Origin of the sequence: Nocardia sp. bgisy134, assembly GCF_965341865.1 — a bacterium.
Lineage (GTDB): Bacteria > Actinomycetota > Actinomycetes > Mycobacteriales > Mycobacteriaceae > Nocardia.
The window spans coordinates 170,991-228,149 of record NZ_CBDQZP010000004.1 but is presented as its reverse complement, the minus strand read 5'-3'; the positions used below and the strand labels follow the sequence as shown (position 1 = coordinate 228,149).

The window sequence follows — 57,159 nt, the reverse complement described above, 5'->3', positions numbered from 1 at the left end:
CCCATCCGTTCGCGCGTGTGTGCCGGTCGTTTCATGCCACCAGCTCGCCCGAATGCCCCCTAGGGTCGAAGGTCGCCGCAGCGGAGGACCAACGGCCCGCTCATGCGATGCCGATCGGCTGGGAATGTGACGATCGGCCCCGGAGGAGCGGCACTATGGCCGTCTCGATGCGCCCGCGCCGCGCCGACACTGGAATCATGACCGACAGCACCGTACTTCCCGCATCCTCCGTGCCGGATACGCCCACCCTGCTGGCGGCGCTGCAGCTCGCCGCCCGCGCCCCCTCGGTGCACAACACCCAGCCGTGGCGCTGGGAGTTCGACGGCACCCGGCTCGACCTGTTCCGCGACGACGACCGGCTGCTGACCTCCGCCGACCCTGACGGACGCCAGCTGGTGATCAGCTGCGGCGCGATGCTGCACCATCTGCGCACCGCCCTTGCCGCCCGCGGCTGGCACACCGACACCCAGCGCGTGCCCGTGCCGACCCGGCCGGACCTGCTGGCCGCCATCACCTTCCGCGCATGGCCCGACCCGCCCGCGGGGGTCCTGACTCGCGCGCAGGCGATCGAGCACCGTCGCACCGATCGGCTGCCGCTGACTCCGCCGCCGGGGTTGGGCGAGCTGGTGCACACCGCGCGGATGCTGGCCAGCCCGCACGACGTCGAGCTCGACGTCCTCGACGACAGCGCGCGTCCCTTGCTGGCGGCAGCCTCCGAGCACGCCGACGCCAACCGCCGCTACGACATGGACTACCAGACCGAATTGCACTGGTGGGCAGGACATTCCGATGTCAAGGAAGGGGTGCCCGGCACGGCCCTGGCCTCCGACGCCGAGGCCGCCCACGTGCCGATCGCCCGCAAGTTCCCTTCGGCAGCGCATTCCGAACGCCGCGGCGACCTCGACGACCAAGCCGCCTTACTGGTGCTCAGCTCGCCCGGCCACACCGTCTCCGACTGGCTCCACGTCGGCGAAGCCCTTTCCGCGGTGCTGCTCGAATGCACCTCGATGGGATTGGCGACCTGCGCGCTGACCCATATCACCGAGCTGCCCGCCGCCCGTGAGTCGATCCACGGGGTGCTGACCGGTGCGGGCATACCGCAGGTCGTCCTCCGCGTCGGCGCCGCGTCCGTCGACACCACAGCGCCATCACCGACGCCGCGACGCCCCGTCAGCGAGATCCTCACCCTTCGCGACCACGAGGAGCATCCTCCGAGCGAATCTCACCTCGGCTCTGCGACCCGTTGATCGGACAGCGACAGGACGAACGTCACCATGTCGCGTCCCGGGCCGTTGTAGTCGCGCACCGTGTCGTGGACCTCGAATCCCATCGCTTCGTGGAAGGCGATGGAGTTCGTGTTGCGGGGCGAGGTGATCGCTCGGATCACCGTGCGCCCGTCCCGCCGGGCGGCATCGATGAACCGCTGATACAGCCGTCGCGCCAAGCCGCTGCCGCGTCGGCCGGGGTGGACACCGACGAAATGGATGTATGCCTCGTCCGAGTGATCGGGTGAGAAGAAGCCGACGAGGAACCCGACCGGCTCGCTGTCGCATTCGGCGACGAGGCTGGTGGCGGCGAAATGATCGAAGAACAATCTGGGCAGCGCCGCGGCCACCGGGCGCCCCCACCACGCGTCGACGACGCCGACGACCGCCTCGTAATCTCCGGATGTGGCCGGTCGCAACCGAACTGGGCCCTGCACGGACGGTGATTGTGCCAGCCGCCGGGTTCCTGCCACCACCGGCTCGCGGTTCGGTCAACGTCCGAGGGATCGGTCGCCGTCGCAGGGTGGTGACGATACTGGAGGCGGTAGCGACGGGTTTGCCGTCCGCGCGGGTGACCTCGCAGGTGTAGTGGGTGAGGGTGCGGGCGGTGTGGACGGCGCGAGCGGTGGAGCACAGGGTGTCGCGCCAGACCGGGCGCAGGAACACCGTGCGCAGTTCGATGGTGGTGAACGACTCGCCGGGCTGCACGAGGGACGAATCCAACGGCTCCGAAACCGGACTGTTGCCGCCGCTGCACCATCCACCGACATCATCAGCGGCCCCACACCACGAACCTGACTTCCACCCGAGTCGTTTGTGGCTGGCGATACGTTTCTTACCCTCGGCGGCCTCGGCCATCTATTTCCCTTGTCCGCTAACCGTTTGCCTTGCTACCGTCCGGCAGTGAGCCTCACTGAGTGCGCATCGCGCGCGCCAACGACCTGATCGTCATCGAGGACGCGGCGTACGCGTTTCTCGCCGAACCCGCTCCCGCGCCTTTGGTTTCGCGGGCGCCGGAACGCACGTTCTGGCTGTCGAGCCTGTCCAAGAGCGTGGCAGCCGGATTACGCTTCGGGCTGCTCGTCACCCCGCCGTCGGGGCAGGTCACGATGAAACATACGCTGCGGGTGCACATGGCGAGCCCGCCCGGTCTCGTCGCGGCGCTCGCCGCCGTTCGCGGCGCCCTCGACGTCGTGCCGCTGGGCTGACGAGTTGCCATTCCGGTGGCAGGTGGCAGCGTAAACGGCCTGACGTGCAGCCTGCGGGGGCCCTCGCCTATCGGGGGCAGTGGTCGAGGAGCCGGTCGACGGTGGTGGTGATGGTGTCGGCGAGCAGGTCGAGGTCGGGGGTGGTGTCGTAGTCGCCGGTGATGCCGAAGCCGAGGTGGTCGCGGTAGCTGAGGATGGCGATGGCGGTGCGCAGCCGCATCGCGATGGGCGCGAAGGGCAGGATTTCGAGGACTTCGCGGTCGTGCATTCGCAGGGTGCGGGTGGGGCCGGGGACGTTGGTGGCCAGTCCGGCGATGCTGTGCTGGGGGAAACGCAACGCGGTGCGCACCGCCCACGCCAGGGGCGCGAAGGGCACCCAGCGGGCCAGTGACAGAATCGAATTCGCCGCGCCGGCTTCGCCGCTGGCCTTGTGTTTGCTCAGGCTTGCGTGCACGCTGCGCAGTTGGTCGACCGGGTCGTCGAGTTCGATCGGCAGCCGCGGCAGCATCGCCGAGACCCGGTTGTCGAGCGTCCCGTCGGCATCGGCGGTGCGCACCGACACGGGCGCCAGGATCCGCACCGTCTCGGTGTCGGGTTGCTCGTCGCGGGCGAGCAGCATCGCGCGGAACGCGGCGGTCACCGCGGCGAGGGCGACGTCGTTGACCGTCACCTCGAAGGCAGCGCCGATCTGTTTGACCTGCGCCAGCGACACGCGGGCGACGGCGTAGCGGCGTTGGCGTCCGATCGACCCGGTCAGCGAGGATTCGCCCTCGGGCACGATCGCGTTCCACGCCAGCGGCGCCGCCGCGCGCACGGTGCGCAGCAGCGCGGCGGGTGCCTGAACCGGCAGTCGCAGTCCGTCCGCGAGCATCGTTCGCCAATTCCAGCCGTCGTCACGGTCGCTGTCCGGCTCGTGGCGGTTCGGGATCGGAGTGTCGGAGGTCGGGTCGCAGAAGCGTTGGAACAGCGAGATGCCGGAGACGCCGTCGAGCATGCTGTGGTGGGCGGTGACGATCAGCGCCCATCGCTCACCGTCGAGGTGCTCGACCACGGTGCAGCGCCACAGCGGGTGGTCGCGGTCGAGGCGTTGCTCCATCACGGTGGCCACCATCTCCCACAGCGCTCGTTCGTCGCACGGTTGCGGCAGGGCCACCCAGCGCAGATGATGCCCGATATCGAAGTGCGGGTCCTCGACCCACTGCGGGGCGCTCAGATCCCAGCGTGCGCGCCGCAGTTTCTGGTGCAGGCGCGGGTCCACCCCGATCCGCTCGGCCATGCGGCTGGTGAATTCCGCACGCGTGCCGGGGTTTCCGTCGAGGATCGCCACCGCGCCGATACCGGCGTTGACGTGCTGATCGCTGTCTTCGAGTTCCATGAATCCCGAATCCAACGGACCGAGCTCACTCATCCGATCATCCCTCTCGGTCGCTGACTCCTTGGTTGGCTACCTCTGGCATACCCGGTCGCCGCGGTTTACCGCCCCGGTTATCCCGCTCACATAATTGGTATCTCGTATGCGAATTATCGTAGCGTCGGGGCATGCAGCTGACCCGCTTCACCGACCTCGGACTTCGAGTCGTCATGCGCTTGGCGGTGGCGGGGGAGGGTGTTCGCCCGGGAAGCCGCGAGATCGCCGAGGAACTGTCGGTGTCCTACGCGCACGCCGCGAAAGTGATCACCCGCCTCGGTGAGCTCGGCGTCGTGGACGCGCGCCGCGGACGCAGCGGCGGCCTGGCGATCACCGAACTCGGCCGCACCGCCACCGTCGGATGGCTGGCACGCCGCCTCGAGGGTGACGCCGAAGTCGTCGAATGCGATGGAGCCACCCCGTGCCCGCTGCGCTCCGGGTGCAGGCTGCGCTCGGCGCTGCGCCGCGCCCAGCAAGCGTTCTTCGAATCCCTGGACACCCTCACCATCGAAGACCTCACCCGAAGTCCCACCGGCGCCGTCCTGCTCGCCCTGCCCCGATTCGGCGGCGCCGACCCACAGATTTCAGCAACGAACGGAGAATGACATGCTCTCGGCCACCGCGAAGGAGACGATCCGCGCCACCCTACCTGCGGTAGGTGCGGCCATCGACGACATCACGACGCTGTTCTACCGCAAGATGTTCGCCGCCCACCCCGAACTCGAACGGGACCTGTTCAATCGCGGCAACCAGCAGCAGGGCGGTCAGCAGAAAGCGCTCGCCGGCGCCATCGCCGCCTTCGCGGCACTGCAACTCGAACCCGATCAGGCGCGCGTCGACCTCATCCTGTCGCGGATCGCGAACAAGCACGCCTCGCTGGGCATCGAGCCCGCCCAGTACCAGATCGTGCACAAGTACCTGTTCGAAGCCATCGTCGAAGTCCTCGGTTACGCCGTCACCGCCGAGGTCGCCGCGGCATGGGACGAGGTGTACTGGCTGATGGCCGAGACGCTGATCGCGATGGAGGCAGGCCTCTACCGATCCGCCGGTGTCGCGGTGGGCGACGTCTGGCGGAAGGTGCGCGTGCGCGAGCGGCGCCACGAATCCGCCGACACGGTCTCCTTCGTGCTCACCTCGGTCGACGCCGCACCCCTGCCGTCCTTCTCGCCGGGACAGTATCTGTCGGTGGGCGTGCACCTCGAAGACGGCGCCCGCCAGATCCGCCAGTACAGCCTGTCCTCGGCGCCGTCGAACGCCGACTGGCGCATCACCGTCAAACGCGTCGACGCCAAGATCCTGCCCGACGGCTCGCACGCACCGGCCGGTGAAGTGTCGAATTTCCTGTACCACAACGTCTTCGAAGGCGATGTGCTCGACGTGACCACCCCGTTCGGCGACCTGGTGCTCCAGGACGACGACGCGCCGCTGCTGCTGGTCTCCGCGGGCATCGGATGCACGCCGATGATGGGAATGCTCAGCCACCTCGCCGACACCGCCGACCCCCGCCCGATCTCGGTGCTGCACGCCGACCGCTCGCACAGCAGCCACGCCCACCGGGCCGAACTGGCCGAACTCGTCGACCGCCTGCCGTTCGCGATCATGCATCGCTGGTACGAGAACCTCGGCGCCCGCAGCCCCGAAGACCGGCTGCGGGAAGGCCGCGCCGACCTGGGCGAGATCACCATCGCCGCCGACACTCGCGCCTACCTGTGCGGTCCACTGCCGTTCATGCTCGGCATGCGCGAGGCGTTGCTGGAGAAGGGCGTGGCGGCGCAGAACATCCACTACGAGGTCTTCGGGCCGGACAGCTGGGCGGCCGCCCCGGCATAAGCGGCGATCTTCGGGGCGAATTCGGCAGCGGCAACTCGCGGTCGCGCGTTCGAAATCCGGCGAGCGCCGTTGGCGCCGGGCCGAATTCGCCCCTCCGGCCGCCACGAAGCGCGGCCGGATCGTCGGGAAGCCGCCGGGCGCGGGCTGGTGACAGTGGTCCCGGCGATCGCGGACATTCGTCACTGGCGGTCGATGCTCTGCGCAGCAAAGCTGTGGGAGATGACAGCGAGGCCGTGGAAGTTTCGCCGCCCGGGAAAGGATTCGAGATGACCGAGGGAAATCTCCGCGCCGATACCGCCGACCGACCGGTTCTCGTCGCGGTCGACGGCTCGGCGAGCTCGTACCAGGCCGCCGCGTGGGCCGCGGTGGACGCGGTCACCCACGGGTCCCGGCTGCATGTGTTCACCTCGATAGCGTTGATCGGTGGCCTCGGACCGGCGATGAGCCTGCCCGAGGCGGAGATGACGTGGCTGCGCACCGACGGCGAACGGATCGTGACCGAAGCCGCGCGCATCGCACGAGAAGCGGTGCAGGACGCGGAGCTGGACCTCACCACCGAGGTCACCTTCGACCTGCCGATTCCCACCCTCGTCGAACGATCCACAACCCTGCGCACGCTCGCGGTCGGCAGCCGCGGTCTCGGCGCATTCCAGCGTGGCCTGCTCGGCTCGGTCAGCACCGCGGTGGCCAGGCACGCGCACTGCCCGGTGGCGGTAGTCCACGATCGCTCCGCGACCGACGCGGTGTCACTGACCAAACCGGTCCTCGTCGGCGTCGACGGCAGCGAGAACAGTGTGCCCGCCGTGCGTTACGCGTTCGACCAAGCCGCGCGCCGCAAAGTCGAGCTGGTGGCGCTGCACGCGTGGCGCGACACCAGCAGCGTCGATCTGCCTGTGACGGACTGGGATTCGATCCGGGAGTCGGAGCGGGCGCTGCTCGCCGAGCGGCTGGCGGGCTTCGGCGAGGAATACCCCGATGTGACCGTGCGCCGAATCGTGGTGTCGGACAGGCCGGTTCGCGCGCTGCTCGAGGCATCGGCCGACGCCCAGCTGGTGGTCGTCGGCAGCCACGGCCGAGGCGGCTTCACCGGCATGCTGCTCGGATCCACCAGCAACGCGCTGCTGCACGTCGTCGAATGCCCGATCGTGGTGCTGCGTCAACGCTGAACGCCGCCGACGAGATCAGTGCTGGGTGCGAGGGCGGACGACGAGGAGTGGGCATTCGGCGCGGTGCAGGACAGCGTGGGTGACCGAGCCGAGGGTCATTCCGGGGAACGCGCCGCGGCCGTGGCTGCCGAGCACGATCAGCTGGGCCGTGGCCGCCTCGCGCAGCAGGCTGCGGGCGGGACGGTCTTCGGTGACGATGCGGGTCACCGGCACCTCGGGATATTTCTCACCGTATCCGGCGAGGCCTTCGGCCAGCAGTGCCTCGGCCTCGGTCTGCATCTCCGCCCGTGATTCGTAGCGGTAGAACTCCGACCAGGTGTGGACCGCGATCACCTCGACGCCGCGCTCGGAGGCCTCCTCGAATGCCATCGCGATGGCCTGCGCGCTGGAGGTCGAGCCGTCGACTCCGACGACCACCGGCCCATGCCAGGCCGGGGATTTCGATTCGGGGATCACCGCGACCGGGCAGGGAGCCTGGCGGACCAGCGCGGTGCTCACCGACCCGAGCACGACCCGGCCGAACGCGCCGAGGCCGCGACTGCCGACGACGAGCAGGCGCGCGTCTTGGGCGTGGTTGCGCAGCGTCGGCACCGGTGCGCTGTCGGCGACGACCGAGAAGATCTCGATCGGCGCGATCGGCGCGATCGGCGCGGCCGCGGCTCGGGCGGCGTCGCGGGCCGTGGCGAGCAGGTCGTGCCCGGCGCGGCGCCAGGACTCCAGGTCGAAGACCGGGCCTGCCATCCCCGGGCTGAAATCGATCGGCACACCCAGGGCGTGGATCAGGCGCAACGGGGCTCGGTGGCGGGCGGCGTACTGCGCTGCCCAGCGCACGGCCGCGAGGGACTGCTCGGACCCGTCGACTCCGACGACGACGGGCGGGTTGGTGGCCGACATCGGCGTGTGCCTCTCTGTCCCACGAGGATTGGGCGTGACCAGCTATCCATAAGCTAAGCGGCGCATGTTCCTGCTCGCGCCTGCCGTTGGTCACCGACTGCCGGGACCTACGACCGTATCGACAGTTCTCGAGCCCCGACCACCTCGTCCTCGGGATTCCGGCCCTGCGGATTCCACCGCCCGTGCCCTCGCTCGGCTTCGCTCCCAGCCGCGCCGGGTGCCCCGCATCGGCAGGGTCCCCGGCTCGTCCGCCCGGCGCGAGTCGGTCTGCTGATCGCCCGGCGCCGTGGGCCGATCAGTCCGGGTGCACGACCATCACCGGGCAATGGGCATGTTGGACAAGATGATTGCTGGTCGAGCCGAGCAGCAGCCCGCGGAACCCACCGCGGCCGCGGCTGCCGACGACGACCAATTGCGCGGTCTCGGACCACTCGACGAGCTTCTTACGGGGCCCGGCCAAAGAGACCCGGCGGGTGACCGCGACGGTGGGGTACTTCTCCTGCCAGCCTGCCAGTCGTTCCGCCAGCAGCGCATGTTCGCCGGTTTCCAGCTCGGCGATCGGGATGTCGAGATAACTGGTTCCGGCGAACCGTCCCTCCGACAGATCGCTCCACGCGTGCACCACCACCAGCTCGGCGTCCCGCTCACACGACTCGCTGAACGCGGCTTCGATCGCGGGTTCGCCGACCGGGCTGCCGTCCACGCCCACCACCACCGGGCCGCTGCGGCGGACCTGCTGTTTCTTGCCGTCGTGGCGGGCCACCACGATGCGCCCCTTGGCCTGGCTGGTCACCGCCAGCAGGGTCGAGCCCAGATGGGCGAAGGACCCCACTCCGGGGGTGGCGCCCAGGACGACCAGGTGCGCAGCCGGGGACAACTCGATGAGCAATTCGGCGGGGTTGCGCTCGGACAATTCGGTAGCGACCTCGAGGTCCGGGTGAGCCTCGCGCGCGATGCGCTGCGCGCTGTCCAAAGCTTGGAGCCCGTAGTCGCGAAGGGTCTCGACGACCGAGGGCACCAGCACCTCGTAGGAACCCAGCACCGCGCGGGTGGCAGCCAGATCGTAGCCGTGGGTGATGACCAGGCGCCGTCCTCGATCGGCCGCGGTCTGGGCGGCCCACGCTACCGCGTGGGAGCTGGCGGGTGAGCCGTCGGTCCCGACCACCACCGCCGACGAGGCCGAATTGTGGAGGTCGCGACGGTGCCGGTCGGTCATTGCTGCTGCCTTTCAGTAGGTCTCGTCGACGAGTTCGATGCCGGACACGATCGTGGGTTCGATCTCGACTACGCCGTCCATCGGCGAACCGATCCACGGCTGCAGCAGCCGCTGATAGCGGGCGATACGTGCGGGATCGGTGACCGGACGCGCGATTCCGGTCACCGCCACCGACCACCCGGTGCGCCGGTCGATGTCGATGTCGTCGGCCTCGTAGGCCACCACGACCCCCGTTCGTCTCTGCACGGCGGTGGAGAACTGTGATGCCAGCCGGGTGCGCACGATGACAAGGCCGTCGTCGAAAAGATGGTTGACGGGGCGGATCGCGGGTAGCGCGTCGCGGGTGTACACGACTCGCCCGAAGGGGGCTTGCGCGAGCAGCGACAGGGCCTGTTCGCGATCCAGTTCGACGACGTTGCCGTCGAACTGGCTTGCGGTGGAGGAGGATCCGCTCACCGCCGCGCCGCGGCCGACGTCGCTTCGACCGACCGGGCGGGAACGCTGTTCGCAGCCGGTGAATCCCACCACCGTGCTGGTCGGTTCGTAAGGTTCCACGTGATGCCCTATCCCTCAGCGCATGTGCTCACCTCGGCGGTGACCGTTTCATGTGACCAACTGTGCGGATCCGCCTGTTAGGGCCGAAAGTCGCCGGGAAGAAGGACCAACGACTTCCCACGCCCGGACCGGCTTCGGTGTGTGGCGAAGGTCCTTCGGGTTGGAGCATCGAGGCCCTGTCCGCGTCCGAAGGATTCACTCATGCTGGCAGTCATGGGATCCGACATTCGCGTTGAACCCGCCGAGAACGCCTCCGCCGTCCCGGTCGCGTTGTCACCGGTCGTCGCCGGGGTCGATGGATCGGAATTGGCAGTGCGGGCAGCGTACTGGGCCGCCGTCGAAGCCGACGCACGGCAGGCCCCGGTGCACCTGGTGCATATCGCCACACGCGACGAGGTCGGCGTGGAAGGCATGGAAGTGCTGCTGGCCACTCGCCAGGCCGTGCTGGACAGATGGAGCCGGACTTCGCAGCGTTCGGCGCCGGTGATCGAGCCGCAGGTGCTGGTAGGCGACCCCGCCGTCCGGCTCGAAGAGTTGTCCGCGACAGCGGCCCTGCTGGTAGTCGGCGACACCCAGGCAGGACCGTTGGCAGGCATTCTGCACGGCTCGGTAGCGGCCACACTCGCCGGCGCTTCGCGGTGCCCGGTCGCGTTGATACGACCTTTGCACAACGCCGCGTCTGCGGTCGGTCCGGTGCTGGTCGCGGTCGAGGACACCGTCTCCGCGGAGCAGACGCTGCCCGCGGCGTTTCGCGTTGCCGCTACCCACCACAGTTCGCTGCTGGTCGCCGATCTCCGCCACCGCGCCGTGGCCACGGACGACCTCGACGCCCTGATCAACCGTTACCGCGAGCAGTTCGCGACCGTGACAACACAGTGCGCGACGGTCGCCGGTGATCGCCACACGGCGCTGGAACGTCTCAGCGCCGCCGCGCAACTGCTGGTGATCGCCCGCGACGAGCACCACCGATGGCGAGCGCACCTGAATCCGATGCTGCACCTGGCCCTGCATCACACGCACTGCCCGGTGCTGGTGGTGCCACAGGGCGGCCGGGCCGCCACCGGCAGCGAACACCTCGGCCGACACCGCACCACAACCGTTGGATAGGCCGCTGCTCGGTCGGTCCACGCTGTTGCCGCTACCGCGGCGGCCCATCGTGTGCATCCACCGTGGAGCCGGGGTGAACAGCCGCCGCGACGCATGTGCGAGAACGCGCCTCTGTGTGACCGGTGGCGATCTTCTACGGTGGGTATCGCACGGCTCGAGCGATGGCGGGGATGCCAGAATGCTGGGTATGCATGGTCCATCGTGCGACTTCGGCCCAGACGACAGGCCCCCGGTGATCGGAACGTTGGCCCCGTCCCGCTTACGCGAGCTGCTGGCCGAGGTTCAAGACCGCATCGCGGAGATCGTCGGCGTGCGCGACCAGATGGATCGGCTCATCGAGGCGATGTTGGTTGTCACCGCAGGCCTGGACCTGGACAACACGCTTCGAACGATCGTTCACACCGCGATCGAGTTGGTCGATGCCCGCTACGGTGCCCTCGGTGTCCGCGAAACCGACAAGAGCTCAAAGCAGTTGGCCGAGTTCGTATACGAGGGTATCGATGACCGCACGCGGGTGATGATCGGTGATCTGCCGCGTGGGCACGGTGTGCTCGGGCTGCTGTTCGAGCAACCCAAACCGATCCGGCTGGCAGATATGTCCGCACATCCGTCATCGGTCGGTTTCCCCGCCAATCATCCACCGATGAGCACGTTCCTCGGTGTGCCTGTCCAGGTACGCAACGAGATCTTCGGCAATCTGTACTTGACCGAGAAATCCGGCGGCCAGGAATTCACCGAAGACGACGAAGTGGTCGTGCAGGCCTTGGCCGCGGCCGCCGGTATCGCCATCGCCAATGCTCGCCTCTACGAAGAATCCCGGATCCGCCAGCAATGGCTGGAAGCCACTCAGGATGTCGCCGCTGTCGTGCTGGCAGGCGGGGACCCGGACGAAGCGCTCGAACTGATCACCGCCCGCGCGTTGACTTTGACCGGGGCGGCCTGCGCCTATCTCGCCTTGCCCGAGGATCCCGACATGCCGTCGGAGGAAGTCGGCGAACTGGTCGTGGTCTCGGCGTCCGGACTCGACGCCCAGCAGATCGTCGGACAGCGGATCCCGGTTCGGGGGTCGCGCACCGGCGCGGCGTTCCGCGACGAACAGTACGTTCCCACCGACGAACCCTGCGGTGAACCGGAGCTGGATTCGCCGGTGAAGTACGGGCAGGTGTTGACCTCGCCGCTGCGGGCGGGGCAGGCGGTGATCGGCGTGCTGGCCACCCTGCGCTCGGCCGAGATGCCCGCGCTGGATGCCGCAGGACAAATGATGATGGCAGGGTTCGCCAACCAAGCGGCGCTGGCGTTGCAGTTGTCGAACACCCAGCGCCGGATGCGCGAACTCGACGTCGTCTCGGAACGCGACCGCATCGCCCGCGATCTGCACGACCACGTCATCCAGCGGTTGTTCGCGGTCGGGCTGTCGCTGCAGGGGACCGCGCAGCGCGCTCGAGCGCCGGAGGTCAAGTCCCGGCTCAGCGAGACCATCAACGACGTGCAGACCATCGTGCAGGACATCCGCCACTCGATCTTCGATCTGCACTCCAGTACCTCCGCCGAAGCACCGATCCTGCGCAAGCGCTTGCACGCTGTGGTGGCCGAGATGACCGCCGAAACGGACCTGCGGACCTCGATCCGGCTGGCCGGACCGGTCTCGGTGCTGACCTCCACCATGTTCGACCATGTCGAAGCAGTGCTTCGAGAGACACTCAGCAACGTGGTCCGGCACGCCCACGCCAGCGCGGTCTCGGTCAAACTCACCATCGGCGACGACGTCATCCTCGAAATCACCGACAACGGCATCGGCCTGCCGGAAGACATTCCTCGCCGAAGCGGACTGGCCAACATCGCCGCGCGCGCCTACGAGGCCGGTGGAACTTTCAGCGCCGGTCGAGGCCCCAGCGAGGGGACCGTCATTCGCTGGTCGGTCCCGCTACCCCCGGTGTCGTCCGGTGGCGCCCATATCCCTCACGCCACGACGCCGGACAACGCCACCGATCGGTGATCCGACGCGCTCGGATGGATACTCTGTGAGAGATCCGAAGACGCGATTCACCGACCCAAGGATGCCGCGATGACCGGGGACGCTGCTGTTTCGATCGTGGCCCTGACGAAATCGTTCGGCGCGACCAAAGCCCTCGACGGCTTGGACATGACCGTGCACACCGGTGAGATTCACGGATTCCTGGGGCCGAACGGTGCGGGCAAGACGACGACGATCCGGATCCTGCTGGGACTGCTGCGCGCCGACTCCGGCACAGTGCGCTTGCTCGGTGGAGACCCCTGGACCGACGCGGTCGCGCTGCACGCCCGGTTGGCCTATGTGCCCGGCGAGGTCACCTTGTGGCCCGGGATCACCGGCGGCGAGGTCATCGACTTGATGGCGCGCTTGCGCGGCGACATCGACCGGCGGCGTCGCGACGAACTGCTGGACCGGTTCGACCTCGACCCCCGGCAGAAGGCGCGCGCGTACTCCAAGGGCAACCGGCAGAAGGTCGCGCTCGTCGCGGCGCTGGCCTCGGACGCGGAACTGCTGCTGCTCGACGAACCGACCGTCGGCCTCGACCCGCTCAAGGAGGCCGAATTCCAGCGTTGCATCGCGGAAGCGAAGGACGAGGGCCGGACCGTGCTGCTGTCCAGCCACATACTCGCCGAAGTGGAGGCACTGTGCGACCGGGTGAGCATCATCCGTCTCGGGCGCACGGTGGAATCCGGCACGCTCGCCGAACTCCGGCATCTGACCCGCACCACCATCACCGTCGAAACCGCCCGGCCACCGACGGATCTGCACACGGCGGCGGGTGTGCACGATCTGGTCCGCAACGGCACACACGCCAAGTTCGCGGTCGACGCCGCTCACCTCGACACCGCCATGCGCATACTCGCCGATCTGGGCGTGCGTAGCCTCACCAGCGCACCACCGACCGTCGAGGACATTTTCTTGCGTCACTACGGCGCCACTCCGGAGCAGACGGGAAAGGACGAACCGTGAACGCCCTCGCGACGCCGCTGCGGGCGAACACCTCCGGCGTGGCCACGTTGTTGCGATTCGCGTTCCTGCGCGAGCGATTCACGCTGCCGTGCTGGCTGCTCGGCGCGGGCGCGCTGATCACCCTGCAGTCCCTCGGCAGTCAGCGTTTCTATGACACGCCCCAGAAGCTGGCGCAGATTCGCGAGACGATGAGCGCGAGCGCGGCCACCATCGCCATGGGCGGACCGACCCGGCTGCTGAACACGATCGGCGGCGAGATCGTGTTCGAGGTCTTCGCTTACCTGGCGGTCGTGGTCGTGTTGATGAATATGTTCCTGGTCGGCCGGCACACTCGTTCGGACGAGGAAACGGGGCGGGCGGAATTGCTTCGTTCGGCGCGGGTGGGGCGCTGGGCTCCCGCTGTCGCCTCGATCGCACTGGCCGGGCTGGCCGATATCGCCGTGGTGCTGGTGGTCTTCGCCGCCGCGGTGGGTACCGGGCTTCCGATGGCCGGGTCGCTGCTGCTGGGTGTCGTCACCGCGGGAGTCGGGGTCACCTTCGCCGGAGTCACCGCCGTCGCCGCGCAGGTGTTCGAGAACCCACGCACCGTGTACGGGGCGGTCGGGCTCGCGCTGGCGGCCGCGTATGTGGCACGCGCGGTCGGAGATGTCGGCAACGGAGTCGCCTCCTGGACCTCACCCATCGGGTGGGGCCAACGCAGCTACCCGTACACGGGTGACCGGTGGTGGACGGTGCTGTTGTTCGCTGCCGCGACCGCCGTGCTCACCGCCGTCGCGTTCTTCTTGCTCGACCGGCGTGACTTCGGCGCGGGACTTCTCCCCTACGGCACGGGGCGTGCGACCGCTTCTTGGGCGCTGGGGTCGCCGCTGGGCTTGGCGTGGCGGCTGCAGCGCGGGTCGCTGGCGGGTTGGGCGGTCGGCGTTGTCGCATTGGGCGCGGCGTACGGTTCGTTCGCGGACAGTATCGAGGACTTTCTCACCGACAACCCTGAGATCGCCGCCTACCTGCCGGGCGGCGCCGCCCAAGCGGTGGATTCGTATCTGTCACTCGCCATGTCGATCGTCGCGCTGCTCACCGCCGCATACGGCGTCTCCAGTGTGCTGCGCGCCCGTGGGGAGGAGACCGCGGGTCGCGCGGAGCCGATCCTGGCCGCACCCGTGAGCCGAGATCGCTGGCTGGCGAGCCACCTCACCGTCGCGTTGGCCGGCAGTGTGTTCGTGCTGTTCTGCGGGGGCTTCGGCGCCGGGCTGTCCTACGGCTTGTCGATCGCCGACGCCGTCCAGCCGCTTCGATTGACCGGTGCGGCGCTCGCGTCCGCACCTGCGGTCTGGTCGATCGTCGCGATCGCGACGATCGCCTGTGGCTGGACGCCGAGGGCCGCTGTCCCGCTGGCGTGGTCGGTCTTCGCCTACTGCGCGGTGGCCGCCCTCTTCACGACTGCCTTCGACCTGCCCGATTGGTTCGACGATGCCTCACCCTTCACACACGTTCCGAGGACGCCGCTCGAAACCGTGACCGCCGCACCGATACTCGTCGTCACCACGATAGCGGTGGCCGGGCTGGCGGCCGGATTCGCCGGGTTCCGCCGCCGCGACACCGGATACTGACTGCGACGTGGGGGTCTCCGGTTGACGACAACTGCTGATCCGGGAAACCGGAGTGCTCAGTGCCCCGGTCGGCGATCGTGGGGCTGTCGACTCGAGGATTTCCGATTGTGGGCGCCATGGTGTCGCCAGGTGTCTTTCTCGGGTTGCGGGACTGTGCTGACTCGGACGTGGCACTTGGCAGTTCCTCGCCGAACGGGTCGCGGGCGCCCGGCGTGTGCTCGATCTCGGGTGCGGTGACGGCTCGCTGCTGGCGGTGGTTGCTGGATGCGGCCGGTCAGTTCGCGCACGACCGCGCGGCCGCGGGTGAGTTCGGTCAGGTGGGCGAGGGGCAGGTGGATAGTCGGCGGCTTTCGGCTCTTGCTGCCGCCGGGGCGATCGGTTCACGCTGAAAGGGTGGTCGGCAGCGACTCCGCGGTACTGATCGATTCCCGCCGCTATGACGCGGTGATCTTCGATATGGACGGGGTCGTCACCGATAGCGCGTCCATTCACGCCGCGGCTTGGGCACAACTGTTCGACTCGTTCATGGCCCGTCGTGCACCGGCCGAAGGTGAGGATCTTTCCGCGTTCACCGACAGCGACTACCTGCGCTGTGTCGACGGCAAGCCTCGCTACGACGGCGTCGCCGATTTCCTTGCCTCACGGGGTATTTCGTTGCCCTGGGGTGAAACGACCGATTCCGGGGAAGCCGAGACGGTATGCGGGCTGGCCAACCGCAAGGACCGCATCTTCCACGACCGGCTCGCCCGCGACGGGGTTCGAGTCTTCGAATCCACGATCGCGCTGGTCGGGAGGCTGCGTGCGGCGGGCATCGGCGCCGCGATCTTCTCGGCCAGCCGCAACTGTCTTCCGGTGCTCACTGCCGCGGGGATCGGGGATTTGTTCGAGGTCCGGGTCGACGGTCTCGTCGCCGAGGAGCTCGGGCTGACGGGGAAACCGGATCCGGCGATGCTCGCCGAGGCGGCGCACCGGCTGGGGGCCGCGCCGGATCGGACGGTCGTCGTGGAGGATTCCGAGGCCGGGGTGGCGGCCGGACATCGGGGTGGGTTCGCGCTGGTGATCGGCATCGATCGGGGTGGGCATGCCGAACGCCTGCGGGCCGGTGGCGCCGATGCTGTCATCGATGATGCGGCGCGGGTGGCGCTGCGAGGCGGGTTCCGGCGGATCTCGCAGCTGCCGGATGCGCTGCGGTCCTGGACGCGTCTGGTCGATCTGCTCGACACCGAAACACCCGCGGTGCTCCTGGATTTCGACGGGACGCTGTCCGACATCGTCGCCGATCCGGCGGCCGCGGCCCTGGTCGAGGGGGCAGGCGACGCGCTGGCGAAGCTCGCCGCGCTGTGCCCGGTCGCCGTGGTCAGCGGCCGCGATCTGAGGGATGTCCGCGACCGGGTCGGGGTGCAGGGGATCTGGTACGCCGGAAGCCACGGCTTCGAGTTGCTCGCTCCCGACGGCACCCGGCATGTGCACGACGCCGCCGCGCCGGGGGTCGAGCAGGCGCTGAAGCGGGCCGCGGAGCGACTACGTGAACGGGTGCGTTCGGTCCCGGGAGTTGTGGTGGAGCGCAAGCGATTCGCTGTCGCTGTCCACCATCGCCGTGCGGACCTCGACGATGTCGGTCCGGTCGTGGCGGCGGTGCACGAGATCGCGCGGGCGACCGGTTTGCGGGTGAGCACCGGGCGCAAGGTCACCGAGCTGCGTCCGGATGTGAACTGGGACAAGGGTACTGCGCTGCGGTGGGTTCTGGAGCAGCTCACCGTCCCGGTGCTGCCGATCTACCTCGGCGACGATCTGACCGACGAAGACGCCTTCGACGCCGTCGAACCCGATGGACTCGGCATCGTGGTGGGCCACGGCGAGAACGGCGATCGACACACCGCGGCGCGCTTCGCCGTGACCGACCCGGCGGCAGTCGGTGTCTTCCTGGACCGTCTGGCCCGCCAGTTGAGCGCCGCGGCGGATTCCGCAGCATCCGATGCCTGGCTCTTCACCTTCGACGGGTACGACCCCGGGCGCGAGAAGCTGCGTGAGGCACTGTGCACCGTCGGCAACGGCTATCTCGCGGTCCGCGGGGCCGCCCCGGAATCCCGAGCCGGAGAACACCACTATCCCGGCATGTACGTGGCAGGCGTCTACAACCGGCTGCGCGACGAGATCGCCGGGCACACGATCGACAACGAGAGTTCGGTGAACCTGCCGAACTGGCTGCCGGTGACCTTCCGAATCGAAGACAGCGACTGGTTCGACATCGATTCCACCGAAATCCTGTGCTACCGCCAGCAACTTGATCTGCGCCGCGCCGAGCTGATCCGCCGGTTCCGGATCCGTGACAGCGCCGGGCGCATCACCTCGGTGACCCAAAGACGGTTCGTCGCCATGCATCGTCCGCATGTGGGCGCGCTGGAGACAACGATCGCCGCCGAGAATTGGTCGGGTCGGCTGATCATCCGATCGGCCATCGATGGCAATGTCCGCAACAGCCTGGTCGCGCGTTATCGTGACCTGTCCGACGAGCATCTCACGGCGGTACGGACGCGACCGCTGTCGCCGGACTCGGTACTGCTGGCAGTCCGCACCAATCAGTCCGAAGTCTCGGTGGCTATGGCGGCCCGCACCTCGCTGCGCGAAACAGTTTGTGCGGCAAGAGAACTCGTGGATCGCGACGGCCTCGTAGGACACGATCTGACCGTCGAAATCGACGCCGGTACCTCGGTCGTGCTGGAGAAGATCGTCACGGTCTTCACCGGACGTGACCGCGCGATCTCCGCACCCGACGATGCGGCCGTCCGCTGGCTCGCCGCCACCGGTGGTTACGCGCAACTGCGCGAGGGCCATGCCGATGCGTGGGAGCAGCTGTGGCGGCGGTTGCGCTTCGATCTCGACGGCCGCGAGCACGCGGTGCGGATCCTGCGGCTGCATCTGCTGCACTTGGTGCAAACCGTCTCACCCAACAGCACCGATCTCGATGTGGGTGTCCCGGCGCGCGGTCTGCACGGTGAGGCCTATCGCGGGCATGTGTTCTGGGACGAGCTGTTCGTCTTCCCGGTGCTGAATCTGCGGTTCCCCGCCGTGACCGAAGCGCTGCTGCGCTACCGATACCGCCGCCTGCCCATGGCGCGACAGGCGGCCGCCGCGGCCGGGCTGAGCGGAGCGTTGTTCCCGTGGCAGTCGGGAAGCGACGGTCGCGAAGAAAGCCAGCGGATGCATCTGAACCCGCTGTCGGGACATTGGAATCCGGATCCGAGCAGGCGCGCGTACCACAGCGGAATCGCGATCGCCTACACCGTTTGGCAGTACTACCAGGCCACCGGGGACCTCGAATTCCTCACCGCTTGCGGAGCCGAACTGCTGGTGGAGATCGCTCGATTCTGGGCGAGCCTGGCGACCTACGATGCCACGCGCGACCGCTACACGATCCGCGGTGTGATCGGTCCCGACGAATTCCATTCCGGGTATCCGCAGGCGCCCGAGGCAGGCATCGACAACAACGCTTACACCAATGTCATGGCAGCCTGGGTGATCCTGCGGGCGATAGACGCTCTGGACCTGCTCGCCCCGCGCACGCGGACCGAATTGCTGCAATCACTATCCGTGCCGCCTTCGGAACCGCCGCACTGGCACGATGTCGCCCGCCGCATGATCGTCCCGTTCCACGACGGCGTCATCAGCCAGTTCGAAGGCTACGAGCAGTTGGCCGAACTGGATTGGGACCTTTACCGGCAGCGCTACGGCGACATTCAGCGGCTGGATCGCATCCTGGAAGCCGAGGGCGACAACGTCAACCGCTACCGCGCGGCCAAACAAGCCGACGTGCTGATGCTGTTCTACCTGCTCTCCGCCGACGAATTGCGAGACCTGCTTGCCCACCTCGGATACGAGCTGCCCGGCGAGATGATCCCACGCACCATCGACTACTACCTGGCGCGCACCTCGCACGGCTCGACGCTCAGCGCCCTGGTGCACGCGTGGGTGCTCGCGCGAGCCAACCGCGACCGCGCGGTGGAATTCTTCGACCTCGTCCTCGAATCCGATGTCGCCGACATTCAGGGCGGCACCACCGCGGAGGGGATTCACCTCGGCGCCATGGCGGGCAGTATCGATCTGTTGCAGCGCTGCTTCGCCGGGTTGGAGATCCGTTCCGACCGGCTGATCTTCTGTCCACACTGGCCCGTCTCGCTCGGTGCGCTGTCGTTCCCGATCGTGTATCGCGGCCACCGCCTGACCGTGCGCGTCAGTGGCGACAGCATCGAGATCAGCTCCGATCCCGGCGCGTCACCGCCGATCGAGATCGACTGCCGTGGTGAGATCGCACGCCTCGCGCCGGGGGAGACGCTCCGTCTGCCGCCGGAACCAGGAACCTGACGGACTCTGTCGCCGGGCAGGTGCCTGGAATCCGGTCACCGATGGGAGCGGTGCCGATCGAGGGGTTCGGCCGTGACGTCGGCACCGGCTTCCCGGTCGCGCGCGTCTGCGAGACCCAGCACGGTGGCGAATCCGGTGGCTAGGCAATCGGTCAGGTTCGCGATGTCGGGGACCGCGGCGGAGTCGGCGTTGACGCCGATGTAGCAGGTTCCCGCGTGCGACATCAAGGTCACGTTGACGGCCGTGCCGATGGTGGGGCTGAAGGCGTACATCCGATCGATCCGCGCCCCGGCGAGGTAGAGAGGCACCGGGGAACCGGGGACGTTCGAGGCGACGAAGTCGACGTGTTTGAGCATCCCGGTGACCATCGCGACCGGCAGCCGGTTGAACGCCGCCGCGACGGCGCCGGACAGCGGTATCGCCGGCTCGCGTCGCCAACCATCGACCGTGCCGTTGACGGCCCGCATCAACTCCTCGGGAGCGAGGATGTCGACCGGCAACGAGAAACGCGCGAGAGTGATCCGGTTGCCGCCGAGCGGATCATCGGCGGTGCGAAGACTGATCGGCATGGTCAGCCGCAGCCGACCGATCTTCGCCCCGTACCGGTAGTGATAGATGCGTAGTCCGATGATCACCGCGGTCAGGAAAGCGTCGTTCATAGTGCAACCCGCGGCCCGCGCCGCGCGGTGCAGCTGCTCGACGGGCACATCGAGCACCGCCAGCCGACGACCCAGACCGCGCTCGGTCATCACCGGCGACATCGTCGCGGTAATGGGCTTGACCAGGCGAGCCAGCGAGGCCGCGAGCGTGACGCCGTCGCGTGCCGCCCGCGCGGGATGCGCGACGACGCGCCATGCGATCTGCCGCGTCGTACGGATCCCGCCGCGGACAAGATCCGAACCCACCGACCGATTCCACGCCACGATGTCACGCAGCACACCGTCGCTCTCGCGCGGCGGCTCGGGCGGATGGCCGCGATCGGTCTCGGCTCGATCGACGTCGAACAGCGCCGTGGCGATCTGAATGCCGCCGATGCCATCGGTGAGGCTGTGGTGCACTGTCATCACCAGCGCGCAGCCACCCGTCGAACCGCTGAGCAGGGTGATGCGCCACAGCGGGCGGGCCGGATCGAAGGCCGTCATCGCCTCGGTGCGCGCGAATTCGAGGACCGTCGACATGTTCGCCGATGCCGGCAACGCCGCCCGTCGCAGGTGCCAGGACAGGTCGAAACCTGGATCGAGGGCCCAGCGCGGCGGAGTCAACCCGAACGGCGCGATGACCAGCCGATGCCGCAACTTCGGCACGAGACGGGTGCCACGCTCGATCGTGCGCACCAGCCGATCCCAGTCCGGATCGGTATCGAGGACCAGGACCGAGACGATCGTCGAACGCAGGACCGGATCCCGCTCCATCTTCCACGAGAACAGGTCCGATTGCGACATGTGAGATTCGCGGGGGCCCATCGTCTGTTGCCTTCGTGTTCGTCGTAGTTCCGTACTACCAAGTCTGCTCGCTCCGCTGATAAGGGCATAGGTCATCTGCTGCCGGTGTCGATGGCCCCTGCCGCAGCGCCCGACGCGGGAGCACAGTGGTAGTTACCAGGCCGCGTGTACGTTGACGTAGCACGGGAAAGTCCATGTCGAGAGGATCCGTGAAGGTTTTTGCGATGTTGTTCGATGACCGCCGTGACGCCGGACGCCAGCTGGCGCGGCGGCTGGAATACCTCCGCGGCGAGGATGCCGTCGTAGTCGGCCTGCCGCGGGGCGGAGTCCCCGTCGGTTTCGAGATCGCTCAGGCTCTGGATGCGCCGCTGGATGCGATCGTGGTGCGCAAACTCGGCGTCCCCTATCAACCGGAACTCGCCTTCGGAGCGATCGGCGAGGACGACGTCCTCGTGATCAACGACAACGTCGTCGCCCACACGAAGCTCACGCCCGAGGAAATGGCGACGGTGGAGCGCCGCGAACGCGAGGAACTGGCGCGACGTGTCGAACTGCTGCGGCGCACACGCCCGCGTGTCCCGCTGGCGGGTCGCACCGTAATTGTCGTCGACGACGGCATCGCCACCGGTGCCACAGCGCGGGCCGCCTGCCAGGTGGCGCGGGCGCACGGTGCACGCCGCGTCGTGCTGGCCGTGCCGGTCGCGCCCGGCGACACGCTGGCGATGCTGAAGGACGAATCCGACGAGCTGATATGCCTGCACACACCGACTCGGTTCGGCGCCGTCGGCTTTTGGTACCGGCGGTTCGGCCAGGTCCGCGACACCGAGGTCACCGAGCTGCTGCGCCGGTCGTCCGATCATCCGCGGGAGCTACAACCAGGTTCTGCGAGCGATCCGCCCCTGTGCGACGACGAGGTGCGCTTCCGAGCCGGAGAGGTCGAACTGACCGGGCATCTCACCATTCCGGAGAACCCGATCGGGATGGTGGTGTTCGCCCACGGCAGCGGCAGCAGCCGTCACAGCCCGCGCAACCGCTACGTGGCCGAGGTGCTGAACCGATCCGGGCTGGGCACGCTGCTGTTCGACCTGCTCACCGTGGACGAAGAGGGTTATCGGGCACGGGTTTTCGATGTCGAGCTGCTGTCGCGGCGACTGATCGAAGCCACCGTCCGGCTGACCGGTCGAGACGAGGCCGCCGGCCTGCGGATCGGATACTTCGGAGCCAGTACCGGTGCCGCCGCGGCGTTGCGGGCGGCGGCCGCCCCTGACGTGCAGATCGCCGCGGTGGTATCGCGCGGCGGCCGACCGGATCTCGCCGGTCCGGCACTGGCCGCGGTGCGCGCACCGACACTGCTGATCGTCGGCGGTGACGACCATGCCGTGCTGGAGCTGAACCGCCGCGCAGCGCAGGAGATGTCGTGTGAGACAGCGCTGGAGGTAGTGCCCGGCGCCACACATCTGTTCATGGAACCCGGCGCACTGGAGCAGGTCGCCGAACTCGCCCGCGACTGGTTGGTCGGCCGGCTGTCGCCCGAGCCCGGCGCTTGATGACCAGCCAGTTCCTACTGGCCTGGTTGCCGCCGATCATTGGAGGCCGTGCGCTTGCTCGAGCTTCCGCCGGCGGAGCGAAGAAGGCAGTTTGCACGAATACGACACCGGGTGGCCTCCGGCAGAGGCCACCCGGCAAAAACGTGGAGGAGCGGTGAGAGCCTTAGACGACCGCGGGGCGGCGGGCGGCGTTGTCGGCGATGGCCGCGACGATTTCGTCGAACAGCGGCGCGGGGATGTCGTGGCCCATCGCCTGGAAGGGCAGGTAGATCGATCCGGGGATCGCCGCGTGGGTGGCCTCGCCGCCGGCGATCTTGATGAGCGAATCCTCGGCGCCGTGAATGACCAGCGCGGGCAGCTGCAACTGCTGGAGGCGCCTCCTGCGGTCGGGAGCGATGACGGCCGCGGTCACCTGGCGTGCCGGGCCGTCGGGGTGGCGCGCGCGGTCGTAGGCCTGGGTCGCGAGCGCGCGGCGGCGCTCCCTGTCGGCGTAGGTCTTCGAGCCGATGAGGGTGTAGAGGTCGACGGTCTGCTCGATCGCCTCCTCACGATCCGAGGGCAGCGGTTTGGTCAGCTCTTGGAGTACCTCCCCATCGGCCATGCCGATGCTGATGTGCGGGGTGCTCATGATCGAACACAGCGACAGCACCCGCGCGGGGTGCTCGATCGCGAGTAGCTGGGCGACCATCCCGCCCATCGAGGCGCCGACGACGTGCGCCTGCTCGATGCCGAGATGATCGAGCAGCTCGACGGAGTCGCGCGCGATCGCCCTCAGGAAGTACTGGCGCGGCGTGATCTTCCACTCGGTCAGACCGCTGTCGCGGTTGTCGGGACGGATCACCCGGTAGCCGCGCTCGCCGAGGCGGTCGACGATTTCCTGGGGCCAGTGGATCAGCTGCGAGCTGAGCCCCATGATCATCAGCAGCGGTTTCCCCGACGGATCACCCTCGTCGCGGTAGCACATCCTGACCTCGGACAGATCAGCGAATCGGTCGCGCTCATCGATCATGACAAACCTCCCGAAAGTTGTGTACGACGATGGCAAACATACAGCAAGCAGTACGTTGTGATGCGAAATCGTCGCTAAATCAACGTGGACACGTCAGCGGCGGCGATATTCGGTCAGCTGCCAGCAAAAACCTGGCGCATCGCTAGCCAGGCAGCGGTGCGATCGATCGCGGAGCGTGTTTTGTGACTTCCGCCTTTGCCGTGATGTTGCGTGCCATGCCGCCGAACACGAGCGCGTGGAAGGGGGCGACGGACTGCCAGTACGCATGTCCGGCCAGTCCTCGTGGTTCGAACACCGCGCATTGGCGGTACAGCGCGCCGCCCGTGGGTGTCGGTGTGACGGATAGTTCGAGCCACGCCCGTCCGGGAATGCGCATCTCCGCGCGCAGCCGCAGCAACCGTGGACGTTCGAGGGTTTCGACGCGCCACCAATCGAGCGCCTCACCCTGGCGGAGGGTATGTGGATGTCGCCGTCCCCGACGTAGACCGACACCGCCGACGATTCGATCCAGCCACCCACGAAGTGCCCACGCGAGCGGGAACGAGTACCAGCCATGTTCCCCGCCGACCGATTCGATCACCGACCACAGAACGTCGGGATCCGCGTGAGTCGGTCGTTCGCGGAGATCGCGGTACAGCGAGCCGCCCGACCAATCGGGATCCGACGGCAATGGATCCGAGGGTGTTTGCGGTGGACTGGCATCCGACCAGCGGGTCGGAACGTCGAGATCTCGAATTCTGGTGAGTGCCAGCGTCACCGCCTCGCGGAACGGTATCGGCCCGGCCGGCGGGTCCGGGATGATCAGTGAAACGGCATGGTCGGAACACGCGACGTCGTTGATCAGCGACTCCATCAACGGAATCGCGATCGCGCGTGGCACCGGTGTCACCAAGTTGACCCACTGGCCAGACAGCCAGGGCGTCAGGAGAGGTACGGGGATGACGACACGACGAGGCAGCTGCGCCAGTTCGGCATACGTCCTCATCATTTCCTCGTAGGTGACGACGTCCGGGCCTCCGATATCGAAGGCGCCGACCTGATCCGGCGCCAATTCCGCGCCCTGTACCAGGTAATAGAGGACGTCGCGGACAGCGATCGGTTGAACTCTGTTCCGGACCCACCGGGGCGTGACCATGACGGGTAGCCGCTCGGTGAGGTAGCGAAGCATCTCGAAGCTCGCGGAGCCGGACCCGATGACTACACCCGCGCGCAGCACCAGCGTCGGGACGGGCGAGGCCAGGAAGATCTGTCCGACTTCCGCGCGCGATGCCAGGTGACGCGAGAGCGGTTGTCCCGGGGGAGTGATGCCGCCGAGGTAGATGATGCGACTCACCCTTGCCGTCGCGGCGGCAGCGGCGACGCGAGCTGCGGCCGCACGGTCGATCTCTCCGAAATCCGCACGGTCGAGCGAATGTACGAGGTAGTAGAGCACTTCCTGCTCTGCGACGGCATCGCGGACATCCTCATCGCTGAGGACATCGCCGCGCATGATCTCGACCCGATCCCGCCAGGGAGCGTGGGCGAGCTTTCCCGGGCTACGCGCGACCACGCGTACCGAGTGACCGGCTCGGAGAAGCTCCGGAACCAGACGGCCTCCGATGTATCCGCTCGCTCCGAACACCACGCATCGCATGTCCGCACCTCGCATCCTCATATACGCATCGTCTGTGCATCAATTCGACGCTACCCCGAGAGGTGTTGAACGGCGAGTCCCGATGTTCCCGCCGACTCGGTGCGTTTCCGCTCGGCTGCCTGTGTCGCTTAGGTGTCGACCGCCGTGCGCGGGCGGGTTGGTGTGATGACAATTCTCGCGACACACTGTCGAGCACGATCGAGTTGTGCCGTTCCACCGTGCCGCCGTGGTCGCGATCCAGCTGCGCTTCCGCAGGGAATGCCTGATTGAATCGAATATGCATCGTTTTCGCGGTACGATGGACGAGACCGCTCTGGCGAACTGTCGGAACCGACGAGCCGCCCGGTGGTCGATCGTGCCGCGATCGACCGTTGCCGCGCGCTGATCGCCGCATCCGGCGCGCCCGCATACGTCGAGGCGATGATTGCCGATCGCGTCGAAACGGCCACGGACGCGCTCAGCGAAAGCTCGTTCGGGATCGGGCAGCGGGTGGCGCTGGAACAGATGGCGATGCTGTGCACCGCGCGGCAGCGGTAGAGGAGGCATACGATGCGCACTGTCACAGGCCGCGTCGAACTGGATGCGGCAGGTATCACCGATCGATCGCTACGACGTTCATATGAACACTGCCGGGCGCTCAATGCCCGGCACGGCAAGACGTTCTTTCTGGCCACCCGGTTGCTCGCTCCCGACCAGCGACCCGGCGTGCACGCGCTCTACGGCTTCGCCCGCCGGGCGGACGACATTCTCGACGATCTGGATCCACGGCTCGGAACCGCCGAGCGAGCATCCCAATTGGACAGTCTGGCAGCCAAATTCACAGCGGGTGATACGGCCGGCGATCCGGTGCTGGCCGCGGTGCTGCACACCGCCGACCGTTACCACATACCGGAAGATCTCTTCGACTCCTTTCTCGCGTCGATGCGAATGGATCTGTCGGTCACCGACTATCCCGATCGCGTGACATTGGATCGCTACGTCTACGGATCGGCCGAAGTGATCGGTCTGCAACTGCTGCCGATTCTGGGCACGACGGCATCGGAGCAGGACGCGGCGCCGTATGCGGCCGCGCTGGGAAAGGCGTTTCAGCTCACCAACTTTCTGCGCGATATCGACGAGGATCTAGCCCGCGACCGCGTTTATCTGCCCGCCGACGAACTGGCCGCTCACGGCGTGGACCGGGAACTGCTCGTGTGGTGCCGCCGGTACGGCCGCGCGGATGTCCGGGTGCGCCGCGCACTCGCCGCGCAGCACGAAATCACCAGGCAGATATACGACTTTGCGCGTGGAGGCATCGAACGGCTGGTACCGCGGTCTCGTCCCTGCGTGGCGACCGCGCTACTGCTGTACTCCGAGATTCTCGACCGCATCGAGGACGTCGATTTCGAAGTGTTCGGCCATCGCGCCACCGTCGGCACCCGGCGGCGAGTTCGAGTGGGTACCGAGGGCCTGCTGCGCGCGTGGGTGGCGCGCAGCAAGCAGTGCGGCGGTTGTGTCAGACCGTGATGACGACTTTCGCTCGCGCATGCTCGGTTTCGAGGTAGTGGATGGCCGCCGCCGCCTCGCTGAGCGGGTAAGTCCGTTCGATCACCGGTGTGAGCTTCCCGGCTTCGGCCAGCTCGCCGAGCGCGGTCAGATTGTCGGCGCGCTGCACTACTTGGAGGACGTCCACCCAGCGAGCGAAGCGCGCCAACACCATTCCCGTCACCATGAGCGCCATCGGCCCGACAACCGAACCCCCGCGGTACACACCGCCGCCGGACAGAACGAGCCTTCCATCCGGTGTCAGCACTCGCCGCAAATCGGACAACGAGTGGTTACCGACCAGGTCGAAGATCAGGTCGTAACGCACTGTGCCGCTGGTGAAGTCGTCCTCGGTGTAGTCGATGACCTGGTCCGCGCCGAGCGACCGCGTCTGCTCGATGTTCTTGGTGCTGCACACGCCGGTCACGTGCGCGCCGGAGGCTTTGGCGATCTGCACTGCGAACGTGCCGACGCCGCCGGACGCACCGTTGATCAGTACCCGGTGCCCCGGCTGGACCTGGCCGAGGTCACGCAGTCCTATGAGTGCGGTGTTGCCCGCCAAGGGAACCGCGGCCGCCTGCTCGAACGTCAGGCGAGCCGGTTTGTGCCCGACCACGGATTCCGGGGCGGCCACGTACTCGGCGAAGGCGCCATCGGACTCGCCGAACACCTCGTCACCGGCCTTGAACCGCGTCACGTTTCGCCCAACGGACTCCACCCGGCCCGCGAAATCGCGGCCGCGGATCTTCGCCCGCGGCCCGCGCAGTCCCATCATCGGCCGGGCCAGGTACGGATCTCCCCGCATCACATGCCAGTCGAGGGCGTTGACCGCGGCCGCGTACACCCGGACCAGAACCTCGTCGTCACCAGGCACCGGGACGGCGATCTCGCCGAACTCGAGAGCCTCCGGTGATCCGTACCGGTCCTGCATGATCGCTTTCACTGGGTTCTCCATTCGCGCTACCCGTTGGTGCCGAAACCGTAGATCGACACGCCAGGGCCGGACATCGGGGAAGCCCCTGAGACGAGCACTGATTTCAGTGCTCGACCGGATTGCGATGCGGGGCGGGTCGTCGTGTTGGCCGAGCACACCGCCAAGGACAGCAGCCCCAAGATCGTCGATCGCTGCACTCTGCCGCCGCCGGGCGAGTTCGCTCCTGCACTCGCCCGGCGGCCCACGCTCCGGCCCGGCCCGAATGCGAACCGACTGAAGCAGGTATCGATGAGCGAATCCCTCGCGTCCGCACCCGGCCGAGCCGATCGGATGCCGCCGTTGCCGGACGCCGAACTCACCGCGGTGCAGCACGAGGCCGTCCGGCGCCTGTCCGCCGGACGCGCGGCAGCGGCTACGAGCTGCCCGGTGCCTGCTCGGCGAGCCGATCTGCCGCGTAGGCCCTCGACTGCTCGATTCGGCTCCGTTCGTCACCCATGCCGACGAGCAGGTCCACGGTCGCGGGGCCGAGGATATTGGTGGCGGCGTGCCCTTCGTGTCCGAGGTAGCCGGTGATTTCGAGCAGGACCACGCCGTGCACCAAACTCCAGAGCCGTCCCGCGACATCGGCGACCGGGTCCGCGCGGATGCGACCGGCCTCGATCATCCGCTCGACGACGTGCATCATCTGGTTGAAAGACGTTGCTTCGACGGCGGATTCGGCGGGCGTGCCGGTGGCGCTGAGGTTCCCGGCCGCCGGGCGGGTGGTCTGCGGGGAGACCAGCCCGAACATCAGCCGGTAGCGCTGCGGATTGGCGAGTGCGTAGCTGCGGTACGCGTTGCCCGCCGCGAAGAAGTCGGCGACCGGATCGTTCGTCTCGGGAACGGCGAGTGCGGCGCCGAAGCGTGCGAATGCCTCCGCCGCGACGGCGTCGAGCAGTTCGTTCATGCCGCCGAAATGCGTGTACACGGCCATCGTGGACGCACCGATCTCGGCGGCGACTGTGCGCGCCCGCAACGCCTCCGGTCCCACCTCTTCCAGTAACCGGATGCTTGCCTCGATCAGTCGCGCTCGCGGGCTCTGGGCGGGCTGTCCTTTCGGCTTCCGTTCAGCTGGGATCCGCGCTATCCGGCCCGCATCGGCGTGCTGCCCCGAGACGGCGACAATGCCGATGTCCGCTGGTTCGATATCGAGCCTTGCTACGTCTTCCACCCGATGAACGCCTACGACGACGGCGAAACCGTCGTGCTCGATGTCGTGCGTCATCCGAAGATGTTCGACCGGAATACCGCAGGCCCGTGGGAAGGGCCGCCCACGCTGGATCGCTGGGTCGTGGACCTGGCGGGAGGGCGGGTCCGCGAGTCGCGGCTCGACGATCGGGCGCAGGAGTTCCCGCGCGTCGACGAACGCCTGGTCGGTAGGCGGCATCGGTACGGGTACGCGTCCGCGGTCGGGACAGGTTTGGGAGGAAGCCCGGTATTGCTGAAGCACGACCTCGACGCGAGGACGTCGCGCACCCGATCATTCGGTGCGGGAAAGGTCGTGGGGGAGTTCGTCTTCCAGCCTGCTGCCGCCGATTCCGGTGAAGACGATGGCGTTCTGATGGGGTATGTCACCGATCTCCCCGCCGACCGCAGCGAGTTGGCGATCCTCGACGCCGGGACGCTGGAGACGATCGCGAATATTCCGTTGCCACATCGCGTTCCGGCCGGCTTCCACGGGAACTGGGTTCCGACCGCCAGTATCACAGCGACCTGATGCCCCACCCGGATCGGTGAGGAGAGGGCGCTCCCAGCTTGTTGCCAGTCGGATTCAGTGGGTGGTCGGTGATGCTGTCGCAAGCGCTGATGGGCATCGGCTCGGTGGCTTTGGTGTATGCCGCGGTGCAGCGACCCCGGCGGCGGGGTTGATCGCCGGGGTCGCGTTGGCTGGCACGCCCGTCGCGGCGCTGATGTTCCGGTACGACAACCCCGATGCGCTGTTGACGTTCCTGATGGTGGTCGCCGGGTACTGCGCCGAAGAAGCTGTGAACCGTTGCGTGCGTCGGCTTTACGAGGTGCGGATCTCTGGGACTGTTGCCATCCCGGCGAAATGAGTAAGGAGACCGTCGGTCACGGCCGCACCTCGAGTGTGGCTTGCAGCGCCGCTCGGGTCGATGTGGATTCGATACCGAATTTCTCGGTCGCGGCCGTGGAATCGACCACGAACGGGCGATCGAACTGGTAGCGCAACTCGCGTATTTCACGGGCGTCGGCGTTGAACAGGCCGGCGGCCCGCAGCATTGCCGATGGCATGCGGCGGACTCGTGCCGGGGACGCGCCCGCGAGCGTGGCCGTCAGATCGGCGAGGGCGCGGACCGACAGGGGAGCGGCGGTGGGCGCGTGCCATGCTCTGCCCCAGGATGTTTCGTCATCGGCCACCGCGAGGAGGGTACGTGCCACGTCGTGGATGGCTGTCCAGCTGTGCGGAGCGTCGGGGTCGCCGGGGAACAGTGCGGTCTTGCCTGCGATGGCGGCGGGCAGGACCACGGCGGTGAAAGTCGAGTTGGCTCCGGCTCCCAGGTAGTCGGATCCGCGGACTTCCGCGGTGCGAATGCGGCCGTCGCGATGCGCGGTCAGGGCTTCGTTCCAGAGATCGGCGCGGATCCGCCCCTTGGTGGAGTTGGGGCGCAGGGGGTGGGATTCGTCGACCGGGCCGTCGAATTCGCCGTAGCCGTAGAGGTTTCCGACGGTGAGCAGGAGCGCGCCGGAGGCTTCGGCCGCGTCGATCGCGGCGTGGATGAGCGGCGGGAAGCCGGTGGCCCACCGGGCGTATTCGAGCCCGGCGCAGTGATGCAGTGCGGTCGCTCCCGCGCACTGGGCGGTGAGGTTCGCGGCGTCGGTGGCATCGACCCGGATGCGTGCGATGCGCGGATGCTCGGGTCCCGATCCGCTGCGGGTGAGCAGGCGAACATCGTCGCCCCGCTCGGCCAGCAGGAGTGCGGCGGCCGATCCGACGGGGCCGGCTCCGACGACGACGTGCAGGGACATGGTGGTCCTCGATCCTGTTCAAGTGTTCCGTTTCGAGAACAGCGTTCTCGCGACGCTTTCACGCTAGATGCCGAGGTCGAAGGCTGTCAAGAACAGTGTTCTCGAAACGGCCTACTGTTCTCTTTTTGGCCACGCGTTCTCTACACTGGCGGTATGTCCGCCCCTTCGCTACGAGCCCGTGTTCGCACGGAAATGATCGAGGAGATCAAGGCCGTCGCGCGCCGCCGACTGGCGGTGGACGGGGCCACTCTCTCGCTGCGCGGGGTCGCGCGCGATATGGGCATCGTCGCTTCGGCGCTCTACCGGTACTTCCCCAGCCGCGACGACCTGCTGACCGCGCTGATCCTGGAAGGCTACGAATCCCTCGGCGCGGCAGCCACTTCCGCTGCGGCGGCAGTGCCGGAGGGTGATTACCGGGGCCGATGGATCGCCGTCTGCACCGCTGTTCGCGACTGGGCGCTGGCCCACCCGACCGAATACGGCCTGCTCTACGGCAGCCCGGTCCCTGGATACAACGCCCCGCAAGACACCATCCGCCCAGCCTCGACCGTCGTCCTCCTGCTTTCCGACATAGCGATCGCTGCGACGGCCGCGGGACGCATCGACCCCCCGTCAGTGCCAACACTGCTCCCCGCACCCGTCCGCGCGGATCTCCGTGCGCTGATCGACCAACGAGCACAGGCCGAAGAACTTACCACCGACCTCCCCGAGGACACACTCGGCCGTGTATTCGCCGCCTGGACACAGCTTTTCGGCCTCGTCAGCTTCGAGATCTACGGCCGCCTCGAAGGCACCATCGAAGCCCGGGCCGACTACTTCCACCACCAGATGAACCTGATGGCCGACCTCGTCGGACTGCCGAACGCCCAGGCCATGTAGCTCCAGCCACCCTCCAGCACACGTCGCGGCCCATGTCGGCGGCATGCAGTTTGGCGACGGAAACGTCCAAAGGCTGTGGGAACCTCCCCTTTTCGGCGACCACCGCGCCGATGCCCTTCACTCCCGGTGTCGCGTTCAGTTGCGCGAAGGTGATGGGCAGGTCGTAATCCGGTGCGTCGGTGATGAAGCGCTCGCTGCCATTGACGACGATCTCGTCGCCGCCGTTCGCGGCCGAGGGTGCCCGGGTGGCGTGCTGCGGCAGGCGAATCGAGTGCGCCGGGCGGTGAAGCGCGCGATCCGCGACGCGGGCTGTTCGACGCGAACCGTTGCGCTCGGCGCGGACGCGGTCTCCGCCTGGGGTCGTGCGGCCCCAGGCGGAGATGCGTCCGAACACTCTGCGGTGGTGGCGATTCCGGACCGATTGAGCGGGCGGTTTCACCACGAACGGTTTCGCAACTACCGCTGGCTCAGCTGGACCCAGGCGGTTACAGGCAGAAGCTGATCTCGATCTGGCCGACCGGGATACCGGTGCACACTTCCACCGAACCCGACGTGGGAGTGGCGATGGGGTGTGCGGCGGCGGTGCCGGCGCTGAGAGCGCCTGCGGACAGCGCTAGGGCGGTGATGGCAAGTGGGCGGGCAATTCTGGAGGTCATACTTCATCCTCTGGTCGTGCAATGTGATGCGTCCCAGGTTCGGGACGGGGCCCATCAGAACACGTTCTCATTACCCGCGGGTAGCCCTGTGCGGTCGCCCTGTGGAGTTAACAAAGTATCGGCGAAAGTTTGTGTTAATCCGTTTAACAGCGGCCGGGCGCCGATATCGACGTTGACGCGGCCCGGCAAGCGGCCCGCGAACCGACTCCCACTCGCGCCTAGACCACCGCCCTCGGCGGCTTCGTGAGGTGCAACCGACCAGAGGCAAGGGCGACGGCAGGTGGTCAGGTCTGCGTACTTGTGTCACCTGGACCAGCGGAGAACCTCGAGTGTCGCGCCGACCGCGACTGTGTTGGTCGCGAAGGGTCGAGGCAGTAGCTCGTCGACCCGTGCCAGGCGACGCACGACCGTGCCGCGGTGGGTGTAGAGCCGATCTGCCATCCGGGTGAGTGCACTCCGAGGAAGCCTTGTTCTCGCGCGGATGCGAAGGTCCGGTACGGCTGGACGCGACCGGTGCGCATAGCCGACCATGGCTGACATGTTGCTCACGCGCGAGGCCGATCTGTTCGAAAGCTCCAGGGGCCGCCTGGAGGCGATCGCCTACCGCCTGCTGGGCTCGGCCAGCGACGCCGAGGACGCGGTGCAGGAGACGTATCTACGTTGGCAGGCCGCCGACCGCGAGTACGTGGAGACGCCCGAGGCGTGGCTGACCAAGGTGCTCACCAATCTCTGCCTCAACCAGCTCACCTCGGCCCGAGCGCGCCGGGAAACCTATGTGGGGCAATGGCTTCCGGAGCCGGTGTTGGCCGGTGGCCCGATGCTGGGCCCGGCCGACACCGTCGAACAGCGTGAATCGGTGTCGATCGCCATGCTCACGCTCATGGAGCGGCTCACCGCCAAGGAGCGCGTGGTGTACGTGCTGCGCGAGGCCTTCGGCTATCCGCACCACGAGATAGCCGACCTGCTCGACATCACCGAATCCAATTGCCAGCAGGTCTATCGCCGCGCCAAACAGCACTTGGCCGTGGAACGGGCGCGCATCGAGGTGGACGAGGCCGCCGCCCGCCGGATCGTGGAGGAATTCCTGGCCGCGGCGGTCAGCGGCCGGACCGACGAGCTGGTGCGGTTGCTTACCGATGACGCCGCCATCATCGGCGACGGCGGCGCCTTCTTCGCCACCTTGAACAGGCCGCTCGTCGGCGCCGAGCGCATCGCGCTGTTCGTGCGGCTCGCCATCAAACCCTCGGGCACCAAGTGGGACAAGCTCGGCGGCAAGCCCACGCCGTTCGCCGCGATCGTCAATGGCAGGCCCGCGCTGGTCCTGGCGGCCGAGGATCGGATCGTCGGCGTCGTGGTGCTGGAGGTGACCACCGACGGCATCGCCGCCGTGCACGCCCACGTCAATCCCGACAAGCTGGCGCACGCCAACCGCCAGTGGGCCACGTACGCACCGGGAGCGCCCCTGCCCGATCTATGGTGAACCACATCACAGTCCGCTCCTGTCAGCATTCGTGAGGCTGTCCGGTTCAAGGTCCGAACCCACCGAGACAGGAGCAACACCATGAAGCACCGCATCGTCGTCCTCGGAGCCGGGTACGCCGGAGCCATCGCCGCCGGCCGCCTGGCCAAGCGACTGCACCGCGACGACGTCGAGATCGCCCTGGTCAACGCCGATCCCGACTTCGTCGAACGGGTGCGCCTGCACCAGCTCGCCGCCGGGCAGGACCTGCCGGTCCGCCCACTGCGGAAGATGTTCGCGGGCACCGGCGTTCAGGTGCGCATCGCATGGGTCGATTCGGTGGACGCGGACCGCAAGACCGTCGAACTGATCGGCGAGCAGGGGGCCGAGACCCTCGCCTACGACACACTCGTCTACTCCCTGGGCAGCACCGTCGCCGATTTCGGCGTCCCCGGCGTCGTCGAGCACGCCCACCAGGTGGCGAGCAAGCAGGCCGCGCTGCGGCTGCGGGAACGCCTGAACCAGCTGCGGGCGGACGAGACCGTGCTGATCGTGGGTGGCGGCCTGACCAGCATCGAGATCGCCACCGAGATCGCGGAGGCGCGCCCGGATCTGAAGGTCGCCATGGCCGCGCGCGGCGGTGTCGGCGACTGGCTCGACGAGAAGGCACAGAGCCACCTGCACGGCGCGTTCGAACGCTTCGGTATCACCGTCCACGAGCACGCCGACGTCACCCGGGTCACCGAAGAGGGCGTGGCCACCCGATCGGGCGCGGAGATCCTCGCGCAAATGACCATCTGGACAGCGGGATTCGCCGTGCACCCGATCGCGGCCGCCAGCACACTCACCGTCTCCGAGGCCGGGCGGATCGTCGTCGACGCCACCCAGCGCTCGGTCTCGCACCCGGACGTGTACGCCTTCGGCGACGCCGCGCACGCCGCGGGAGTGGGCGGCAAGACGCTGCGCATGGGCTGCGCCACCGCCTCCCCGATGGCCTGGCTGGGCGCCGACGCCATTGCCGCCCGACTGACCGGACGTGAAGTCCCCGATGCCCCGATCGGCTACAACAGCCAGTGCATCAGCCTCGGCCGCCGCGATGCCATCGTGCAGAAGGTGACCAAGGAGGATCAGCCGACCTCGAAGGTCGACGTGGGCCACAAGGCCGCCCGCGTGAAGGAGCTGATCTGCAAGGCCACCGTGTGGAGCGTCAACCATCCGACCCTGATGGTGCCGAGCCGGCGTCGAAGCCTGGTCGAGACCGGCGCGGCGGCTCCGGTCGCGACCGTCTGAGCGCGCGGGTGCGGAGCCGGTGCAGGTCCGCCCCAGCGGGAACGAACTGGGGCGGGTCTCGATGGCTTCGAGCCGGTGCTTGCCCGCTGTGATCAGGCCGAACATCGTGTAAGTGGACTGTCAGGCCGACGTCAGCTCGGTGTAAGCCGGGCTGGCGACAGTATTCCTGTGAACAGCACAGCAATTGCGGCTTATGGGCTCCGGAAGGCATACGGGGACAAGACGATCCTCGATGGCATCGCTCAGAACATCGGTGCTGGCCCCTACCCGAGCCTGCGCACGGAATGGCTCGACCGACTCGCCCGCGTGATGCGGTACTTGCGCGGCGACCACGCCTTCGCCCAGTTGATCCGGTTCGCCCTGGTCGGCGGCTCCAGCAACATCGCCTATGTCCTGCTGTTCATGGCCACGAACGGGATCAGCCCGCTGGTCGCCAATATCGCAGGCTCGATCGTCAGCACGGTGATCGCGAACGAACTGCACCGGCGGCTCACCTTTCGCGCGGCCGGACGAGTCGGTTGGTTCACCGCACAGTGGGAAGGCGGCGGGCTGGCGCTGATCGGCCTTCTGATCAGCACGGCGGCGCTGGCCGGACTGGAGTTCCTGGCGCCCGGCCTCGGCGAGATCGCACAGGCGGGCGCCGTGACCGCCGTCATGGCGGCGGTCGGCGGTGTGCGGTTCCTGGTACTGCGCGGCTTCGTCTTCTGAAAGTTCGCCCATTTCGAATCAGGTTTGGCGTCAACCTCGTTGGGGGACGAGACACTGGCGGACCAGTTGGGCTGCCACGATGCCTGCATGGATGTCGAACTGCTGCCTGCACTCGCACCGGGCGTCGGTCCGCCGGAGCGGATCGAGTTGGGAGATCTGCTGATACGACGATGGCTGCCGGAGGACCTGGTGCCACAGTTCGATGCGATCACAGCGTCCTATGAACACATCCATCCCTGGATGGACTGGCTTGCCGAGCCGACCACGCTGGAGCGGCAACGCGCATTCGGTGCGGCGGTCGCCGAGAGCTGGCCTACTGCCGATCGAGGCTTCCATTACGGCATCTTCGACGGCGATGGCAGGCTGCTCGGCGGGATCGGCCTGCTCGACGGCCTCGGTCCTCCAGCGGTCGAGATCGGTTACTGGTGCCATGTCGAGCACACCGGTCGTGGTGTGGTGACCCGTAGCGTGGCTGAGTTGACCCGCATCGCACTGACTTTGCCCGGTGTCGACCAGGTCGAGATCCATTGCGATGAAGCGAACCTTCGCAGCGCTGCGGTCGCTCGCCGGCTCGGTTATCGTCTCGATCGGATCGAGCCTCGCGAAAAGCGCGCTCCCGCAGAGTCCGGTCGCGGGATGTTTTGGATCAAGCAGGGTTCGGGTGGCTCTCCACCGCCGTGACACGGGCCCGGAGCAGGCAGAATTCGTTCCCCTCCGGGTCGGCGAGTACAGACCTGTGCCGAACAGCGGTTTTCCTTGTCGGCACGGCGAATCGGTCACGAGGCTGGGTGCTGTGTCGGCAACGCACCAGCGGTCCCCGGATCCACCTGCGGGACACGTGCGTCCCGGCAGGTGATCGCGGACGGTATCAGGCTCCGGTCTCAGGACTCGTCGATTTCCAGTGCCCCGGACGGGCAAGCATCCACGGCCTCCCGCACCGCTGCGTGACCGCCCTGTGGTCTCGGGGCGAACAACCGCACCCGGCCGTCGCCCTCGTCCTGATCGAAGACCTCCGGTGCGACAAGGGCGCACATGCCCGCGCCGATGCAGCGCTCCCGATCCGCGGAGATTCGCATCCCGGTCACTTCCTCGTCCAGGTGACCGGCAGCTCGTGGACGCCGTAGATGTTCATGTCGGTCCTGAGTTTCACCTCGTCGGCGGGGATGGCGAGCTCGAGGGTCGGGAAGCGACGCAGCAGCCCCTCGAACCCGGCGCGCATCTCGATCCGGGCCAGTTGCTGGCCGAGGCAGGTGTGGATGCCGTGGCCGAAGGCCAGACGACCGCGGGCCTCGCGGCGGATGTCCAGGGTGTCGGGGTTGTCGAAGCGCCGGGGGTCGCGGTTCGCGGCCAGCAGTGAGACGACGACGGTCGATCCCTTGCCGATCAGTTCGCCGCCGAGTTCGATGTCCTCCGTGGCGTAGCGATAGAAGATGTCGGCAACGGACAGGTAGCGCAGGAGTTCCTCGACGGCATCGGGGACCAGATCGGGGTCGGCGCGCAGTGCGGCCAGCTGCTCGGGATGCTCGAGGAGCGCGAAAGTGCCGAGCGCCAGCATGTTTGCGGTGGTCTCGTGGCCGGCGAGCAGCAGCAGGAAGGCGATGCCGATCAGTTCCTCGATGCTGAGGTCGTCCTGGCGGGCCAGGTCGGACAGGAGGTCGTCGCCGGGTTCGGCGCGTTTGCGCGTGACCAGTTCGGCGAGATACGTGGTCATCGCGCCGTACGCGGCCATCTTCTCGTCGAGCGACTGGTCCTTGACCAAGAACTGGGCGGAGTTGGTCTGGAAGGTCTCCCGGTCCTCGTAAGGGACACCGAGCATTTCGCAGATCACCAGCGAGGGCACCGGCAGGGCGAACTCCTTGACGAGGTCGACCGGCGGGGTCAGGCGTGCCATCTCCGCCAGTTGCCGCTCGGCGATGTCGATGATGTGCTCTTCGAGCTGCTTCATGCGTTTGACGGTGAAGGCGCCGGTGAGCATGCGCCGCAGCCGGGTGTGGTCCGGCGGGTCCATGGCGATGAACAGACCCGGAATCTGTGGGGACGGTTCGGTTGCCGCGGGCATGCCGGGGGTCTCGTACGGGATGTGGACGATGCCGATGTCCTGGCGGGAGCTGAACCGGGTGTCGGCCATGAGCTGGCGGACCGCGTCGTAGCCGGTGACGAGCCAGCCCTCGTGCCCATCGGGGAAGACCAGGGGACTGACCGGGCGAGCCTCGCGCAGCCGGGTGATGTCGCGGGGCGGGTCGAAGGGGCCCGCATCGCGCTCCATGGGAAGGCCGTGCGGGATGGGAACCGTCTGACTCATCGGATTTCCTTTCGTGGCGGTTGTTGTGGCAACACTCGCCGACGGACCTGACATGCGACTGTCACGGCTCTGACACCGACCAGCGCACGCGCGGCTTCCGCACCACGTCAGCGGCACAGGCCCGCAGACCGCCCATGGCAAGATCAGCCAGGTGCAGATCGGGATACTTGGACCATTCGAGATACGCACGGCAGACGGCGTTTACGCCGACGTGCCGGGCGCGCGGCTGCGCGGGCTGTTGATCGCCCTCGCGCTCGAACCAGGTCACGCGGTCCCGAAAGCGACGCTCATCGACTGGATCTGGGGAGAACAACCTCCTTCCGACGCGGCGAATGCGCTGCACCGCTTGGTTTCCCGGCTGCGGAAGGCGCTGCCGGAAGGGATGGTCGAAGGGCAGACGGACGGCTATCGGCTGCGGGTGGAACCCGATGCCGTCGACGCCGTGCGGTTCGAACGCCTCGTCGCCCAGGCCCGCAATGACGAGGGTCCCCAGGGAGTACGGCGGCTGCGCGAGGCTCTCGCGTTGTGGCGCGGCGCGGCCATGCAGGACGTCGGTCTGCAGGACAGTGCGGCGTTCGACGTGGTCGTCACCCGTCTCGAGGGGCTACGCCTGACCGCCATGGAGGATCGGTTCGACGCCGAGATCAGCCTCGGCCACGGTGCGGAGCTGGTCACGGAACTGACCGACTCGGTGGCCGCGCATCCGGTGCGAGAACGGCTCGTCGCCGCATTGATGCGTGCCCTCGTCACGACCGGTCGCGACACCGAGGCGCTGCTGGTGTACGAGCGGGCGAGAGAAACCCTGGCCGACGAGCTGGGCGTCGACCCCGCACCGGAGCTGTCCGCCTTGCACATCGCGCTGCTGCGGGGCGAGCTGGGACGGCGGGAGGACAACCGGAAGACCAACTTACGTGCCGAGCTGACCAGCTTCGTCGGCAAGGACGCCGATGTCGCCGCGGTCGGCGAACTCATCGCCGAACACCGGCTCACCACCCTGATCGGGCCGGGCGGCTCTGGAAAGACCCGACTGGCCACGGAAACCGCGCGCACGCTGCTCGGCGACCTGCCGGACGGTGCCTGGCTGGTCGAACTCGCGGCCATCGGCGCCGACGGTGACACCGGAGGCGGGCGCACGGGGGATGGGCCCGAAGGGCAGGGAAGCGGGAACAATATCGCGCAAGCGACGCTCGCCGCGCTCAAACTGCGGGATGCGCTGCTCGGCGAGGCGCCGGACGCGGAGCCGACGGATCGGGTGATCGCCGCGGTCCGCGAGCGGGCGATGGTGCTCGTTCTGGACAACTGTGAGCACGTGATCGAGTCCGCGGCAGCGTTCGCCCATCGAGCACTCGGAGAGTGCAGGCAGCTGCGGATCCTCGCGACGAGCAGGGAACCCCTCGGCATCACTGGTGAGGCACTGTGGCCGGTCGCACCGTTGGCCTTACCCGCGGAACACGCCGACCCCGGCGAGATCGCGTCGGCTCCGGCCATCCTGCTGCTGCTGGACCGAGCCCGCGCGGTGCGCAAGGACCTCACGACCGACGCCCACACCTTGTCGACGTTGGCGCGCGTCTGCCGGGCACTGGACGGGATGCCGTTGGCGATCGAACTCGCCGCGGCCAGGTTGCGCACCATGTCCCTCGATCAGCTCGCCCACCGGCTCGACGATCGGTTCCGCCTGCTCACCGGCGGCAGCCGGGCCGCGCTGCCGCGGCACCGGACGCTGCGCGCGGTGGTCGACTGGAGCTGGGAGCTGCTCACCGACGCGGAACGGGTTGTCCTGCGCAGGCTTTCGGTGTTCTCGGGCGGGGCGAGCCTGGAAGCAGCCGAGCGGGTCTGCGGGAGCGAGGCGGTCGAGGCGGGTGAGGTACTCGAGTTGCTGACCGCGCTGACCGAGAAATCGCTGGTGCTCACCGAGGGCGACTTGGCGCCACGCTACCGGATGCTCGGCACGATCAGGGAGTACGCCGAACAGCGTCTCACGGAGGCGGGGGAATCGGATTCGGCGCGTCGTGCGCATCTCGCGTATTTCACCGAACTCGCCGAAATCTCGGATCCGCATCTGCGCCGCGCCGAGCAATTGGAATGGCTCGCAACGCTGGAGGCCGAGCACGACAATATCGCTGCCGCGATGCGTGGTGCGCTCGCGGCCGGCGAGGCCGACGGGGTGATGCGGCTCGCCGCGGCCGCAGGCTGGTACTGGTGGCTCGGCGGGCACAAGGCCGAGGGCAACGAGTTGATCCTGGCGGCCACGGCCATGCCCGGCGAGGTGGCCGACGAGATCCGGGCAGTGGTGTACGCGTTCGTCGTTCAGTTCGTGATCTCCGGGCCGCAGAGTGACCAGTACAACGCGGAGGAGTGGATCCGCAAAGCTTACGAATCCAGCAGGCGTGTTCAGAGCCGTCACCCGGTGCTGAGGTTTGCCGCCCCGCTGGAACGCATGTTGCAAGGGCCGGACGCGTTCCTGCCCGCGTGGGAATCACTGCTGGCCGACGACGACCCCTGGGTGCGCGCCCTGGGCAGGCTGCAGCTCGGCAAATTGCGGATCCAGCTCGGCTATGGCGGCCGGGATGCGGACACCTATCTCGAGGCGGCGCTCACCGAGTTTCGCGCGCTCGGCGAACGGTGGGGGATTTCGTTCGCCCAGACCGAGCTGGCGAATCGCATCGCCATGCGCGGCGAGTTCGCCAGTGCGTGTGAGCATTACGAACAGGCGATCGCGGTCGTCACCGAGATCGGCGCCATCGAGGATGTCGTGCCGTTGCGGTCGCGGCAGGCCCAGTTGTACTGGCTGTCGGGCGACGAGGAGTCGAGCGCGGCGGCCATGGCCGAGGCGCAGCGGTCCGCGGAACGAGTCGCCTGGCCGAATGTGCTTGCCGAGCTGGCGCTGTCGAAGGCGGAACTCGCGCGCTGGATCGGCGATGCCGAGCAGGCATACCGGCAACTCGACATCGCGACAACGCTGCTCGGCGATGACGCCGAGCGGGCAATCGGCCGCGCGATGAAACAGGATCTGCTCGGCTATCTCGCCGAGGATCTCGACGAGGCGCGCGCACACCGCGTCGCGGCCTTGCAAGCGGCGTCCGAGGCGGGGCACGCACCCCTGATCGCCCGGGCGCTCGTCGGGATCGCGGATCTGGCGCTGCGTGACGAAAACTACGAGCAAGCCGCGCGGCTGCTCGCGGCGAGCGCAGGCGTGCGTGGTCTGGCGGATCACTCTCAACCGGATGTGGTCAGGATCGAGCAGGCCGCGCGAAGCCGCCTCGGCGACACGCGGTTCACCGAGGCGGCACAGGAGGGGGCGTGGGCGAGCTGGCACGAGTTGGCCGCGTTCACGCTCGCTTGCTGAATGTCGAACGCGCCCACAGGTACCCGACGACCGCGATCCCGACGCACCAGGCGATGGCGGTGATCGCATCGCCGGTGTTCGGTGCGCCGTCGAGCAACCCGCGCAGGGTTTCGATGATCGGCGTGAAGGGCTGGTACTCCGCGAACTGCCGCAAGCCCGGTCCCATCTTCTCCGCAGGCACGATCGCGCTGCTGAAGAACGGCAGCATGACCAGCGGCACGGAGGCCATGCCCGCCGTTTCCGGAGACTTCGCCGCCAATCCCAAGGCGACCGTGAGCCAGCTGGCCGCGACACCGAGCAGCACGACGATGCCGACCACACCGAGCCAGTCGAGGACATTCGCCGACGGACTGAATCCCAGCAGGAACGCCACTCCGACGAGGGCCGTGATGGCGATCAGATTGGTCAGCACAGTGGCGATGACATGACCGCTCAACACCGCGCCGCGGGAGACGTCCATGACCTTGAACCGGTTGATGATGCCGTTCGTCATATCGGAGTTCACCGCTGTCGCGGTGGCCCCCAGCCCGTAACAGACCGCCAACAGGATCAGGCCGGGCGTGGCGTAGTCGATGTAGTCGACGCCGACGTCGAAAGCGTCGCCGAACATGTACACGAACATCAGCATGATGATGATCGGCATCAGGACCGCGTTGAACACCGAGGTCGGGTTCCTGGCGATGTGTTTGAAGTTGCGGCGCAACATGACAATCGAAGGGGACTTGGCGGTCATTTCGCGACTACCTCCGTGGTGTGGCCCGTCAGGGCGAGGAAAACGTCATCGAGGTCGGGTGTGTGCACGGAGAACTCGTCGGCGGTGAGTCCGTACTCGTCGAGCCGGTCCAGCAGCACCCGAAGCGATTTCGTGCCGCCATCGCTGGGAATCCGCAGGGTCAGTGTCTCGTCGTCCTGCGTGGAGTCGGGGAACAGACGCGCGGCCGCGCCGAGCTGTGAGCCGTTGGCGAACCGGAGCCGGACGTGCGTCCCGGGGATCTGGCGCTTGAGATCGTGGGGAGTGCCCTGAGCGACCAGGCGGCCCTGGTCGAGTACCGCGATCCGGTCGGCGAGTTGATCGGCTTCCTCGAGGTACTGGGTGGTGAGGAAGATGGTCACGCCGTCGGCCACCAGGTCGCGGATGATCGACCACATCGTGCGGCGGCTGCGCGGGTCGAGTCCGGTGGTCGGCTCGTCGAGGAAGATGATCTTCGGGTTGCCGACGAGCGTCATCGCCAGGTCGAGCTTGCGGCGCATACCGCCGGAGTAGGTCGACGCGGGCTTGTGCGCCGCCTCCACCAGCTCGAAGCGTTCCAGCAGTTCTGTGACGGTCCGCTTGCCTGCCTGGTCGGGAATCCCGTTGAGGTCCACCATCAGCTGCAGGTTCTCCTGCCCCGTCAGCAGCTCGTCCACCGCCGCGAATTGACCGGTGACCCCGATCGCCGCGCGCACCGCCTTGGCCTCGGTCGCGACGTCGTGGCCGGCAACGCGTACCGTCCCGCCATCGGCCGTGATCAACGTGCTCAGCACGTTCACCGTCGTCGTCTTACCCGCCCCATTCGGGCCGAGAAGGGAAAAGATCGTTCCCGCAGGGACATCCAGATCGATGCCATCGAGCACCACCTTGTCCCCGTATGCCTTCCGCAGCCCGGAAACCGCGATCGCTGAATTACTCATGCGACCACCATCGGCACCCGGCCTGACACCGGCCTGTCACGCCCCTGACACGGAGTTCCGCATTGACGTTCACACCGCTCCGGGAGACGATACGATCCGTCGAGGATTTCCGTATCCGCTGAGCAGATCGGCAGCACGACAATGCTTCTCGCCACCGCGTACGACATTCTGGCGCAAGTCGGCAATCCCACTCCCGAGCCGCCGCCGGAGTCGGAGAAGTTCCTGCAACTCAGTCGGTACCTGGTCTGGCTCGCTGTTATCGGGCTGATCGCGCTCGTGGTGATCGGTATTCCGCTGATCGTCGTGCTGGTGACCCGCCGGTCCACGCGTCGTGTACCGGGCGGGCCGGGCGCAGCTCCGGGCTACGGCGGCCCGCACCAGCCGGGGCCGGGTGGTCCCGGCGGTGGTGGTCCGGCGGGAGGCGGGCACCACGGCTACGGTGGCGGTGGTCCGGGCGTGTGAGCTCCGGTCCGGCGGGGTCGGCGATCCACCGTGACGGAAAGTCGTTGTCGGTGCACAGATGTCAGCGATCTCCGCGTGGAAACCGATCTGCGAAACTGCTTCCGATCAGCTCAGGACAACGGTGAACCAGAGTCGAACCTCGGTCGTCATCGGTGCCGCGAACTGTGAGCGACGAGGCGTCGGCGTCCACGGTGGCGGTGATGGTGGTGGTCTACAGGACTGTGCTGGGAGCGAGTGCTGGCAGTTCTCGAGTCGAAATCTCGTGCGCCTCTTCAGGATCGATGCCCAGTGCGCGCAGCAGCAGCTCTGCGGTCGACGCCCCTGCCTCTCTCCATGTTTGATGACCTTCCAGCACCATCCACATCGCACTCAATGTGGAGCCCAGAACCATGGAGATGACGCTCTCGATGCTGGCCGAGCCGAGTATGTAGCGCCCTGAGGCAACTCCGGCCTGGAAATCTTCCTGCGGCGGCCCGGCCAACCATGTTCGGAGTATTTCCTTGGTGAGCAGGCCGAACTCGACAGCGAAGCGACCCATCAACGGGTTGTCGTGGCCGGTTCGAATCCACAGCCGTACGCCCGTTGCCATCCGGGCGGCGGGGTCGTCCATGCCGGTGAACGTCGCGGCGACACGCTGGTGCATGTCTGTACTGATGTCGTGCACGACGCGATCGAACAGGCCCTCGATCGAACCGATGTTGCGGTACAGCGTGCCTCGGGCGACATTGGCTTGCTGTGCCAACTCGCTGATGGTGATCTGGGTGGTCCCCTTGTCCACGAACAGCTGAACAGCTGCGATGAAAATTCGCTCTTCCGTCGGTGTCATGCGCCCCGGTTCCGATCCAGTGCCCGCTCGTGTCCAATCAGCTGAGACTGTAGCAGGATCGAACGAGTGGACGCATAATTGAACACCATTGTTCAATTAGCGGCTGGAGGGTCCTGATCTGGCGGGGAGGCGCACCGTTTAGCGCTGTCGTCATCTACGGTGCACTCCGGCGGCAGGTGCCGCCGACGAGCGGGCCGATGGATGTTGCGGGTGAGGGAGTAGTGGCTCGTGGCTATTTCGCTGGACCAGGCCGACTCGGTGATCTCGGCCGCTCGTCAGGCGGCAGCCGAGCTGGGGGAGGCCGTCTCGCTTGCGGTCGTGGAGGCCGGCGGCAAACTGGTGGCCTTCGCGTGTATGGACGGCGCACCTCGGTATACGACCGAAATCGCAAAACGCAAGGCAGACACGGCCATTGCGCTCGGATTCGACACAGTGCACATGACCACCGCCACGCCACAGGGACAGCCGCTGGTCGGTGGACCGCAGCAGTCGGGTGCAGACTCACTGGTGCCCAACGGGGCGGTGGCGTGATCATCTGGGTCCGCGGCACGGTTATCGGCGCGCTGGGCGTATACGGCGCGGCCTCCTCGATCGCCGACCACAAGATCGGCACAGTTGCCGTCGCCCAATTGGATTGACGGCCGCCGAAATTCGCCAGCTGGCGGCCCCTTCGCTCCGGGCGCCGAGATGTTGTGGTACCCGCCGAGCGGGAGGGGGAGAACAGCGTGGCGATCGCCTATAGCGAGTCGACGGCCCGACTGCTCGAGTATTGATGGCGGTGTGGCACCAATAATCGCTGGTGGTGGCGTGGCACGATGGGGTTGCCGGCGATCCGAGGGCGCAGTTCATGGCACACCGCATTCCACCGACCGACCGTGAAAGCAGGCAGCGTTCATGAACGGTACCGATTTCCCTGCCCCTGACCAGGGACTACTGGTGACGCACTTTTTGACCGTGTCCGACGTGGGTCGCTCCCGGGCCTTCTACGCCGACATCTTCCACGGCCGGGTGGTGCTCGAGGAGAACCCGTGCATCGTCAAAGTCGCCAACAGCTGGATCATCATGAACCCCGGCGGTGGACCGACCCCCGACAAACCCGATATCGTCCTGCGTCCCCCCGAGCCCACCGATGCCGTTTCGGCGTTCCTGAACGTACGTGTAGCCGACATCGCCGCCTTCTATGCCGACGCACGCCGCAAGGGTGCCGAGTTCCTCACCGAGCCCCTCGACCGCAAAGCCGAAATTCGCTGCTACCTGCGTGATCCGGACGGCTACCTCATCGAGATCGGCCAAGCCACCGGCATGCTCGAAGGTATCTTCGCCGACCGCTGAATCTCCGGTGCGCATCCTGTCATCGGCTCCGCCGCCCGTCCGCGGGTCGTGCGATGAGCGGAGTGTGGATGGCGAATCGCTCTCGTGGATGGCGACAGAGACGCGGGGCTTCGGCCGCCGATGCGTATCTCCTGATTGGACTTACCGCATGTCCACCGTAGGTTCAGGCAGCTCTACCGATGCTTGGCATCGTGCTCTTCGATGTATGTTGGCGCTGCTCACACCTCTGGTAATGTATGCGCCGCTAACTAGACTCTGGCGGTCTGCGAAAGGCTTCGGTGTGGTCGGGACAAGGAGCACGCGGTGAACAAGTACACGGTGAAAGATGGCGGGGCCAAGCTGATGAACCTTGCCCATCGGTTCGTCCTCACGGTCAGCGGGAACAGATTGCTGGCGAACCCATTCGGTATGCCGGTGGTCGAGTTGCACACGACCGGGCGCAAGTCAGGGCTTCCGCGGTCGTGCTACCTGACCGCTCCGGTGCACGACTCCGATCGGGTAGTGCTCGTCGCGTCGAAGGGCGGTGACGATCGGAACCCTGATTGGTATCGAAATCTCCAGTCGCGCCCTGACGCTGAGCTGGTCATCTTCGGCCGTCGGCGCAAAGTGCACGCACGTACCGCGAGTCCGCGGGAGAAGGCGGAGCTCTGGCCGCAGATCATTGCGGCATACAAGGGCTATGCGGACTATCAGCAACGAACCACGCGCGACATCCCCGTGGTGATCTGTGAGCTGCGGGCCTGAGTAGTGGATGCCGCACACCTGGCGGGTTCGGGTGTCGGGTATGCGCGCAGGCCTCGGACATGATGCCCACCCTTGTGCAGGCGTCGGATCGGCGCACGGTGCACCGCCGGTGGCCGGATGTGGGGGGTGGGAGGTCCGGCGACACGGCGGTCACTGTGGACATTCGTCGGTGGCCGTGGTCGGGGTGGACAGCTGGGCAGCAGCGGAGTAAGGCTAGTGGGGCAGTGCCGATACTCGCCTTAGGATCCGATGCACTCGGTGCGGAGGTCCGAGTCAACCACTTCAAAGCGAGCGACGATGGATGAGGGCCCCGGCGCGGCCGCACCCGGTGGTGGTCGCGTGACGGCAACGCAGACCGCGTTGACGGGTTTGGTTGCCCAGTTCGCCGAGCACTGGAAATCATCGAACGAACCGCCCAATCTGTCGGCCCACCTGCCGGGCGATCCTGCGCTGCGGCGGACCGCGCTGATCGAGCTGATCAAAGTGGATCTGCACGAACGCTGGCGGCGTAGCGGCGCCGCGCCGCGCCTTGCCGACTATCGCGCACAGTTCCCAGAACTGTGCGCTACCCCGCTGCCGCCCGATCTCGTCTACGAGGAGATCAGCGCCCGCAGTCGCCGCAACGACGTCGACTTGAGCGAGTACGAGGACGAGTACCCTACCCAGCTGGCCCGCATCACCGAGGGTTTCGATGTCGGCGGCCCACGTACCACGCTGCTGGCCGAGCCCAAGGCGCTCGACGCTCTCGACTCCATCAATCCGGGCGATACCGTCGATGACTTCGATCTGCTGCTGTCGCTGGGTCGCGGTGCCTTCGCGCGCGTATTCCTGGCTCGGCAGCGGTCGATGAGCCGACTGGTCGCGGTGAAGATCTCCCACGATCGCGGTACCGAACCACAGACGCTGGCCCAGCTCGACCACGACCACATCGTCCGGGTCTTCGATCAGCGTCAGATCGCCGAACAGCATCTGAAACTCATGTATATGCAGTACGTACCCGGCGGCACCTTGCTGGACGTGCTGGGACTGCTGCGACGCTGTCCACCGGCCCAACGCGATGGCAAGCTGCTGCTGGAGGCCATCGACGCCGCCATCACGACCGGCGGCGTGCTCGAGCCTCAGCTCTCGGCTGCGCGCGCGGGTCTGGAACGGCTCACCTGGCCGGAAGCGGTCGCGTGGCTGGGCAGCCGCCTCGCGACCGCTCTGGACTACGCCAACCGCCATGGTGTCCTGCACCGCGACATCAAACCCGCGAATGTGCTGCTCGCCGCCGATGGCCAGCCCAAACTGGCCGACTTCAACATCAGCTTCAGTCGGCACCTGCCCGGCGCGAACCCGGTCGCCTACTTCGGTGGGTCCCTGGCCTACATGTCCCCTGAGCAGCTCGAAGCCTGCCACCCCAACCTGGCCACTACTGCCGCCGATCTGGACACCCGCAGCGATCTCTACTCGCTGGCAGTGCTTCTGTGGGAACTACTCACCGGACGGCGACCGTTCGACGATGGGCACAGGGCCGGCGAATCGGAGCAGTCGTTACAAGCGATGATCGATCGACGCCGCCGGCCCATCGACGCGGCCCTGGAGGCCCAGGTGCCCCCCGACTGCCCGGCCGTACTGCATCATGCACTGCTCACCTGCCTTGCACCCGACCCCGCCGACCGATACCCCAACGGCGCCGAACTGGCCAAGAGACTGGAATTGAGTCAGGACCGGACCGCTCGCGACCTGGTCGACCCGCCCGCACACACCCTGCGGGCGCGGCTGCACATGCGGCCGATACCAGTGGTGATTCCGGCAAGCATATTCGGCCAGATCGTGGCCGGGCTCTACCTGTCCTATCACGACGTCCGGCTGATCGAACTCGAACTGGGAGAAAACGCCGCCGGGCAGATGACCCACCTGGGATACGTGGTGATGGCAATCGCCTACCCGGTCGCCGTCGTCGGCCTGCTGTACTGGTGCCGCAAGGTCTTCCTGGTGCCTGACGGCCTGCGCAAGGGCAGGTACTTCGACGAGACCACCCTCGCGCAGGCGCGCGCCGACACCCTCGCCTGCGGCGACCGAATCGCGGCGGTCGCATTCATCGGATGGACCCTGGCCACGATCATCTTCGTGGTGAAGCTCCTGTCGCTCGGGCCGATGCCGATCGGATTGCTGGCGAATCTGATCGCCTCGATCCTCGTCGCGGCCGCGGTGGCGGTCGTGTACACGTACTTTCCCGCCACTTTCTTCGTCATGCGCTGGTACTACCCCGGTCTGGTCGTCGCTGGGCAAACCTCCCCCGACGACGCCATCCGCCTCCATCGGCTGACCCGACGCAGCCGCGTGTATCTGGGTGTGGCAGCGTCGGTTCCGCTGATCGGTGTGCCGGCAGGGCTGATGTTCCTGACTCCACATCAGCAGGCAGCGGTGACCACCCCGATCGTTGCCCTCTGTATCGGTGGGCTCATCGGCTTCGCCGTCGCCCTGCGCACCTTCTACGCCCTGCAGTCGGACCTGGCGGCCCTCGCTCGCATCGTGGAGCCCAATCCCCAGTCCTGACCGCTGGACAACGCTGCCCGCTTGGCCGATCGCGCCGGCTGGCCCGCCACGTCGTAGGCCCACCGCAGGGCGCCGCGCGCAGCGAGGGCGGGACCGGAGTCCACGCCGATTGATCATTCTGCCGGGGGTCTGAGCTGAGACCTCGAGCGGAATCACCGTGTGCAACGCCGCCTCGGATATGGTGCCCACCCTTGTGCAGGCGTCGGATCGCGCACGGGTGCACCGCCGGTGGCCGGATGTGAGGGCGGGAGGTCCGGCGACACGGCAGTGAATTCACGACACCGCGTAGTAGACGGTGGCGGGATGAACTAGCGTGTGGCGTTATGGATTTCGTCTACAACGTCGTGGTCGTGACGCACTTGCTCGGTATGGCCGCGGTGATCGGCGGGTATGCGGCTGGGCAGCCCAAGGTCAACGAGGTGATGGTGTGGGGTGCGCGGGCCCAGATCATCACCGGGATCATCCTGGTCGGGATGGCCGAGTCGATCGCTTCGCTGGACAAAGACCTGAACATGGTGAAGATCGGCGTCAAGCTGGTGATCTCCGTGCTGGTCGCCGCGTTCGCCGAGATGGGGCGCGCCGATGCCAAGCGGGGCAAGGACGTGCCCTGGATGACGCACGCGGCGGGCGGTTTGGGCATCGTGAACGTGTTCGTGGCGGTGCTCTGGAGCTGATCGAGGCGGGAAGCGCTCGGGGCCCGCTGATCGGCGGGCCCCGAGCAACCTCACGACTCGAACAGAGTCTGCCCGAGGTAGCCGCCGGGTTCCGGGACGCCGGGTGGAATCACGAACACCGACGATCCGATCGGCGTCGTCCAGACGTTCAGCGCATCGAAATCGGCCAGCCGCTGCTGCACCGGCAGGTACTGAGCGTCCACGTCGCGCTGGTACGCGGCGAACAGCAGACCCGAGTTGGAGGTCTGGCCCGGCGCGGGGACGTCGTCGTAGTTGTAGCCGCGGCGCAGGAATCGCTCGCCGTCGTGGGTGTGGCGGGCGCGAGCGATGTGCGAGGAAGGCGGGATCACCGGAATGCCGTGCGCGTCGACGGCCGCGAAATCCGGGTCGTCGGATTCCCGGCTGCCGGTGAGCGGGGCGCCGTTGCCGAGCTTGCGCCCGATGGTGAGTTCCCTTCCCTCCGGGTCGATTTCGTCCCAGGTGTCCAGCGCCATCGCGATGCGCCGCAGCACCAGCGAGGTGCCGCCCGCGAGCCAGGGCTGGGCGGCGCCGTCGTCCCAGACCAGCCGGTCGAAGTCTCGCGCGGCGATATTGACCGTGCCATCGACCTGGCCCATCAGATTGCGCGGGGTCTGACCGGGCGCCGCGTCGCGGAACCCGCGCTGCACCCAGCGCACCGTGAGCAGCGAGGTCACGCTCCGGCACAGCACCCGAACGGCGTGCGCGACCGCGGTGGCCTCTTCGGCGCAGATCTGTAGCAGCAAATCGCCGTCGCTCCAGACCGGTTCGAGCCGGTCGATGGTGAACGGCGGCAGCGGCCGCAGCCAGGCGGGCCTGCGGTGCTCCAGACCCGCGGCCGTGAACACCGCGGGACCCAAGCCGACCGTCACCGTGAGCCGCGCCGGGCGCGCCGCCAGCTCGGGTTCGGTGTCGGCGAGCGCCGCGGTGCCCTGAGTGAGGCGGGCGGCGTCGCCGGTCCAGATCCTCATGATGCCCGCGATGTCGTCGCGATCCAGCCCCGGTCGCAGATCGAATCCGACGAATGCCGCGTGTGACTGCGGTGCGGTCGCGATGCCCGCTTGGTGCGGCCCATAGAACGGTGCGGTCGCAGGCGCGGCCCCGTGCGCGCCGGTGTCGCGCCCGGTGAGTGCGACCGCACCGGCCCCGAGGCCGACGGCGCCCGCCGTAGCGGCGCCCCCACCGAGGAGGCGCCTGCGGGTGAAGCCCCGGGGTCTGATCGGCTCAGGCACCGGGCGTGTGGGTCGGTGCGGGCGCGCCCGCGTGATGGTCGCCGTCGGGCACGTAGTTCTCCTGGTTGCCGGGGAAGTCACGCACTTGCGCGGTGAAGGTCATGGTCGAACCGTCGTCGAAGGAGAGCGTGACCGGAGTTTCGGAACCGGTGCGCAGCGGGCCGTTCAACCCCATGAACATGATGTGATCGGCGCCGGGCGCCAGCGCCAGCGACTCGTGCGGGGGAATGACGAAACCGCCCTTCTTCGGACGCATCGTCTTGGTGCCGCTCGCGTCGGCGACCACCTCGTGCAACTCCACCCTGGCGGAGGCGGGACTGGTCGCGGACACCACGGTCAGCGTCTTGTCGCCGGTATTGGTCAGTTCGCCGAACGCGGCCGACATCTCGCTGTCCGCGGCCTTGATCCACTGGTCCTGGATGGTGACGGCGTCGGCGGCCCGGGCCGGGGCGGGCGTGCTGTCGGTGGAGGAACAGGCGACCAGCAGGAGGGGAGCGGCGGCGAGTGCCGCGGTGCCGCGCAGTAGGCGGGAGGGGCGGCGGGTTCGGTTGGTGGAGAACATGGAGAAGCTCCGTTCGAAATCGGGAAGTGAGAGGGGACCGCCATCGGTCTGGGCCGGCGTCGCGTTCGTGCGCGGCAGACACCGGTCGTCGTGCGCTTTGTCTTGTCACACAGCTGATTTGCCGACCGGTCGCGAACGGCCGAGCTCATCGGCAACGAGCGACAACAGGGCATCGTGGTGTCGCTGAGCGGCCGGAACTCGGAATCGAGCTTTCGGACGGCTCGATTCGCGAACCGCATAAACCAGCTCGACTGGAGTTACCGCGCGTCCGTCGCCGACAGCTGCCTCGGATCGACGGTGCGAGCGCGAGTACACACGGGATCGGCCTTCACCACGTCCAGCAGACATGGCGGCAAATCCCTTGTCGGGCAGGGGCGTCGGCGAATATTCGACGCCTGGAACTCGATGGCGGTGTGAGGCCTACCGATAGACCGGTGGCCCCCGGGTTCCCATCCCGGAGCCGAGGAGCAGTTTTCGCGGCATCACGGCGTCGCGCGTGGCGACGAGAACAACCGCGCGAAGCGCGGGCACAGGCATCGCGCCGAGAACCCGCACGGCACGCCGCACACTCGACGCCGCCCTGCCCGCTGCCGCTTCGGCGCCGCGAATCAGCAACGCCCCCACGGGAATCGCCGCGAGGTGGGCGAGGAGCATCAGCGCGGTCGCGTGCGCTCCGTGGTGATGACCGGGGGACATCGTGAGCGCGGTGTGGCCGACGGCCTGTCCGACTGCCAGCAGTCCCATGAGTTCGAGCAGCCCGGCCCGCGTCCGGAGGGAGCCGACGAGCACGCCCACCGCCGCGCAGGCCCCGATCAGCAGGGCGACCGACGACTGCTCGGGCGAGATCACACCACCGCCGAGCGCGTGCGCGGCGATGCTGACCGCCCCCGAGGCGGATCCGACGAAGGCGCCGCGCAGCCGCGTCGCTCCCACCGCCGGTTTACGCACCGGCCCATACTACCGCCGGTCGTAGTCGTCGACCAGACACACTCCCTCGCGGTGGACGACACGCCGTCCCGCGCAGCAGTCGTCGCGACTCCGGCACTGGGCCGAACGGCCCAGCCGGTCGTCCGCTACGCCGGTCTCAGGCGAGCATCGGCAGCAGATCCGGCCGTTTCGGTTGGATGCCGGTGCCGGACGATCGGCCGCGCACCCGGCGGACGACCCACGGGAGCATGTGCTGTGTGGTCCAGGCCAATTCGGTCGCCACGGTCTCGGCCACCGTGCGTCGCACCGGCGGCAACGGGTCGCGCCAGGTCGCGTCGGCGCCGGGAAGCGTCAGGATGTCGGCGACCGCGCGGGCGACGAGGTCGTGGCCGAGCGGGCTCAGGTGCAGGCGGTCGGCGGACCATACCAGCGGATGCGTGGTGGCGGCGACGGGCTCGAAATCGATCAGGGTGAGCCTGTATCGGCTTGCGAGGCGGCGCATCTCGGCGTTGAGCTCGCGCACGCGCGGGGACAGCGGTCGCACGAAGGGCGCGACGCCGCCGATGTCGGGGTAGGTGAAGGTGATCACGCGGGCGCCGGTGGCGGTGAGTTCGCCGAACATGGCGTGCAGATCGGCGAGCAGGGCGGCGCGATCGAAGCGCGGCCGGATGAGGTCGTTCATGCCCGCCATCACGGTGACGAGATCCGGTCGAAGCGCCACGGCGGGGCCGAGTTGTTCGTCGCGGATCTGGGCGGCGCGGCGGCCGCGGATGGCGAGGTTGGCGTAGCGCAGGGTGGGCGTGCCTGCACCGAGCAGTGCGGCGAAGCGGTCGGCCCAGCCGCGGTGTCCGCCCGCGCCGTCGGGGTCTCCGATGCCCTCGGTCTGGCTGTCGCCGAGCGCGACGAAGCGGTGGTAGGAGGGGGCGGATCCGGTGTCCACGTTCGGCTCCTGCAGGTAGGCGGCGACGCGCGCGCACCGGTCACCTCCGGTGCAGCAACATCCTACGAGCGCGGGAGGGTTCGGGCCATTCCAGCGCGGGGCTCCGGAGTGTGTGCGAAGAGGCCACGTCCGTGCACCGCGGGCTCGGCGGTGGACCAGGGCGCCAGGGCGGTGATGAACATGAGTTCGCACCAGGACAGCGCCGGGTTCGCGCCCCGGGCGAGCGTGTCGAGCAGCGACAGTTCCACGTCGTGTCCTTCCCAGGCGGTGCCGAGCCAGCCCGCGTCGAATCGCAGCAGGAATTCGTCCGCGTCCCGCGGCGGCGTCGGCGGAGCGTCGACCGCGAGGTGCACGGCGGCGGCGATCGCGTGTCTGTCGTCGGTGTGAAAGACGCAATGGTCCAACAGCAGGCGTTCGAGGGCCTCGCGCAAGGGCAGGGTGTCGTCGAGATCTTCCGGCCCGGCCGGGCGCACCACGTATTCGACGAGCTCGGCCACGGTGGTCGGATCCCATTCCAGCCGGCCGTAAGTGGCGCACCAGGCGTGGGCGGGGTTGTCGGGTTCGACGACGAGGTCGAGATCGAGCTCCCCGCTCGCGGCGGCTTCGGTGAGCCTGCGTGCGTCCACCTGGCGGGAGGAGACGAGCAGGCGAAGCCTCGCGTGCGCGACTCCGGCCGCGGTTCTGGCTTGCGCCGCGAGCCGGATGCCGTGCAGGGCCGCGATCGTCGCGGGCACCACGCGTTCGCCGCCGCCGGCGTCGCGTCCGAGCGGGCCGTACCAGAGCGGTCGTCCGTAGCGATCGGTCACCGCGAAGGTGCCCGCCACGATGTCTCCGGCGACCGCGAGGGTGATTTCTCGGGCCGGTGCGTCATTCTTGGTCGTCATACCTGTTCCCCGTTCGATGGCGTCCGACAAACTGATCCAAATCGAGAACAGCGGAAGAGTCCATACACTCGCCGGTATCGGAATTGCACTGTCGGGTACCTGCTCCGGTTGGTATCGGAATGGCGGGGGTTCGAAGAATGCCTTTCTCAGGGGAATCGTCGCCGGACGACGGTAGTCATCGATAGTCGAGTAGGGCCGAAACATGGTGCGGCACACGGTCTTAGAAGGGCTCGCGCCGAGAATGTGAGTTGCGCAACACCAGCCTCCTCGTCTTGCGAATACCGGACGTTTTGCTTTTAATTATGCGTGCCCAGCAGGCTTGGGGGATTCAGCTCGACGACGGCGTGGAAACATCGCCGGAGGCGGTCGGCGAGTGGGAGCCGAACCTCGCTGTGGTTCGTATGTCGGGGTTCGTCGAACCATTGTCCTAGGAGCATCGCCTTGCCGATTCAACCTGCCGGGGGAGCCGAAATCAGACAACTACCCTTCCCGACTTTCGGCAGCGTGCTGCGTCGTTTACGCGACGAGCGCCGGATCTCCCGGGAAAAGCTCGCCTTCGAAACCGGGGTCAGCACCAGCTATATCAGTCACCTGGAGAACGGCGTGCGCGCGAATCCCACCCGTTCGGTGGTGGAAGCGCTGGTGCGTTACCTGCGGAACATCCGCGCGATCAGCGGAGCGGAACTCCGCTACCTGTTCGATCTCGCCGGGCTCAGCACCATCGACTATCCGGGCGTCGACGCGTTGCGAGCCGAGATCTCCTCGGATATGCGGCACCGTCTCACGTTGCACGAACCGACGCTGGCCGCCTATCTCGACACCCGCTGGAATGTGCTGGCGTGCAACGATTCTTTCGCCGCTGCCTTTCCCGGAATCGACGCTGAAGTCAGTCTGCTGCATTGGTTGTTCGGCAGCGATATCGCCCGCGGCGTGCTGGTCGAATGGGAGGCGGAAGCCCGGGTTTTCGTGCACTGGTTGCGCGGGCTGTCCGGACAGGAACCGGAGGCCACATGGCCGGGCGATGTGCTCGCCGAGTTGGCGGAGTATCCGGATTTTCGCCGGCTGTGGCACGAGGGGAATGTCGCCTACGGGCGCGATCGACCGGAAATGCTGATCGCCGACCCCGCCACCGGCCGGGCCGATCGCGTCGCCGTCCAAGTCTTTCGCCTGGATTCGGGAAACTATCCCGGCCGTATCCAGTTCTTCGTCGGCACCCGCCTGCCGTAGCCGATCGAAATCGGTTGAGCGATGGACGCCGGAGGATCGGTCAGAACGGCTCGAATCCGGCTCCGGGCCCGCCCGCCCGATCGATATCGTGGAGCACCTTGCCGATTTGCGTCGCCACCGCCGGATCGTGCACCGCCACCTGGGGATGCTGACACGCCACGTCGAACACCGTCACCCCGAACGCCGAGACGCCCGTGTGGCCGATGTTCATGCCCACCAGGCGATCACCGACCGTGACAGGCCCGCCGGAATCACCTGGCTGCGAACAGACCTGATTGCGGAACCACTCCTCGTTCTGATCCCACACGACGCCGCAGCCGTGGCCGGAGGTGCGTCCGTTCTTGCAGACGATCGTGCCCGGCGCGGGCGGTCCGCCGATGTCGGCGATCACGGTCCCGCCCACGCTGCGCAGCGGGACGACGCGTTCGCGGTCGAACTCGATGACGGCATAGTCGTCCCAGCGGTCGACCTGTACTACGGTGCCGACGGGGCCCACCCAGGGCGCGTGCTCGGCCCGCACTGGTATGCCCGGCATGGTGCAGTGTCCGGCCGTCAATCCGACGAGACGCCCGGCGTTGTCGTAGCCGATCGTGGTCAGCGTGCAGGCCGCCGACTGGCCGAGCACGATGCCCGATCCGCCGCCGAGGACGGCGGGCTCGACCGCGGACGCGCGCCCTGGCGACATGATGGCGATGAGCATCGCGGACACCGCGGTCAGCACGATGCGAGTGACACCCGACCGTCGCGTTGTGGGCCGGACCTGTTGCGTTGGCGCCGGATTCATGAGCGTCGGGCCGCGGCCGCGGGGTGGATGTTGTGATGCAGGTGGAAGACGTTGCGCGGGTCGTATTCCAGCTTGACGGACGCCAGCCGGGCATAGTTCTCCCGGCCGTAGCCTGCGATCACCCGGTCCATCCCCTCGTCGCCGATGAAGTTGAGGTACACCGATCCGGTGGAGAAGGGCCGCATCGCGGCGATGGAGTCGCGGACCCATGCGATGCCCGCCGCGTCGTCGGCGGCGTCCTCCCACAGACCGAACGGATGGACCACCCACGCGGCGCTTCGGTGGGGTTGCGGCCAGTTCTGCGCGCCGGCCGCGACGGCGCCGCCCCACGGCAGGAGCAGACTCTGCGAGGCGGTGGGGACGAGCATGGTCATCCCCTGTTCGTCGAACCGTCGCAGTGCCTCGTCGGGCAGGGCGGTGAGGTGTTCGCCGGACCAGTAGTTGCGCAGGCCCGGTGGATCGTCGAGCGCGCACTGGATGTCGCAGTAGGGCATTTCGGTGAGCAGCTCGCCGTCCGGTTTCAGCGCCAGCATCGGCGCGAGGACGTCGCGCAGTTCGGCCGCGGTGCCCGCATAGATGCCGATGCACACCACCAATCGCTTGCCCTGGAGTTCGGCGGGGACGAACTCCTCCGGTGGTCCGGTCAGGTAGGCGACGGCCCCGCCGAGGTCTTCGGTGACGCCGCGCACGACGAGGTCGCGGTAGGCGGCGAGGACGTCGGGTCCGTGCTCGGCTTCCCAGAACAACAGGGCCAGCGAGGTCACCGGCAGCGGGTGCAGCCCGAAGGTGAGTCGGGTGGCCACCCCGAAGTTCCCGCCGCCGCCGTGCAGCGCCCAGAACAGGTCGGGATGTTCGTCCTCGGATGCGTGGATCTCGATGCCGTCGGCGGTGACGAGGTCGACGGCGAGCAGGCTGTCGGACGCCAATCCGAACTTGCGCTCCAACCACCCGGAGCCGCCGCCCAGGGTCAGCCCGGCC

Annotated in this window: 50 protein-coding genes and 5 pseudogenes (1 of these 55 cut by a window edge); 29 read left to right on the top strand and 26 right to left on the bottom strand. The window is 67.7% G+C overall.

Annotated features, from left to right (window positions below):
* Positions 1-197 precede the first annotated feature (197 nt).
* On the top strand, positions 198-1,247 hold the full coding sequence (locus ACRWNM_RS09985) for an Acg family FMN-binding oxidoreductase (protein ID WP_431965821.1): 1,050 nt from the start codon (positions 198-200) through the stop codon (positions 1,245-1,247).
* Here the strand turns inward: ACRWNM_RS09985 and ACRWNM_RS09980 are convergent.
* Together ACRWNM_RS09980 and ACRWNM_RS09975 are read right to left on the bottom strand one after the other, a co-directional pair.
* On the bottom strand, positions 1,223-1,702 hold the full coding sequence (locus ACRWNM_RS09980; RefSeq protein WP_431965819.1) for an N-acetyltransferase family protein: 480 nt from the start codon (positions 1,700-1,702) through the stop codon (positions 1,223-1,225). The two genes, ACRWNM_RS09985 and ACRWNM_RS09980, sit on opposite strands and share 25 nt — an antisense overlap.
* Before the next feature lie 172 nt (positions 1,703-1,874).
* A pseudogene (locus ACRWNM_RS09975) lies at positions 1,875-2,123 on the bottom strand (hypothetical protein); the annotation flags it as partial.
* Positions 2,124-2,182: 59 nt separating this feature from the next.
* Between ACRWNM_RS09975 and ACRWNM_RS09970 the strand changes: the two are divergent.
* Positions 2,183-2,473: a hypothetical protein gene (locus ACRWNM_RS09970; RefSeq protein ID WP_431965817.1), complete on the top strand. Its 291-nt coding sequence runs from the start codon at positions 2,183-2,185 to the stop codon at positions 2,471-2,473.
* 67 nt (positions 2,474-2,540) lie between these two features.
* Here the strand turns inward: ACRWNM_RS09970 and ACRWNM_RS09965 are convergent, their stop codons facing one another.
* Complete coding sequence (locus tag ACRWNM_RS09965; RefSeq protein WP_431965815.1) at positions 2,541-3,881, bottom strand: wax ester/triacylglycerol synthase family O-acyltransferase; 1,341 nt, start codon at positions 3,879-3,881, stop codon at positions 2,541-2,543.
* A 131-nt stretch (positions 3,882-4,012) separates the two neighbouring features.
* On the opposite strand from ACRWNM_RS09965, the gene ACRWNM_RS09960 reads away from it, so the two are divergent.
* The 3 genes from ACRWNM_RS09960 (at position 4,013) to ACRWNM_RS09950 (ending at position 6,877) form a co-directional block, all read left to right on the top strand.
* Positions 4,013-4,486: an RrF2 family transcriptional regulator gene (locus ACRWNM_RS09960; protein WP_431965813.1), complete on the top strand. Its 474-nt coding sequence runs from the start codon at positions 4,013-4,015 to the stop codon at positions 4,484-4,486.
* Between the two features lies 1 nt (position 4,487).
* Positions 4,488-5,711 carry a globin domain-containing protein gene (locus ACRWNM_RS09955; RefSeq protein ID WP_431965811.1) on the top strand — a complete coding sequence of 408 codons (1,224 nt, stop codon included), beginning with the start codon at positions 4,488-4,490 and terminating at the stop codon, positions 5,709-5,711.
* A gap of 266 nt (positions 5,712-5,977) precedes the next feature.
* Positions 5,978-6,877: a universal stress protein gene (locus ACRWNM_RS09950; RefSeq protein WP_431965809.1), complete on the top strand. Its 900-nt coding sequence runs from the start codon at positions 5,978-5,980 to the stop codon at positions 6,875-6,877.
* A 15-nt stretch (positions 6,878-6,892) separates the two neighbouring features.
* On the opposite strand, the gene ACRWNM_RS09945 is transcribed toward ACRWNM_RS09950, so the two are convergent.
* The 3 genes from ACRWNM_RS09945 to ACRWNM_RS09935 all read right to left on the bottom strand — a co-directional run bounded on the left by ACRWNM_RS09945 (position 6,893) and on the right by ACRWNM_RS09935 (position 9,443).
* Positions 6,893-7,771 carry a universal stress protein gene (locus ACRWNM_RS09945; protein ID WP_431965807.1) on the bottom strand — a complete coding sequence of 293 codons (879 nt, stop codon included), beginning with the start codon at positions 7,769-7,771 and terminating at the stop codon, positions 6,893-6,895.
* A 295-nt stretch (positions 7,772-8,066) separates the two neighbouring features.
* Positions 8,067-8,987, bottom strand: coding sequence for a universal stress protein (locus ACRWNM_RS09940; protein ID WP_431965805.1), 921 nt, complete (start codon positions 8,985-8,987; stop codon positions 8,067-8,069).
* A gap of 12 nt (positions 8,988-8,999) precedes the next feature.
* On the bottom strand, positions 9,000-9,443 hold the full coding sequence (locus ACRWNM_RS09935; RefSeq protein ID WP_431966169.1) for a pyridoxamine 5'-phosphate oxidase family protein: 444 nt from the start codon (positions 9,441-9,443) through the stop codon (positions 9,000-9,002).
* Positions 9,444-9,743: 300 nt separating this feature from the next.
* Here ACRWNM_RS09935 and ACRWNM_RS09930 point away from each other — a divergent pair, with 300 nt between their 5' ends.
* From ACRWNM_RS09930 to otsB, 6 genes and pseudogenes are all read left to right on the top strand, one after another.
* Positions 9,744-10,649 (top strand): universal stress protein, encoded by a 906-nt coding sequence (locus ACRWNM_RS09930; RefSeq protein WP_431965803.1) that lies wholly within the window; start codon positions 9,744-9,746, stop codon positions 10,647-10,649.
* Between the two features lie 178 nt (positions 10,650-10,827).
* A complete protein-coding gene (locus ACRWNM_RS09925; RefSeq protein WP_431965801.1) occupies positions 10,828-12,645 on the top strand; it encodes a GAF domain-containing protein in 1,818 nt (605 codons plus the stop codon).
* Between the two features lie 69 nt (positions 12,646-12,714).
* On the top strand, positions 12,715-13,632 hold the full coding sequence (locus ACRWNM_RS09920) for an ABC transporter ATP-binding protein (protein ID WP_431965799.1): 918 nt from the start codon (positions 12,715-12,717) through the stop codon (positions 13,630-13,632).
* The gene (locus tag ACRWNM_RS09915; RefSeq protein ID WP_431965796.1) at positions 13,629-15,239 is read left to right on the top strand and encodes an ABC transporter permease; all 1,611 of its coding nucleotides are present in this window, start codon (positions 13,629-13,631) and stop codon (positions 15,237-15,239) included. Before ACRWNM_RS09920 ends, ACRWNM_RS09915 begins: the two co-directional genes overlap by 4 nt.
* A 187-nt stretch (positions 15,240-15,426) precedes the next feature.
* Positions 15,427-15,546, top strand: a pseudogene (locus ACRWNM_RS09910) (hypothetical protein); the annotation flags it as partial.
* A gap of 86 nt (positions 15,547-15,632) precedes the next feature.
* Positions 15,633-19,601: a trehalose-phosphatase gene (otsB, locus tag ACRWNM_RS09905; RefSeq protein ID WP_431965794.1), complete on the top strand. Its 3,969-nt coding sequence runs from the start codon at positions 15,633-15,635 to the stop codon at positions 19,599-19,601.
* Positions 19,602-19,636: 35 nt separating this feature from the next.
* Here the strand turns inward: otsB and ACRWNM_RS09900 are convergent, their stop codons facing one another.
* A complete protein-coding gene (locus tag ACRWNM_RS09900; RefSeq protein ID WP_431965792.1) occupies positions 19,637-21,043 on the bottom strand; it encodes a wax ester/triacylglycerol synthase domain-containing protein in 1,407 nt (468 codons plus the stop codon).
* Positions 21,044-21,267: 224 nt separating this feature from the next.
* On the opposite strand from ACRWNM_RS09900, the gene ACRWNM_RS09895 reads away from it, so the two are divergent.
* The gene (locus ACRWNM_RS09895) at positions 21,268-22,590 is read left to right on the top strand and encodes a phosphoribosyltransferase family protein (protein ID WP_431965790.1); all 1,323 of its coding nucleotides are present in this window, start codon (positions 21,268-21,270) and stop codon (positions 22,588-22,590) included.
* Positions 22,591-22,753: 163 nt separating this feature from the next.
* Here ACRWNM_RS09895 and ACRWNM_RS09890 read toward each other — a convergent pair whose 3' ends face one another.
* Together ACRWNM_RS09890 and ACRWNM_RS09885 are read right to left on the bottom strand one after the other, a co-directional pair.
* On the bottom strand, positions 22,754-23,599 hold the full coding sequence (locus tag ACRWNM_RS09890) for an alpha/beta fold hydrolase (RefSeq protein WP_431965788.1): 846 nt from the start codon (positions 23,597-23,599) through the stop codon (positions 22,754-22,756).
* Between the two features lie 142 nt (positions 23,600-23,741).
* A complete protein-coding gene (locus ACRWNM_RS09885; protein ID WP_431965786.1) occupies positions 23,742-25,232 on the bottom strand; it encodes an SDR family oxidoreductase in 1,491 nt (496 codons plus the stop codon).
* Between the two features lie 345 nt (positions 25,233-25,577).
* On the opposite strand from ACRWNM_RS09885, the gene ACRWNM_RS09880 reads away from it, so the two are divergent.
* Together ACRWNM_RS09880 and ACRWNM_RS09875 are read left to right on the top strand one after the other, a co-directional pair.
* The gene (locus tag ACRWNM_RS09880) at positions 25,578-25,769 is read left to right on the top strand and encodes a hypothetical protein (protein ID WP_431965784.1); all 192 of its coding nucleotides are present in this window, start codon (positions 25,578-25,580) and stop codon (positions 25,767-25,769) included.
* A gap of 12 nt (positions 25,770-25,781) precedes the next feature.
* A complete protein-coding gene (locus tag ACRWNM_RS09875) occupies positions 25,782-26,738 on the top strand; it encodes a phytoene/squalene synthase family protein (RefSeq protein ID WP_431965782.1) in 957 nt (318 codons plus the stop codon).
* Here ACRWNM_RS09875 and ACRWNM_RS09870 read toward each other — a convergent pair.
* Together ACRWNM_RS09870 and ACRWNM_RS09865 are read right to left on the bottom strand one after the other, a co-directional pair.
* The gene (locus ACRWNM_RS09870) at positions 26,728-27,699 is read right to left on the bottom strand and encodes an NAD(P)-dependent alcohol dehydrogenase (protein WP_431965780.1); all 972 of its coding nucleotides are present in this window, start codon (positions 27,697-27,699) and stop codon (positions 26,728-26,730) included. The two genes, ACRWNM_RS09875 and ACRWNM_RS09870, sit on opposite strands and share 11 nt — an antisense overlap.
* A gap of 403 nt (positions 27,700-28,102) precedes the next feature.
* Entirely contained in the window at positions 28,103-28,900 is a 798-nt protein-coding gene (locus tag ACRWNM_RS09865) for a TetR/AcrR family transcriptional regulator (RefSeq protein ID WP_431965778.1), read from the bottom strand.
* On the opposite strand from ACRWNM_RS09865, the pseudogene ACRWNM_RS09860 reads away from it, so the two are divergent.
* Positions 28,787-29,446 (top strand): annotated as a pseudogene (locus ACRWNM_RS09860) (carotenoid oxygenase family protein); the annotation flags it as partial. The gene ACRWNM_RS09865 and the pseudogene ACRWNM_RS09860 overlap by 114 nt on opposite strands.
* 50 nt (positions 29,447-29,496) lie before the next feature.
* Positions 29,497-29,720 (top strand): annotated as a pseudogene (locus ACRWNM_RS09855) (glycosyltransferase family 39 protein); the annotation flags it as partial.
* A 79-nt stretch (positions 29,721-29,799) separates the two neighbouring features.
* Here ACRWNM_RS09855 and ACRWNM_RS09850 read toward each other — a convergent pair.
* Positions 29,800-30,717 (bottom strand): NAD-dependent epimerase/dehydratase family protein, encoded by a 918-nt coding sequence (locus ACRWNM_RS09850; RefSeq protein WP_431965776.1) that lies wholly within the window; start codon positions 30,715-30,717, stop codon positions 29,800-29,802.
* A 153-nt stretch (positions 30,718-30,870) separates the two neighbouring features.
* Between ACRWNM_RS09850 and ACRWNM_RS09845 the strand changes: the two genes are divergently transcribed.
* Positions 30,871-31,596 carry a TetR/AcrR family transcriptional regulator gene (locus ACRWNM_RS09845; RefSeq protein ID WP_431965774.1) on the top strand — a complete coding sequence of 242 codons (726 nt, stop codon included), beginning with the start codon at positions 30,871-30,873 and terminating at the stop codon, positions 31,594-31,596.
* Between the two features lie 485 nt (positions 31,597-32,081).
* On the opposite strand, the gene ACRWNM_RS09840 is transcribed toward ACRWNM_RS09845, so the two are convergent.
* On the bottom strand, positions 32,082-32,252 hold the full coding sequence (locus ACRWNM_RS09840) for a hypothetical protein (protein WP_431965772.1): 171 nt from the start codon (positions 32,250-32,252) through the stop codon (positions 32,082-32,084).
* Between the two features lie 303 nt (positions 32,253-32,555).
* Positions 32,556-32,699, bottom strand: a pseudogene (locus ACRWNM_RS09835) (helix-turn-helix domain-containing protein); the annotation flags it as partial.
* A gap of 91 nt (positions 32,700-32,790) precedes the next feature.
* On the opposite strand from ACRWNM_RS09835, the gene sigJ reads away from it, so the two are divergent.
* The 4 genes from sigJ (at position 32,791) to ACRWNM_RS09815 (ending at position 36,390) form a co-directional block, all read left to right on the top strand.
* A complete protein-coding gene (gene sigJ / locus ACRWNM_RS09830) occupies positions 32,791-33,732 on the top strand; it encodes an RNA polymerase sigma factor SigJ (RefSeq protein ID WP_431965770.1) in 942 nt (313 codons plus the stop codon).
* A gap of 81 nt (positions 33,733-33,813) precedes the next feature.
* On the top strand, positions 33,814-35,001 hold the full coding sequence (locus ACRWNM_RS09825; protein ID WP_431965768.1) for an NAD(P)/FAD-dependent oxidoreductase: 1,188 nt from the start codon (positions 33,814-33,816) through the stop codon (positions 34,999-35,001).
* Between the two features lie 309 nt (positions 35,002-35,310).
* Complete coding sequence (locus tag ACRWNM_RS09820; RefSeq protein WP_431966167.1) at positions 35,311-35,709, top strand: GtrA family protein; 399 nt, start codon at positions 35,311-35,313, stop codon at positions 35,707-35,709.
* A gap of 87 nt (positions 35,710-35,796) precedes the next feature.
* Positions 35,797-36,390 carry a GNAT family N-acetyltransferase gene (locus ACRWNM_RS09815; RefSeq protein WP_431965766.1) on the top strand — a complete coding sequence of 198 codons (594 nt, stop codon included), beginning with the start codon at positions 35,797-35,799 and terminating at the stop codon, positions 36,388-36,390.
* 200 nt (positions 36,391-36,590) lie between these two features.
* On the opposite strand, the gene ACRWNM_RS09810 is transcribed toward ACRWNM_RS09815, so the two are convergent.
* Positions 36,591-36,785: a ferredoxin gene (locus ACRWNM_RS09810; RefSeq protein ID WP_431965764.1), complete on the bottom strand. Its 195-nt coding sequence runs from the start codon at positions 36,783-36,785 to the stop codon at positions 36,591-36,593.
* Positions 36,786-36,790: 5 nt separating this feature from the next.
* Entirely contained in the window at positions 36,791-38,011 is a 1,221-nt protein-coding gene (locus ACRWNM_RS09805; RefSeq protein ID WP_431965762.1) for a cytochrome P450, read from the bottom strand.
* Between the two features lie 151 nt (positions 38,012-38,162).
* Between ACRWNM_RS09805 and ACRWNM_RS09800 the strand changes: the two genes are divergently transcribed.
* Complete coding sequence (locus ACRWNM_RS09800; RefSeq protein ID WP_431965760.1) at positions 38,163-41,357, top strand: BTAD domain-containing putative transcriptional regulator; 3,195 nt, start codon at positions 38,163-38,165, stop codon at positions 41,355-41,357.
* On the opposite strand, the gene ACRWNM_RS09795 is transcribed toward ACRWNM_RS09800, so the two are convergent.
* Together ACRWNM_RS09795 and ACRWNM_RS09790 are read right to left on the bottom strand one after the other, a co-directional pair.
* Positions 41,341-42,090 carry an ABC transporter permease gene (locus ACRWNM_RS09795; RefSeq protein WP_431965757.1) on the bottom strand — a complete coding sequence of 250 codons (750 nt, stop codon included), beginning with the start codon at positions 42,088-42,090 and terminating at the stop codon, positions 41,341-41,343. The two genes, ACRWNM_RS09800 and ACRWNM_RS09795, sit on opposite strands and share 17 nt — an antisense overlap.
* On the bottom strand, positions 42,087-43,028 hold the full coding sequence (locus ACRWNM_RS09790; RefSeq protein WP_431965755.1) for an ATP-binding cassette domain-containing protein: 942 nt from the start codon (positions 43,026-43,028) through the stop codon (positions 42,087-42,089). The genes ACRWNM_RS09795 and ACRWNM_RS09790 overlap by 4 nt, the downstream gene beginning before the upstream one ends.
* Positions 43,029-43,169: 141 nt before the next feature.
* On the opposite strand from ACRWNM_RS09790, the gene ACRWNM_RS09785 reads away from it, so the two are divergent.
* Positions 43,170-43,490 (top strand): hypothetical protein, encoded by a 321-nt coding sequence (locus ACRWNM_RS09785; RefSeq protein ID WP_431965753.1) that lies wholly within the window; start codon positions 43,170-43,172, stop codon positions 43,488-43,490.
* 211 nt (positions 43,491-43,701) lie between these two features.
* Here the strand turns inward: ACRWNM_RS09785 and ACRWNM_RS09780 are convergent, their stop codons facing one another.
* Positions 43,702-44,316, bottom strand: coding sequence for a TetR/AcrR family transcriptional regulator (locus ACRWNM_RS09780; protein ID WP_431965751.1), 615 nt, complete (start codon positions 44,314-44,316; stop codon positions 43,702-43,704).
* Positions 44,317-44,544: 228 nt separating this feature from the next.
* Here ACRWNM_RS09780 and ACRWNM_RS09775 point away from each other — a divergent pair, with 228 nt between their 5' ends.
* From ACRWNM_RS09775 to ACRWNM_RS09755, 5 genes are all read left to right on the top strand, one after another.
* On the top strand, positions 44,545-44,847 hold the full coding sequence (locus ACRWNM_RS09775) for a GlcG/HbpS family heme-binding protein (protein ID WP_431965749.1): 303 nt from the start codon (positions 44,545-44,547) through the stop codon (positions 44,845-44,847).
* Positions 44,848-45,252: 405 nt separating this feature from the next.
* The gene (locus ACRWNM_RS09770) at positions 45,253-45,648 is read left to right on the top strand and encodes a VOC family protein (protein ID WP_431965747.1); all 396 of its coding nucleotides are present in this window, start codon (positions 45,253-45,255) and stop codon (positions 45,646-45,648) included.
* A 342-nt stretch (positions 45,649-45,990) separates the two neighbouring features.
* A complete protein-coding gene (locus ACRWNM_RS09765) occupies positions 45,991-46,392 on the top strand; it encodes a nitroreductase/quinone reductase family protein (RefSeq protein WP_431966165.1) in 402 nt (133 codons plus the stop codon).
* Between the two features lie 339 nt (positions 46,393-46,731).
* The gene (locus tag ACRWNM_RS09760) at positions 46,732-48,933 is read left to right on the top strand and encodes a serine/threonine-protein kinase (protein ID WP_431965745.1); all 2,202 of its coding nucleotides are present in this window, start codon (positions 46,732-46,734) and stop codon (positions 48,931-48,933) included.
* 323 nt (positions 48,934-49,256) lie between these two features.
* The gene (locus ACRWNM_RS09755; RefSeq protein ID WP_431965743.1) at positions 49,257-49,607 is read left to right on the top strand and encodes a hypothetical protein; all 351 of its coding nucleotides are present in this window, start codon (positions 49,257-49,259) and stop codon (positions 49,605-49,607) included.
* A gap of 50 nt (positions 49,608-49,657) precedes the next feature.
* Here the strand turns inward: ACRWNM_RS09755 and ACRWNM_RS09750 are convergent, their stop codons facing one another.
* From ACRWNM_RS09750 to ACRWNM_RS09730, 5 genes are all read right to left on the bottom strand, one after another.
* The gene (locus ACRWNM_RS09750) at positions 49,658-50,857 is read right to left on the bottom strand and encodes a Dyp-type peroxidase (protein ID WP_431965741.1); all 1,200 of its coding nucleotides are present in this window, start codon (positions 50,855-50,857) and stop codon (positions 49,658-49,660) included.
* Positions 50,850-51,419 carry a copper chaperone PCu(A)C gene (locus ACRWNM_RS09745; protein WP_431965739.1) on the bottom strand — a complete coding sequence of 190 codons (570 nt, stop codon included), beginning with the start codon at positions 51,417-51,419 and terminating at the stop codon, positions 50,850-50,852. Before ACRWNM_RS09745 ends, ACRWNM_RS09750 begins: the two co-directional genes overlap by 8 nt.
* A gap of 420 nt (positions 51,420-51,839) precedes the next feature.
* Positions 51,840-52,367 carry a hypothetical protein gene (locus tag ACRWNM_RS09740; RefSeq protein WP_431965737.1) on the bottom strand — a complete coding sequence of 176 codons (528 nt, stop codon included), beginning with the start codon at positions 52,365-52,367 and terminating at the stop codon, positions 51,840-51,842.
* Positions 52,368-52,503: 136 nt separating this feature from the next.
* Positions 52,504-53,286 (bottom strand): SGNH/GDSL hydrolase family protein, encoded by a 783-nt coding sequence (locus tag ACRWNM_RS09735; protein ID WP_431965735.1) that lies wholly within the window; start codon positions 53,284-53,286, stop codon positions 52,504-52,506.
* 62 nt (positions 53,287-53,348) lie between these two features.
* Positions 53,349-54,170 (bottom strand): hypothetical protein, encoded by an 822-nt coding sequence (locus ACRWNM_RS09730; RefSeq protein WP_431965733.1) that lies wholly within the window; start codon positions 54,168-54,170, stop codon positions 53,349-53,351.
* Positions 54,171-54,611: 441 nt separating this feature from the next.
* On the opposite strand from ACRWNM_RS09730, the gene ACRWNM_RS09725 reads away from it, so the two are divergent.
* The gene (locus ACRWNM_RS09725; protein ID WP_431965731.1) at positions 54,612-55,397 is read left to right on the top strand and encodes a helix-turn-helix domain-containing protein; all 786 of its coding nucleotides are present in this window, start codon (positions 54,612-54,614) and stop codon (positions 55,395-55,397) included.
* A gap of 40 nt (positions 55,398-55,437) precedes the next feature.
* Here ACRWNM_RS09725 and ACRWNM_RS09720 read toward each other — a convergent pair whose 3' ends face one another.
* Complete coding sequence (locus ACRWNM_RS09720; RefSeq protein ID WP_431965729.1) at positions 55,438-56,118, bottom strand: S1 family peptidase; 681 nt, start codon at positions 56,116-56,118, stop codon at positions 55,438-55,440.
* Positions 56,119-56,177: 59 nt separating this feature from the next.
* Positions 56,178-57,159: the 3' portion of an FAD-binding oxidoreductase gene (locus ACRWNM_RS09715; protein WP_431965727.1), read on the bottom strand. It continues 419 nt past the right edge of the window; only the last 982 of its 1,401 coding nucleotides appear in the window; its start codon lies off the right edge, out of view; its stop codon occupies positions 56,178-56,180.

Coding starts and splice junctions, on each gene's coding strand:
- ACRWNM_RS09810 (WP_431965764.1), bottom strand. CDS start 36,785: ATGCGAATCTCCGCGGATCGGGAGCGCTGCATCGGCGCGGGCATGTGC.
- ACRWNM_RS09785 (WP_431965753.1), top strand. CDS start 43,170: ATGCTTCTCGCCACCGCGTACGACATTCTGGCGCAAGTCGGCAATCCC.
- ACRWNM_RS09955 (WP_431965811.1), top strand. CDS start 4,488: ATGCTCTCGGCCACCGCGAAGGAGACGATCCGCGCCACCCTACCTGCG.
- ACRWNM_RS09815 (WP_431965766.1), top strand. CDS start 35,797: ATGGATGTCGAACTGCTGCCTGCACTCGCACCGGGCGTCGGTCCGCCG.
- ACRWNM_RS09820 (WP_431966167.1), top strand. CDS start 35,311: ATGCGGTACTTGCGCGGCGACCACGCCTTCGCCCAGTTGATCCGGTTC.
- ACRWNM_RS09900 (WP_431965792.1), bottom strand. CDS start 21,043: ATGTCGCAATCGGACCTGTTCTCGTGGAAGATGGAGCGGGATCCGGTC.
- ACRWNM_RS09940 (WP_431965805.1), bottom strand. CDS start 8,987: ATGACCGACCGGCACCGTCGCGACCTCCACAATTCGGCCTCGTCGGCG.
- ACRWNM_RS09960 (WP_431965813.1), top strand. CDS start 4,013: ATGCAGCTGACCCGCTTCACCGACCTCGGACTTCGAGTCGTCATGCGC.
- ACRWNM_RS09965 (WP_431965815.1), bottom strand. CDS start 3,881: ATGAGTGAGCTCGGTCCGTTGGATTCGGGATTCATGGAACTCGAAGAC.
- ACRWNM_RS09765 (WP_431966165.1), top strand. CDS start 45,991: ATGAACCTTGCCCATCGGTTCGTCCTCACGGTCAGCGGGAACAGATTG.
- ACRWNM_RS09840 (WP_431965772.1), bottom strand. CDS start 32,252: ATGACCTCCAGAATTGCCCGCCCACTTGCCATCACCGCCCTAGCGCTG.
- ACRWNM_RS09730 (WP_431965733.1), bottom strand. CDS start 54,170: ATGACGACCAAGAATGACGCACCGGCCCGAGAAATCACCCTCGCGGTC.
- ACRWNM_RS09950 (WP_431965809.1), top strand. CDS start 5,978: ATGACCGAGGGAAATCTCCGCGCCGATACCGCCGACCGACCGGTTCTC.
- ACRWNM_RS09920 (WP_431965799.1), top strand. CDS start 12,715: ATGACCGGGGACGCTGCTGTTTCGATCGTGGCCCTGACGAAATCGTTC.
- ACRWNM_RS09890 (WP_431965788.1), bottom strand. CDS start 23,599: ATGATCGATGAGCGCGACCGATTCGCTGATCTGTCCGAGGTCAGGATG.
- sigJ (WP_431965770.1), top strand. CDS start 32,791: ATGTTGCTCACGCGCGAGGCCGATCTGTTCGAAAGCTCCAGGGGCCGC.
- ACRWNM_RS09885 (WP_431965786.1), bottom strand. CDS start 25,232: ATGCGATGCGTGGTGTTCGGAGCGAGCGGATACATCGGAGGCCGTCTG.
- ACRWNM_RS09930 (WP_431965803.1), top strand. CDS start 9,744: ATGCTGGCAGTCATGGGATCCGACATTCGCGTTGAACCCGCCGAGAAC.
- ACRWNM_RS09985 (WP_431965821.1), top strand. CDS start 198: ATGACCGACAGCACCGTACTTCCCGCATCCTCCGTGCCGGATACGCCC.
- ACRWNM_RS09805 (WP_431965762.1), bottom strand. CDS start 38,011: ATGAGTCAGACGGTTCCCATCCCGCACGGCCTTCCCATGGAGCGCGAT.
- ACRWNM_RS09795 (WP_431965757.1), bottom strand. CDS start 42,090: ATGACCGCCAAGTCCCCTTCGATTGTCATGTTGCGCCGCAACTTCAAA.
- ACRWNM_RS09875 (WP_431965782.1), top strand. CDS start 25,782: ATGCGCACTGTCACAGGCCGCGTCGAACTGGATGCGGCAGGTATCACC.
- ACRWNM_RS09745 (WP_431965739.1), bottom strand. CDS start 51,419: ATGTTCTCCACCAACCGAACCCGCCGCCCCTCCCGCCTACTGCGCGGC.
- ACRWNM_RS09925 (WP_431965801.1), top strand. CDS start 10,828: ATGCTGGGTATGCATGGTCCATCGTGCGACTTCGGCCCAGACGACAGG.
- ACRWNM_RS09895 (WP_431965790.1), top strand. CDS start 21,268: ATGTTGTTCGATGACCGCCGTGACGCCGGACGCCAGCTGGCGCGGCGG.
- ACRWNM_RS09850 (WP_431965776.1), bottom strand. CDS start 30,717: ATGTCCCTGCACGTCGTCGTCGGAGCCGGCCCCGTCGGATCGGCCGCC.
- ACRWNM_RS09945 (WP_431965807.1), bottom strand. CDS start 7,771: ATGTCGGCCACCAACCCGCCCGTCGTCGTCGGAGTCGACGGGTCCGAG.
- ACRWNM_RS09790 (WP_431965755.1), bottom strand. CDS start 43,028: ATGAGTAATTCAGCGATCGCGGTTTCCGGGCTGCGGAAGGCATACGGG.
- ACRWNM_RS09755 (WP_431965743.1), top strand. CDS start 49,257: ATGGATTTCGTCTACAACGTCGTGGTCGTGACGCACTTGCTCGGTATG.
- ACRWNM_RS09845 (WP_431965774.1), top strand. CDS start 30,871: ATGTCCGCCCCTTCGCTACGAGCCCGTGTTCGCACGGAAATGATCGAG.
- ACRWNM_RS09825 (WP_431965768.1), top strand. CDS start 33,814: ATGAAGCACCGCATCGTCGTCCTCGGAGCCGGGTACGCCGGAGCCATC.
- ACRWNM_RS09780 (WP_431965751.1), bottom strand. CDS start 44,316: ATGACACCGACGGAAGAGCGAATTTTCATCGCAGCTGTTCAGCTGTTC.